The sequence below is a fragment of the Nocardia sp. NPDC050378 genome (genome assembly GCF_040655675.1).
GTDB lineage: Bacteria > Actinomycetota > Actinomycetes > Mycobacteriales > Mycobacteriaceae > Nocardia > Nocardia coubleae.
This window is the reverse complement of the sequence record NZ_JBFAKI010000025.1, coordinates 1-57671: the sequence shown is the minus strand read 5'-3', so window position 1 is coordinate 57671 and position 57671 is coordinate 1. Positions and strand designations below refer to the sequence as shown.

The following is a 57671-nucleotide window of genomic DNA, read 5'->3' as shown; positions in this document are numbered from 1 at the left end:
CTTGTTTCCACAGCAGCTGTGATTCGCCTTCGGCGGTGATCATTCCTTCGGTGTTGCCGATCCAGTCCTGGATCCAGTTGGTGCGCAACGATCCTTGGGCGCCGCTGCGCTGTCGGCAGGTCAGCAGGACCTCGTGCGCGGTGTAGGCCAGCAGCGGTTTGACCAGCATCGACCACACACCGATGAGCGGGTCACCCGCCGGTGCGGCCACGGCCATGTCCTGCACGCGGCGCCCGAGCACGCTGGTGGCGTAGGTGGCTGCCAGCGCCGAGACCAGGTCGCGGCGGACCGTGCCACGCTCAGCCATCAGGGTCCGGCCACCGGGTCGGCGTTGCCGGGCGTAATTGACCGTCACCGCCAACCCCGCCCGCGCACCGGCGCGGACGCACCAGCCAGATCGAGTCGCCCCTGTCCTAGGGTCGTGATCGCTCGGTGGAATCGTGCCCGCACCGGCACCGTCGACACCATCCCGCCCGCGCCCATCACGGCCCATGTCCCGCCGAGCAACCCCTCAGCGGGGACGAAGACTTTGTCGAATTGGATCAGTGCGTGATCCATTGGCGCCCATCCCTTATCGGGCAGAGTGGCGACACGCAAGCCGGGTGCGAGCCCTTGATCTGTGCGCAACCTCAGGAGCAGGGGCAGGACACCTTCGTCACTGCCGCCGATGATCAAGCGGGCGGTGACCACGCCGATCTTGGGCGTTGTCGGGTCGGCGATGTTGGGCATGAATTTCCAGCTGGCCGGGGCAGGTGAGGCGAGCCAGAGCCCACCCCGGATCGCATCCCAGGTCGCGGTCGTTTGCTGGTCGGCGCCGTTGGTGCCTCCGAGTTCGGTCAACAGCAACACTCCGACCGCCTGACCGGTGTCGAGTTCGGCGAGTAAGTCACGTTGGTAGGCAGCGCCGTTGCCCAGGGCGCTGATAGCGCCGATCGACAGGTCGAGGTGACCGGTCAGCACTGGCAGCAGGTGCGGGGCGTAGATCGCGGCCTGTTCGCATAGGATCCCGCGCAGCCGGGTGTCGGCCGCGATCGCGGTCGCTGATCCGCCCAGCCCCGCAATGGTTGCACGGAGCAAATCAGGTGCCAGTCTCGCTTCGGCCGGGTAGGTGAAACCTGTGCGGGGTCGGTCGCCGAGTCCGGCGAGGACGGCCTGAACTCGCTGGTGTATGCCGGGATCGGTGCCGAGAACCGCAGTGCGCAAGGACTCGACGGTCGAGGGTGCAGAACTCGGCAGGCCCGCACTGTTGTCGCGGGCGTGGGTGGATCGTCGATCAACGGTAGTCATGGCACAGCTCTCCAAAGGTCGGTATCTGCTCTGCGGGTGGGGCCGCCACGCAGAGGCGGGTCTTCGATGTCGGGGATGGCGCTGATTCGCGAGCGGTGCGGTCAGCGTCGACCGCTGTGCTCCGCTGCGGGCAGGGCGGTCCACGGCAAGGTGTCGGGTGCGGTGATCGCGGTCGCCTCGTCGAGGGCGGTTTTGGTGTGCTGGGCGGCCTATTCACGCCGTGAACACCGTGGTGGCCTTCGGCAATTGCCGGACCTTGATCGCGCATCGCCGATCTCGGGAGGTCGGTTCGGTCGGTGCGCGGACAGCAGGTCGTCGCCCGCCACCGATGGCTCGGCGATTGTGTGGTGTGCGTGGTCGTCTCGTGGTTGAGCCGACGGCGCCTCACAGTTCAGGCCCTGGCATGAGGGAACGATCCGTCGGTGGCCCGATCGGCCGGTCGGCTGCGTGGTTGTCGGGTGCTGTTGCCGTGGACGGCAGTGCGAGGTGGACTGCGATTTCGATCTTCTGCCCGGCCGATGAGGGATCATCTGCTGCGGTCATCTCGTTCAATTGCAGGTGGGTGCGAGTGATCAGTTCCTGGACGGTGGGCGGCATCGGCAGGCCGGGTTCCGCACCGGCGGGTGGGGTGGTGGTGCGGCGCAGGCTGGCCAGCGACGAGCGGACGCTCGCCGCGACCGCGGGTGTGGCCAGGTCGCGCCAGAGCGCGGTCAGGTCGTCAACGGCGAGCTGTTGGTGGGTGGCGAGGCGTTCCGCGAGGTGGGCATCGGTCACCGTCGTGCTGCGCTCGCGTTGGGCTGGGCTCATGTTGATCGCGGCGGCGGTGTGAATGATGCGGGTGCGGATCGCGAACATGTTTTGCCGAAGCTGTTGCGCCACAGCAGGTTCGGGTTCGGACTCGATCTCAGCTGTTGCAGATACTGGTTGCGCAGCACCGACACTGTGGTCATGTCGACGAGCCGGGTGGTGTCGGCGACGACTCTGCCGTAGCCGCGGCGGGGCACGTTGTTCTTCGGCGGGTCCCGCAGCACTGTGGTCGGTTGCCACGCCCGGTTCGCGTGCCCGTATTCACGGGCTTGGGTGATCCACACCGCCGGTATCGCCCTGCTGGCTGCGACTATCTCGGCGATGCTGCGGTCATGTTCGAGCCGCACCAGTTCGGGGGCATACGGCTGGTTTCGACGGAGCGTACCGGCGCGGCGAGCCAGGTCATGGATGTCTTTGAGTGCTTCGGCCTGCGGGGCCGGTAGTTCCGAGACCAGACGCGGCTGCGATGACGGGCGGCTCATGGCTCGATCCCGGGATAGTTGGTTTGCGGGTCGCTGAATACCGGCTGGGTGGCCCACCCGTCGTTGTCGAGATCGTGGTCGCGGGCCCCGGTCGCGCCGATGGCGGCGTCGATCTGCCCACCGGGAGCGTGGGAGAACAACCCGATCACCCGAAGGTGGTTGTCGCCGAGAACGTCAAGCACTGCGCTCGGCTCTGGGGGTGCGATCCTCAAATCAGGCTCGATCCCGGCCTCGGCCAAGGCAGTTGCCTGTACAGCGCAACTGCTGATGTCAGTGGCCGCGATTGCCCGCCACTGCTGGGCGAGTTGAGCTTGGGTCAACCCCGCCGTCGCGGTGGCGGCGGTTTGGATCCACGTGTCCTGAGGCCACCACTGTCGGGCTTCCTCGGCCCCGACCCCGAGCAGGACGCCAATCTGGGCAGAACGCCGCCACAGCGTGTTGAGTATGTCGTCGACGCTGGCACTGCCGGAGTCCTGTGCCGCTGCAATAGGTCGGTAGGCGGCGTGGATCCCGGTGAACCGAGCCAATCGGTCGATATCGGCTCGCAGGTTGTCGATCAGCGCCTCACGATCGACCGGCGCGGCGCGGCGCAGGAACAGGTTGGTGTTCCACCGGATGCCTTTGGTGCCGCGTCCGCGGGCCTGATCGACCCATTCGGCTGGCACCCCACCGGCGATGGCAGCGGCGCCGAGTTCGCTGTGCACCATCGCCCTGGCCTGGAAATCCTGTGTCCACGCGGGGGTCGGCTCGCTGCCGCTGGCGCGCTGGGTGTTCAGGAGCTTTTGGGAGTCGGCGGCCTGATTCTGCAGTGCCTTGAGGACCCGCTGGTGGAGTGCGGTCGCATGCTTGATGCTCATTGCCGCTCACCTCCTCCGCCGTAGGCCCGGAAGTCCGGACCGAAGCCGAGGCAGTGGACCGGCGTCGAGGACCCCGGGGTGCCGAACCAATTCGGAGGAACCGGTTCACCGCCCAGTCCTGGGCTGTCGATGTGCTGGTCGGGTGTGCAGCGGTGCAGTGGTCCGTTGGCGGCGTCGAGGATGTGCCGGAATTGTGGGTCGATGTGGCGGACGAACAGTGCGCTCATCGCTTGTTTGTCGTCGGCTTTGATCGCGGCTTCGAAGCAGGCGTGCAGCCCGGCGAAGCGGATGGCCACGCCTTGGTGGCGCCACCATTGTCGGCACCAGGTGTGTTGGCCTTCGCGGTTGTTCGCGGCGATCTTGACCGATACCACCGGCAACAACCAGTGTTCGACGAACGCGCTGTAGTGGTCGAACTTCTTCGGCGGTTTGTCATCATCGACGGTGGCGGGGGTGGTGCCGAACCAACCGGGTGGGACAGGGTCGAACGGTAACGACGGTGTGGCCTGGTGATGGGTGCGAGTGCACCGGTGCAGGGGCCCGTTTGCGGCGTCGAGGATCAGGTTGACGTGAGGGTCGAAATGGCTGAGTAGGAAGGTGCTCAGGCTCGATCCGGCTTTGGCGCGGCGCATGGCCTCGAACGCGGTGTGCAGGTGGGCGACCCTGACTGCGACCGGTCGGTGAGCCCACCACTGTGAGCACCAGGTGTAGGTGTTCTCCCGGTTCGCTTGCGCCAGGCGGACGCTGATCGTCGGCAACATCCACGCGGTAGCGAAATCGGTAAAGTGAACGAACTGCGGTGGCATCGGCGCCGCCGCGGGCGGTGACGGGCTGGTCACGGCTGTTCCTCCCCTATCGTCGAAGGATCGGCTTTGACCAGCGACACCCGGCCGGTGTCGAACCGTTGCATCGAGGTGCGCACCAGCGGCGCGTGCTCGCTGTCGAACCAGGGGATTTTCCGGACGACGACGGGGCCGTGGCCGGGAAGACGCACCAGGGCGCGGTCTTTGGGGAGGGCGGCGAGCATGGCGACGTCGAGGATGGGTTCGGCGCGCCAGGACAGGCTGCGTTGGATCCCGCCGGGGGTGTAGGTGCGGGAACGATCGGACACATCGTGTTGCCCGGCCATCGCCGCCCAATGCTCCAAATAGTCGCGCGAGGCGATGGACCCGCCGTAGACCTCGATCGACTGGGCCATCATCGTCTTCAAACCGTTGACCCCCCACAGGTTTTCGCCCTGCTCGAGAACCTGGAGGATCGTCATGAGGATGATTCCGCACCCTGCCGCGTAGGTGTAGTACGACGGCAGTTCACTGATCCGGGCGCAGTTGGCGGCCTCGTCGAGCACACACAACAGCGGTACCGCCAGCCGCCCGTCCGGGCGGGCCCGAGCCGCGGTCAGCGCGGCTTCCAGGACTTGCCCGACCAAGGCGGCGGTCAACGGGGTGGCACCATCGGGACCGGTCATCGACAGCGGGTACAGGGTGTCGTTGGAGGTGACGAACGCGGTCGGGTCGAACTCCGGCAACAGATGGGTGCGTGGTTGCTCGGTGGACTCGATCAGGACCCCGTTGCGGATCGAAGCCACCTTGCCCGACCGATCCTGTTGCGCTGTACCAGGTTTGGTGGTGGTTTCGCTGACCTGGAACAGTTTCCGGACCGGCGGTGTGACCATCTGGGCGTACCCGGAATCCGACAGCACGTTGAGGAACCTTCGTGCCATGTCGTAGAGACCGTCGCGTTGGCGAGCGTAGAGGCCTTGGCATTCGACGATCCGGGCGGCGGGGCGGTCGTGCCCGTAGTGACGCAGGATCAACGCCGGGGTCGGGTCCTGGTCACGGCCGAGCCATTCCGCGACATGATGCAGGTCCCCGCCCGCGCACGCGGCAGCGAAAATGCACAGGGCGAACAATTCTTGGGCGCCGCCGTCGAAGTAGGCGTCGGTTTTCGCGTTCGCGATCTCGTTCGCCGAACCGGCCGAACCTGAGACGAAGAACCCGGCGAGTTTGCGCGCCGCGGGTAGGCCGGTGACTTGGTTGAACAGGTTCACCCAGAACCCGCACACGACCTGCCCGGTCACCGCTTGCAGGTCGCACACCCACACCCGCCCGACCTGCTCGCGCCCGTAGACAGTGTGCCGATACAGGTCGGGTTTGTTCGAGGTGGCCAGGCACGGCCCCCACGCCGAGAGCACCGCCGGGATCGCCCACGCCACCGTCTTGCCAGTCCGCTGACCAGCTGTCACGGTGACACCGAGTTCCGCGGGAACATGCAGGGCTACATCGCCGATGACCGTGCGCCCCAACAAAGGGCCCGGATTAGCTCGCACCTCGGGTGGAGCGTGGGCGAGGAGCCGTTGGTTGTCGGCGAGGTTGTCGACGGCGCGCGCGATGCGGATCTTGCTTGGCGGTTGCATGGTCCGCGCCGCCGCATCGACCTCCCCGCCGCTGGTGAACGATCGGGCCCCGCGGACCGCGCCAGCCCCGGTCATGCAGAGCAGGACAACTGCGATCGGGGTTGCTTGCCAGGGCCATCGCTTGTCTCCGGCGACGACCGATAGCAGGCCCAAGAACGGGTTCCACGACATCGGCTGCCCGGCGCTCCAGCTGCCGAGTTTCAGTGCCACCCACAGCACGAACACGACCGCGAGCAGTGCCAGCAGGACCAACAGCATGCTGGCTTCCTCACCCAGTCCGGACTTGGTGCGACGGCGGGTTTCTCGGGGAGAGAACATAATTGACCTGGCCTTTCAGAAATGGGGGTCGACACCGGGCGCGTAGCGAGGCGCGTCGATGACACCGGTGAGTTCCGGGCTCGCCCAGTCGGCGGCGTGGTCGGCATCGGGCAGAGCGGCCTCGACCGCACTGGAGATCACTGCCCCATTGGGCGGGGCAGTGCTGGAGTTCAGGTGGTGTGTGGTCTCCGCGCCGGCGGCGAGCGCGAGCGCGGGTGGGTGGCCGGGAACGAGACCGAGTTGGACGTGCAGGGTGCCGAGTTCGGCTACAGCGGTATCGCGTTCGCCCAGGACGTGCTCAAGTTGGGCCAGCCGCGGCGCCCCGGGCTGCTGCGACCAGTAGTACCCGGCGAGACCTGCCTGGTAGGCGCCGGTGATCTCGTCGTGGTCTGCCCCGGCGAGCGCGGCGGCGCGGCGTGCGTCCCGTGCGCCGTCCATCAACCGCTCCAGCTGGTCGATTCGAACCTGACCACCTTCGGGTGATGCGTCGAATTCGGTTGCCAGCCGGGCATGTTGAGCGGCCAGGTCTTGGACCCGGCGCACGGCAGCGATCTGGGCGGGTAGCTGATCGATGGTGGCGGTGACGTCGGGGGCCGGGGCGTAGCGCTGCGTGGCCGGCAGCAGGGCGGTGATTTCATCCTCGCCGGTGTCGAGATCACCGAGGGCTTCCTCGGCCGCGAGGACCTCGTCGGAGTCGTTGATGATCGCCTCGACCTCGGCCATGCTCAGCTCAACTGCGGCTCGCCCGCCCAACGCGCGGTCGACCAAGCTGTCCGAGCGTGATTTCTCGGCGCCGGGATCGCGGACCACGCTCAGGTGGCGAGGTCGCCAGCGAGCGCCGTCTTGGGCCGACCGATCGTTGACCGGTTCGAGGTGTCCGGTCAGTTCCGCGGCTTGCCGTTGCGTACGAACAGCGTCCAGGTCGATATCGGGGTCACCGTCGATGAACGCTTGCTGGAGCCTGCCGAACTCGACGCGCGCGGCTTCAGGGTTGGCCCTCCAGGCCTCGACCGCGCTGGCCAGGTGGTGCCACAACCATTGATGCTCCGGTGAGGCGTCTTGTTGCCACTGCCGGGCGAGGGCGTGCGCGCGAGCCTTGTACTCGACGACCTGAGCCGGGGTTTCCCCGTAGTCGGCGATCTCACGTAGCTGGTGATGGGTGGCGAAGTCGGCGCGGAGTTGGGCTTCGACGCTGTCGGCGGCGTCGCGGTAGTAGGCGGGGTTGGTGAAGTTCGTTCCTTGGGTCTCCCAGCTCATCGCGTGCTCCCGGACACGCCAGGCCGCGGTGATGGGAGTTGAGAGACGGATGGTGGTTGTTCGCGGAGACGGTGGGGCATCGTGCTTCCTCGGATCGAGAAAACGTCACACCCTCAACAGGGCGTGGTGAGGTCCCAGCGGTTCAGGTTCGGTCGTCTCGGTCCAGTTCCCCCTGGCCGTAACGCCGACAATTCACGAATCGTGCTGCTGTTTTAAAGGTCTGGTCCGTTGTCGATGCCGATTTGACCGGCGGACCCGGGGACGGGGTCCGGGTCGGTTTCCCAGGTCCACGCGGTGTCCTCACCGAGGGCGGCGTCGACGACGGCGGTGATCGCGGTACTCTCAGCGGCCAGATCGGTCGGTTCGGCTTGGCGGATGGCGGTGTCGACGAACTGGGATCGCAGTGCGCTGGTCGCGTCGGCGAGCATCTTGCGTGGTGTCGGCGGGGCGACCTGGGTGGTGTCGGTGGGAGTGCCGGTGTCGGGATCTCGCGGAACATACGGCGGCACCGCCAACGCCGGATCGGCGCGGGCATAGCCGTTCCAGGCTTGGGCCAGGGTTTGCTCGGTGTAGGCAGCGAAGGTCACCGCATGCACGCGGCGGATCCCTTCCACACTCGCCCCCCACAAGCTCTCACCCTCGGCCGGTGTCAGACGGGCCGCGGCGGCGAGCACCGTCACGCGGGTATGCAGTGCCGCCATGTTGTCGGCGAACTGCGCCACCTCGATCGGGTTGGTGTCGAAAGTCCATCTCCCGGTGGCGATTCGATCCATGCGGGCCGCTTCCAGGCCGGCCATACGTTCCATAGTCCACAGGTCGAGCTCGAGCATGTCGAGGTAGAACTCCTGGGCTTGATCCGCGCGGGCGGGATGCTGGCGCACCACCCGGGGCTCGGGCGGCGCACCTCGCCAGCCCAGTTCGCGGGCATCGACGACCCAACCCGGGTCGACCCCACCCAACAGCGCCGCGTACTCGGCCTGCTCACGCTGCACGGTGAGCAGTTCGAGCCGCTCGTTCCACACCTGCTCGCTGTCACCAGAAGTCCCGTCGTCGAACATGGGCGGACCGGCATCGCTGATCTTCCGGTGTAGGGCAGCCAATTCCTGGATCCGGCGCAGGATGCGGCCTTGCCACTGGCTCACCGACTCCTCAGGGCCCCGAGCGCTGCTGGTCATCACCACACCCCCTGATCCACACCCGGTCCCGATCCGCGATCAGGCGGGTGAGGTTGCACATCGGGGTCGGGCTCCCACCGTGCCCCTGGTAGGGCGCCGGTCGCCTCGACTGCTGTGCCGATACCGTGCCCGGCGTGCGGGCCCAGTTCGTCGGCCACGCCGACTGCGGCCAGGGCTTGTTCGGCACGCTGGGCGAACTCCCAGGGTGTGGGCGGGCCGAGGTCGGCGACGGTCGTGGTCGCGAGGTTGTCGAAGGTCCGCGAGACGTCGGCTTCGATCCCTTTCCACGACATCTCCGCGAACCGTTGCCGCAGTTCGGTATCGGTATAGGAGGCCGCGGTCAGCTCCGCCAACCTCTGCCACGCGTGGTGATCGCGGCCCCAGAGCTGCTCGGCTTCACCCGGGTCGAGGTCGATCAGCGCCGCGGTCCCGGTCGCCCGACGCCACAGCGCGGCCATGTTGTCGTGGAGTTGGCGTTCCCCCGGCTCGTTGTCCTGCACCGCGCCGGTGTGGACGCGATGCAGGTATTCCGCGCGGACCAGGGCGGTGTGTTCGAGTCGCCACACGTCCTCGGCGAGCTGGTCGAGCAGGTACAGGCGTGTGGCATCGGTCCCCGGCGGGGCCATCGGGAGCAGTGCCGTCTCCGGGGTATCACCCCAGCGCGCTCCCCTGGCGCCGGTTTCGGTGGCGTAGTCGATCATCCGTTGCGGGATTTCGCGGGCGTGGGCGTGTAACTCGATCTCACTGCGCTCGTCCTGCAACGCCCGCAGATTGGTGCGCCATGCCTCGAGCTGAACGTTGGGACCGCTGGCGGGTGAGTATTGCGGAAAGCTGTGAAACAGGGTGCGGTAGTGGTCGTAGCTCGAGTTCTGGATTCGTTCGAGCAGGCGCAGCTGCCACGAGGGCAGATCCTCGGCACCCGCTAACGGATGGCTCACTTGTTTCTCCTATCCTGGTGAATCACTGCGTATTCGAGGTTTCGAGTGATGCGGAAGTGGCGTGCGGGTCTGTTCACGGTCCGGGGCCCATGTCGGGCCCGGCGTTCCGATCCGGGTGGGGTGCGGACGGGGTGTCGGTGGGTCCGAATTCGGTGTGGGAGTCGGTGCCGGTGGCCTCGATCGCGGCGTCGATGCCGACGCCGCCGACTTCCCGCTTCATGGGGTCGGGCCCGAGCGCGGCTGCGGCCAGCTCGACCATCCGATCCGGCAGGACCGGGAGCTGGCGGTTGATGTCGTCGGGAGTGATGCCGGCGGCTTGGAGCACCATCACCGGCATCGACACCGTGGCGAAATCGGTCTCGACGACCGCCCGCCACCGCGCCGACAACTGCTCGCGGTCCAGCCTCGTCACGGTGTGGGCGACGTGCTCGGTCCATGGGCTGCCGGTCGGCTCCCACGCGTGTTGTTGTTCGACCGAACTCAGGCCCAGGGCGTGCCCGACGGCGCCGACGCGTTGCCAGCTCAACCCCATCACCCGCCGAAACGCGGCGAACCCGCCACGCGACAGTGTTCCCTGCCGCGCGACAGCGGCCCCGACTCCGGCCATCGTCTGCAGTTGCGCGATCGCGCGCCGGTGCCCGCGCAGCAGGGTGTCGCGGTCGATGGCTTCGGTGCTCAACAACGGCTGGCCGGCCTGCCAGCGGTGTCCGCGTTCCCCGCAGGCGCGGGTGTAGTCGATCACCGACTGCGGCACCCCGACCGAGGTCGCGATGGCTTCCAGGTTTTCCCGGGTGCGCCGTCCGATATCCAGATGTGCCAGCACCATCGGCGATAGATCCTTGTTGTCGCCGGTGCGGGATTGCTCGATCAGGTGCTGGTTGTCGCTGGCCAGGTTCTGCACGGCCTTGAGCAGCTTGGCCTGGACCGGGTTCGGGGCGAACATCTCACCGGCCCCGTCCCATAACGGGACCACCGCGCCAGATTTCGACCTCGGTGCCTGTGGCGCGGCCGGAGGGTGGTTCTGCTCCCCCACTGGTCACCCCAGGGTCGCCGGTGGTGTGGTCGATGTCGTGGACCGCTGTCGCCGACACGGCTGTCTCGATCCATTCACCGTCCTCGACGATCTCCGCGTCGATGATCTGCTGCTCGGCGTCGGGGCCCGTGGTGGGCGCGAGATAGCTTGCGAGATGGGCGAACTCGTGATCGAGATGTGCGTTGATAGTGAGATCGGCGGCGAGCCCTGCCATGTCATCGAGGTTCTGCCGCCCGTTGTCGGACGCACGCGCCCTTGCGTCGGAGATGAATCCGTCGGGGTCGAGGCCGGTGTCGTTGATGAACCGCTCTTCGTAGGCTCGGCTCGCGGCCTCGGCGTCCGGAGACAGGTCGCGCGTAGCGTCAGCGGCGGAGAACTGGGCCGTCGCGGCCTTGGCGGCGCCGGTTCGTTCATCGGAATAGTGCAACGAGTCGGTGAACCCGGCCGCGCGGCGGCGGATCTCGATCATCAGCTCCTTGAGCTCGACCTCGAGCTTGTGCAACTCCACCTCGCGGGCTTCACGATTGGTGTAGCCGGCGATGCGTGCCGCATGTACCTCCTTGCCTTGCTCCCGGGACAGCTCACCGTCAAGTTCACGGCGCGCCAGATCTGTTTCAGCCCTCAAGATTTGGCCTTCCTTGTGCCGGAGGTCGACCTCGGTGATCTTGGCCGCGTTGTCGATGCGGGCGCGGACCTCCTCGATCTTGACCACGCTCAGCGCTCGCTCTGCCCCGAGGTTGCCGAGCCGGGCCTCGTGCTCGAGCCACGACCGCTGGTTCTTGGCCGCTTCGATCGCGAGTCGCTGCTCGGACTCCGCGCGAGAGCGCGATTCCCCACCCCTGCTCCGGAACAGGGCGTTGGTGGTATGGGCGGTCTGCAACGCCTGCAGGAACCCCTGGCGGACCGCTTGCCCGCCTTCTTCGACCGGATCCCCGTTCATCACAACACCCGCATTTCGGCGACCAGCCATGCGCCCTGCGCGCGCGAGCGAGTCGATCGCGCGGACACCGAGAACACGATCGGTGTCCGGCCGACCGGGATGAGGGTCACCGAGAACACCCGGCTCGACGAGGTCGCGGTATCGGGGACAGGAGTATCGCCGGCCAGAGAGATATCGGTGCGCAGCAGCACCCGGTACCGGACCCAGTCGTGCCACACCTCAGGTGTGATCGGTGCCCACAGCGATTCCCCGATCCGGGCGTCGGTCGAATACGCAGCCCACATCAGCGCTCGCGCGGCCTCGAACGTCGAACGTGCGTCCACCCCGGAAACCGGATCCAGCCGATACAGCGTAGTCACCGCGGCCTGGAGAACCGCGGGTGCCGAACAGGGCGCGATCTCGGTGAATGGTGGTGGAAACGGGTCCGCGCGGCAGTCTGGTTCGACCACCGGTGCATGAGCGGACGAGCACCCACTCACCGCCGTGGTGATCGCTGTCAACACGATGAGGGCAAGGCTGATGAACAAGGCGGGTTTCATGACGCGGCGTCCCAGACCTCGCGCAGGTCGACGGTGCGCCAACGGATTTGGTCGGGCCAGGTGCATTGCTCGGCAGCGGGGTTACGCACCGGGACGGTCGCGATGTCGAGGACTAAGCTGGCGGTGGTGGCGATGCTGTGGAGCCGGTCGAAGTCCAGGCCGCGACTGCGCGCCAGGTTCAGCCGCAAGACACCGGCGTCGCCACCCCATTCAGCCAGCGCGTGCGCGGCCACCTCGATCGCCTTCTCCGCCGAGATGGTGGCGGCCTCGACACCATCGACGATGTCGGCATCGAAGGATTCGTGCCAGATCATGCGACCGGCGGCGCCGCACACGGTGAACGCCTCGAGGGTCGCCGCCGACCACACCGTCAGTGCCGGGCCGGTCGCGGCCTTGCGCACGAGGTTGGCACCTGATGTGGCCCACAGGATTTCGGACTGGCGCAGACCGTCGTAATCGATACCGGCGACATCCAGCAACGCCTGGACGTATCGGGCCGACAACTCATCCGTGGTGAAGCCGTATTCGGTTGCGAGGCTGTCGAATTCGTCGGTGATGGCGAATGTGCGTAGTTCGGCTGCCCGGGCGCGGACCATCTCTTCCGGAGTGATCGGTGTGGTCGGGCCGCAGGTATTGGGGTGGGTGGTCATCGGGGGTCTCCTCGAAGCAAGCGGGTCAGAAATCTGGTTCGACGTGGCGGTGTGCGTCCCCGCTGGGTGGGGGTAGGTCGAAGAGGTCGCCGTCGTCGATGCCGTAGCCGTTGTCGATACCGGTGGCGGCGATCGCGGCACCGATCCCGGCGCCAGGGTCGGGCTCGCCAGAGGCGGTGTGCCAGGCGGTTTCGGCGGCCCTTTCGAGCAGGTGCGGGGCGGGGGGCAGTTGATGGGGTGCACTGTCGGCGAGGTCGATGCCGACCATGCGCATCGCCGCGACCCGGATCCGTCCTTCCCGCACCCGGCCCACGTGAGTGAGCTCGCGCCATTGACGGCCCTGATCGGGCATCGACTGCTGCGCGATCTGGGCCAGGCGTGCCTGCCAATCGGTGGTATCGGTAGGCCACCAACCGTGGGTTTCGGCCTCGGAGACGTTGAGGACGGTGGCGACCATCGCGACCCGCAACCACTGCGCCTGCAGATGCTCGGCCAGCTTCGCTGCGGCCGGCACGGTCACCTGACCGCGATCGCGGCGGACCGGGCCCACCGCGGCCAGCGTCGAGAGCGTGTCGGCTTGGTGGTGGAGCTGGGCGATCAGATTCGATCGCGCGACCGGACGGCGAGGTGGGAGCGTGTAGGTTCCGGCGGCTTTGCGTCCTTCCTGGCCTGCTTGGCGGGCATGATCGATCCAGTTGGACGGCACGCCGATCGCTACGGCCTGCTCGTGGAGGACCCGCCCGGCGATCGACAGATTTCGGAAGGTGTGGATGCGGCTGTGCGGTTCCCGAGCCAGCAGCATCAGGTCCATGGTGACGTTCTGGATCGCCGCCGCCATCCGCCGATGCACCAGCATCGACCCGATGCCGACCAGGTCGTTGCCCGGCGGCATCGTCCGTGCCGGGCTGGTGGTTTCGGGTCGTGTGGTGTCAACCATGGCCGGTCACCGAGTTGATGCGGTAGCTCGACATCCGCCACCCCTGCGGGGTTTCTGTCACAGTGACGGTCACATGCAACCGCCGGTACACCGTGGTGGACCCGTCGCGGTGGAGCACTCTCTGGATCACCGTCGCCCCGACTGTCGCACCGAGTCCGTCGGTGTCGGTGTCGGCTTGCTCGGTGTCGACCACAGCGGTGACGATGTCGTCGCTGTCGCGCCACCCGGCCCACTCCGGCAGCGGTGCCACACCGTTCGCGGGGTCGGCGCCGGCCGCAGCGGCCAGGGCGCCGGTCAACCACGGTGCGGCGCGCGTCAGCCCGGCACCGGGGCCGGGATCGGTCCTAGGCTGCCAGGAGAACATGGCTGCCAATCCCATCTGGGTGACCGTCGGAGCATCGGCGCCTTCTGGCTGCGGGCCCTCCACGTGGGTTGCCTCGGGGGTGTGGGTATCGGGGGCGGGCCCGGGGTCCCCGGCGCCACCGACCAGTACGGTGACGAGCACGATCACGACGGCCGCGACACCGACGGTCACAGCACCCAGAGACAAACGGTTGGCCATGGTGTCCTCAGCTCATCGTCGTCGACATCTGGGTGGCCGTCGCGAGAATGTTGGCCACATACGGACGGGTCTGAACTTCGTAATCCGGTGAGCCCGTCGGAAATCCGCCCGAACGCAGCACGGCGTACTCACCGGCGTTGTAGCCCGCGAGGTAGAGCTCAGCGGGCCCGTTGGGGGCCACGACCCTGCCCTCACGAATCCAGGCATCGACCTTGTCGGCGATTCCGCACATGTAGCGGGCTTGGCCGATGATCGCGTCGCCGTCGTCCCACACCGATGCCACACCGTTGCCGTCGGCGTCGATCACATAAGGTCGCCCGTCGGTGGCGAGCGCGGTTGCGGTGCCGGGCAGGAATTGGGCCAACCCTTGCGCACCGGATGAGGAGGTCAACCCCCGCTGGAACCCGGATTCTTGTTTGCCCTGGGCCGCCAGCAGCGGCGCACCGATCTGCGGGCACAGGGTCCCACCGAGCTGATACCACACCGCGAGATCGGCCGGAACCGTCCTGGACTCCAGCTCGGTCTCACCGATCGTCGGACCGCATTCAGTGAGGGGCGCGGCGTCGGCGGGATTCGTGGCCACCGGACCGATCGGGGCGCCGTCGGGATATCCGCCGCCCAGCGTGGTGACGTGGACATGGTCCTGGTGATTCGCGGTGGCTCCGCCCCGGTCCTCCATCACGTTGGACTCGCCGGTGGCCGAGCGGTAGGTCTGGCGCCAGATCAGGTAGTCGATACGCAGGGCGGCCGCGTTGGTGAGGACGAAGTCAGCGACCCGGTCCCCTAAGGCTTTGCCCTGCCCAGATGTCGGGTCTGGGATCATGATGTCGATCGCCCGACCACTCGGGTGGTCCGGCAGATCGTCCTCGCGGTGCCCGTCGATATCGCGTACCTGCGGAAACTGCGCAACGATGGTGCGCGCCAACCGGATCGTGTCGACCTGCAAACCACGCTCGGACCCGATCGCCGCGGGCATCGGCGCCAACTCGGTCTGCCCCGCGGTACCGGCCTCGAGCACCGTGGGAACACCCGGCGTCGTCGACGGGGCGCCGGTCGATGAGACCGAGCTGGTCGACCCGCTCTGCAGCCAGGGCATCGGGTCGATGGCAACGCCGCCGAATCGTCCTCCGCCGGTCCATATTTCGAGGTGCAGATGCGCCCCGTCGGGTCCCGCCGGGACGGTGTGACCGTTGTAGCCGACCCCGGCGATCAGCTGCCCGACACGCACGCTCTGGCCTTGTTCGACGTAGACGTCCTCGGCGAACATGTGCCCGTAGACCGAGGACACGATCTCGCCGCCGATGTTGTGATCGATGACCACCCAGATCCCGAACCCGCTGGCCGCTCCCACCCGCGCCACGACACCGTCCGCGACCGCGTAGATCGGTGTCTTCGGCGCGGCGGCGAAGTCCTGGCCTTGATGCTGTGTGCCCCAACGCATTCCGAAACCCGAGGTCAGGGTGTAGGTTCCCTCAGCCATCGGCATCGCCCGCCCAACACCAGCCGATGGCGCCTGGCTCACCGCGGTGGACGGTGCACAGTCCTGCTCCTGTGCACTGCCGGCGAAAAGCAACAGCACCACCAGCATCAGGACCACACCTGCGACCGCGGCCGCTGCCCTCGCGGCGCCACTCATCGCGCCACCACCCGGTGAGAGCGCGTGGCGCAGGCAACACGGGAGCACCGATAGGTGGCGAGGTCGCTGCGAATCGTCGGATCGGTACTCATCGCGGGTTCACCGACCCGCCGGAGGTTTGGCCGAGGTTGTCGAAGCGGCGGTTGGTGTTGTGGATCTCGGAGGCACGTTCGGTGGGGGTGAACACCATCCGGAACGGGATGCCGGGCTGGTCGGCTTCGCCGGTCTTGAGCAGGTAACACCCAGTGCCCGGCGGTATTTCGCGCCGAGAAGTGTCGAGGTCGTCATCGCTGGGAGGGCGCGGCGCCGCCCAAGAAGTGACCAGCAATTTCTCGGTGTCGGTCATCCCCGCCACCGCGGCAATCCGGTTGGCTTCTTCGGGACCGACAGGGCCGATGATCTTCGCCCGTGCTCGTTCGAAGAACCCGAGCGCTTTCGCTTGCGCTGCAGGAGAATCGAAGGCGGCGAGGTCTTTGATGGTGTGCGAGCACATGATCAACCCGGTCGCCAGACCGCGATTGAGCCGGGTCAGCGCGTCGACGCGGTCGACCATGAATTCCCCGACGCCGAGCACCCGCCAGATCTCGTCCATCACGACCTCGAACGTCCGCGTCGGCGCCAAGCCCGCGTCGGCGAGGGCATGCGCGGCGGCGACCGCACCAAAACCATCGGACCAGCAGGTCATCAGGACCGCGGCCAGCAGTTTCGTGTCGCCTTCGGGGATTCGGGAGATGTCGATGCAGATAGCGGGACTCGACAGATCCAGGCGGGTCGAGGTGGGGCCGTTGAAGATTGCCCCGAACGGGCCTTCTACCAGAGCGCGCATCGATCGGCGTAGCGGTTTCGTCGCGGCCCGGTAGGAGAGGTCGTCGTCTTCTTCGGCGAACGCGCGCAGCCGCTCACCTCCTGCCGAGATCACCGCCAGGAGGTCTTCCAGCAGCGGTGGATTCTGGTGGGTGAAGCCACCGGTCGGGCTGTAGAGCTCGCGCAGACCGGCGGCGAGCAGCACTTCCTCGTAGTCTTCGACCCGGGCGCCGCGCACGAGCTCGATCAGCCCGGCGACGATGTTGATCTGCCCGGCCTCGACCCGCGCCATCACCTGGCGGCGCTGATCGGCATCGGGGAGCGCGGCGATGACAGCCCCGAGGGCGCCGACATCGAGCGGGTTGACGGTGCCGTGGCCGTAGCCGACGTCGACGACCTGCCCGTCGAGGCGCTCGACCAAATCTCGGTATTCGCCTTTGGTGTCGCCCATGCACAGCACGGTCTCCCCCGCCGCCACCGCTCCCGTCATGATGCGCCGGATCAACGAGGACTTGCCGAACCCGTTGAGCGCCAACACGAACGCGATCGGCGCGGTGATGAACCCCCGCAGAAACCACGACATCGGGTCGAAATGCACCGGGGCGCCGGTGATGTAGTGACTGCCGACCGGAACCCCCGCGGTCGGGGCGCTCGCCCCGACGCAGAACGGCCACAACCCGGCCACCTGCACGGTCGTGGCCCGCCACTCCGGGGTACGCGGCACCACCGATGCGCGACCACCCCCGGGCCCGGCGTAGCCACGGTCGGTCGATACCGGCGCGACCAGGTCGAACCCGTCCCCAGCGGTACCGTCGCGCCGCCGTGCCGCGGTCGCGCGGCGATGGTCGTCACTGGACAGCAGCATCCGTGCCCGCCAACCCCGCAGACCGGCATGGGTTGCCGTGCTCTCCACTTCCGCACGGCGGGTTTTACTCAGAACCCTGATTCCCTCGACGACTTCCGTCCTCGCGGGCTTCCCCCGGCCACGCGACCCGTTCGCGTGCCCGTTCATCCCGAGACCCGTTCGGAGATAGAGGCGTGTTCCGGCAGGATCAGCCCGATCCCGAGCGAGGCGGCGAAACCGGCGGCTTGATAGCCGTAGCAGCGGCGCACAGTCAACCGGGACGCCGCCGCCATCCCTTTGACCGAGGCCTCGATGCCGGGCAGATCCGCGTCGAGGTGATCGGTCACCGTCACCAGCACCCCGAACCGGGTCAACCCCGCCCCGCGGGCTTGCTCTTCCCGGGCGGCGGAGGTGTTGCCGACCCGGATGCGGGCCGCCGCGGAAGAGATGCCGCGTTCGGTCTGTTCGGCGGCGACCGCGTCACGGAAGTCCGAATCCACCAACGATGTCGCTTCCGCGGCCGAATGCAGGCGGTAAACGATCGCGACCCGTTTACGCGGGAGATCCGGGCGCGGACGGAGCAGTTCCTCGAGGACGGTTTCCATCACCGCTCCACGTGGCGCACCGTCCATTTCCCAGGTGATCGAGCGGGCCCCGTCATGGACGTAGTGATCCCACCGGTCCTGATGGGCCAGCGGGCCGACCGAGTCCCACGACTGCGACTCCACGATCCGCGCCCCCGCCGCCTCCACATCACGCTGCGAAGCAAGGTCGAACCGGCTACGCACCAACCCCAGCACCTCCCACCCCTGCAAAGGTGTGGCGGGCAGACCTGCGCGGGCGAGCTGGGACAACACCGACTGCAGTCGTTGCCCGATCTCACGAGCCTGCTCGGCCTGATCGCGGCGGATACGCCCTTTGCCGATCGCCCGGTAAGTGATCGCCACACGCGCTTCGATCCGCACCCCCACCCCGCCGCTGTCTGCGGCGGCTTCGGCCATCACGGCTTTGGCGAATTCGGGGGCGTTCGGGCGGATCAGGCGGGTGACTTCGCGGGTTTGCTTCAGTCGGGTTTCGACGGTGTTGTCGAGCACCGCGGTGACCGCGACGACTTCTCCGCCGCGGCTTTGCGAGGCCAGGAATTGGCCGTATCCCTCTACCCAGGAATCGATTTGGGCCTGGTCGACGAGCTCCTTGCCACGCGGGATCACCCGCACGATCACCGTGTAGTGATCGCTACGCCGGATATGCAGCATCGCGAACCGCTTCCCACCCGGCGTCTCGTACTCGGTCAAACGCGAATCAGCCAGCAAACCAGGCAATTTCGCCAAACCCGGCAACCGGGAGAACCGCCCCGACCGGTAGGTCAGCTCACCGCGAGACCGCGCGCGGGCGAACTGAACCCGCAACAGCAACAGTTCCCACCCGGTGCGCCCGTTGCGGGTCACCGCCAGCGGGACGAACACCACCGCCGCCCCGGCCAGGACGACCCCGGCAACTTCGAGGGAGCGGGTGATCATGAACGACACCATCACCGTGATCACCAGGGCCAGTCCGAGTAAGGAGACACCCCACGTCAATCCGAAGAAGCCTGCCGAGCGCGGCTGCTCCCACCGCCCATACATCCGTGCGCTCATCGGCGAACCTCCCCAGGACCGAGCGAATCCGGATCCATCTGGGGCGATTCCGGGACAGAGCGTTCAGTGGCCGAAGCCGTGCCTTGCACCGCGCCGACGGCGAGCTGAGCACCCATCGACACCGCCGACGAACCCGTCCCCGTTCCCTCGGGTGCTGCGGCGTTGCCCCCACCACCGGCGCGAGAAACCGAAGCACCTCCCTTGCCCGAACCACCGCCGACCGGCGGTGCGGGTGAAGCCGCGTTGCCGCCCGAGCCGGATGGTGTCCCTCCAGGCGGGGTGCCGGAATTGGGCGACATCGGGCGCGCCCCTTCGGCCCCACCCGGCGGGGACGAAGGACCTCCTGAGCTCGGCGGGCTCGACGACGAGCCGGAGTTCTCCGCCTCCGACATTCGTCGGGCCTGTGATCCCCCGCTGCCGACCGCCGACATCGCGATGCCCGCGCCGGCTCCGGCCAATGCCGCTGACGCTCCACCGCCGCCGCCGAGGGTGGCCACTGCCGGTGCGATCAAGCGGATCAGCGCTGGAAGCACGATCACGCTCATCAACATCAAGATCATCCCCAGCAGGACCATCTGAGGGTCTGGCTCGTCGCCCCCTCCGGTCACTGTGAACGCGATGGCGTAGACCAACGCGCCCACTGGCTTCCACAGCACGAACGCCAGCGACCACGCCACCAGCCGTTTGTAGGCTTGCGAACCGGGCCCGGTGCCCGATGCTGCTGCCGCCATCGGAATCACCGCGACAACAACGACCAGAAGGGCCTGGCGAATCACCAGCATGACGAGCTGAACCAGCAGGCTGACCAGGCCGAGAACGCCGAGAACGAGCAGGATCCCAGAGCCGAGATTGCCTGTGATCCGTGGGTCGGCGATGCGACCGACAGCGGTATCCAGGTCGCCGCGTGCGGCGTCGAAGACGACCCAGGAGGCGAACTCGTCTCCGGCCGTGGTCGCGACGGTGATCAGTACGCCGAAGGTCATCGCCCCGAACGTGGCACGTGCCAACATCAGGAAGCTCTCCTGCGCTTCCCCCGCCGCGGCACCTCGCTTGGCCAATGCCAGCCGCGCGGCGGCGAACATGATTCCGGCGGTGAGTAGCACCACCTGCAGCCCGCTGGTGTATTCACGAATCTGCCCGAGTACTGGCGCGGGTTGTCCTTGGGAGGTAGTCAGTTCCGGTGACGGGAAGGTCGTCCACCACGCCATCACCAACCGCAACCCGCTTACCAGACTGTCGATGAGATCGGCAGCGATGCTGCCGATCACCGAGTCGCTCGCCACCTCAGCCACCTCGCCGGCTAGATCGGCGAGCCGGCACGCTTCCTGTACTCCGGGTACCGCGAGACAGGCCAGATCGGGAACAATTTGGGCATGCACACCGTCTCCCGGTGCGAGCGGTGCGGCGAGGACACTCACGGTTGCCTCCAGCGGCCGAACCCCGCCGTCGAGGCGACGGGTGTGGCTGGACGCCAGAGCGTCTCGATGATCTCGGGCGTGCGGATGCGCCAATCACCGTCGACCCAGACCATCGGCCAGGTCGCGATCGCGTACCCGGTCGTCGAGCGGACCGCGAGCTGAACCACAGCGAGGTCGTCGCGGTATCCAGGTTCGACCCGCACACCTTCCGGGACGGTGACGTAGCGTGCCATTCCTGGTGCGCTGGCTCTCGAGCGGGCGAACTGCTCGACCAGCGTGTCTCCGCCGCCGTAGAAGCGCTCCCGCACGACCTTTTGCCAGATCGGTTCCGGCGCTGCGTAGGCCCGGCCGATCGCGTCCATCGCCGCCAGTGCGGCACCTTGCGGTGTGCGCGCGAACCCCTGCGCAACTCCGGCGTCGATACGGGCTGGGCCGTCGCTTCCTGAGACCGGCACTGCTGCGCCGTCGAAGATTCGTTGCCACTGCAACCGGGCTGGTGGTGCGCTCAAATAGTCCGGTCGCGTCGGGTCGATCCGCTCGGCAACGATTTGCGGCAACGCCGCACCGGCTTCCTCGGCCGGGACTTCGAGCCGGTTGCCGAACATGTCGACCGTCGGCGGACGCGCTGCTGTCGGTGTCGTCGGTGACACGGCGATCGTGGTGGGTTGTCCGCTCTGAACAGGGGGTTGGGTCGTGTCGGTACGGTCGTCGCCTGTGACGGTCAGGACGAACACGACGATCACCACTGCGGCGATGATGCCGAGCAGTATCAGCAGGGTTCGCATCGAGCGCATCAGAAAATTGATCCTCACGGTTTCGGCAGGGCGACCATGTCGTTGGGCACGGAATCGACTGCGGTGACGGCGCTTTCGGTTGCCGTATCGAGCAGTCGCAGTCGCCACCCGCCGGTGGCCCAGATGACGGTGGCGGTGTTGCGGGTGGTCGAGTTGTCCGGGTAGATGGAATAGGTCTGGATCTGGGCTTCTGTGTCGGTGTAGGCGGTGACGACGTAGCCGAGGATCTTGGGCACCGCGTCGGTGACCGGGGTGGTGATCGAGATCTGGGCGCGTGCTGTGGCCCAGGCATCCCGGCCTGGGCCGGGGGCGATCATGCGTTGCCCGACCGCGGCCCACTGCCCGTCGGGTGCGACCGACATGCGCACGGTCGTGTGGATCGCGGCCAGGGCGGCACCGGCCGGGGACCGATCGAAGTCGGTGGCGGTCGCACCGTCTACCACGCGTGGGCCTTGTACCGCAGTGGGCAGGTCGATGCCCTGGTAGGTCCGCCAGCTCAGCCCCGTGGGGGCCAGCTGTTCTGCGGTGTTGGCGACTGGGAGATGATTGTCCTCACCGGGGTCGGTGCCACCACAGCCTGTCGCGGTGCCCGCCACAGCGAGCACGATCCAGGCGGTGAGCGTCCGGCTGCCGAGTATCGAGAGTTTTTGTGACATTGCGGTGTCCTGTGGTTTCAGGTGGGCAGGATGGCGATGGCCAGGGCGCTGGCCGAGCCGAGGAGTGCGGCGGCGGCGAGGGATCCGATGAATCCTTCGATCGCCTCTTCGCGGTAGATCCGCAAGGCGAGTTGGCCGCCGACGAAGGTCGCGCGAGCCACACACAGCAGCAGCACGAACCAGGCCAGCCAGTTCAACAGCTGCGTCAGGGGCGCCAAGACCTGCGCCGGGAGCGGTGCGGCGATCACCAGTGGCCTCCGAACCGGTCAGCGTCGCGAGCCACCCGAATCGCGGAAGACACCGCTGCGGCGGGCATCCAGGGAAAGGTTCGGGCCAGGTCATGACCCCCGTCGCGCAGGCTGCTCAGTTCGGCCCACACCGTGTCGGCCAGTTCCGTGACCCGCCCGTAGCGCGCGACAGGGTCTGCGTGCCCGGCCACGACCCAGGTCGGTGTCGCGCGCAACAGGTCTTCGACAACGGCCACGTCGGCCCCGCATCGCCGATACGCGCGCAGGGTGTGGCGGGCTGCCTCGAGTTCGGCGTCGGTGTGGAGGCGGTGCTCGCCCAAGGCTGTGAAAAGTTCGTGGATGAGTCGTCGACAAGCTCGCAGGGCCGCCCCGGTCGGGTGTTCGGTGAGGGCGTTGTCGTGGTCGGGTAGTTCGGTGACCGGTGTGATCGCGACGATCGCGTCGACGCGGGCGGGGTCTCGTCGGTGGTGATAGAGCCATTCCTGCGCGACGATCGCGGCCAGCGAATGCACGACCAGCACCACGCGACCGGCAGCATGGGAGATGACGGTGTCCAGGTCCTCGACGAGTTGAGCCATCCCGGCGGGACCGGGGAGCAGAGGCAGGTCGTTGCCGTGGCCGCGCTGCTCGTAGACCAGCTGGGCGACCTCGGCGCGGAAGTGCCGGTCGATCAGCGTGGTCATCGGCGCGAAATGCGTTGCATCGGCCAGCGGTCCGGGCAGGTAGACGACGGTCAGCGCGGCGTCGGTGTTCCCGCACCGGGTTCCGGTCAGCACTGTGCCGTCGGCGGCGGTGATGGTCACAGGGTCTGAATCAGCTGTGGTGCTGCGGGTTTCGTGGCGGTACTGGGGTGCCTGCATGTCAGTACCCTCCGGTGACGGCGGCGTTCATGATGGTGCCGGCGGAGGTGGCGATGATGCCGCCGACCATGGCCGCGAACACGATCTTGGGCGATTCGACCGCGCCGCCGTGCCAGCGCTCCCACCCGAACTTGCCCCCGGCGTAGATCAGGGCTGCGACCCCGGCCAAGATGACCAACCAGGACAGGTAGCCCACCAGGTTGGTCAGCTTGTCCCCGCCCGGCGGGATGGTCGGGTTGATTTTGATCTCTTGGGCCAGCACCGTCACGCTGTCGCCCACGACGGATAGAACCGACATCGTCATTTCTCCGAATCGTGTTGGTCGAGATGGTTTTTGGTCGTGCGGGCGAGGGCGTCGATGAGCTCGCTGCCGACGTGATGGACATCGAGAGGCACCGCTTCGGTCAGGCGGGCGCGCCGTTGTGGTGTGGGGCCGAATGGGCTGAACTCGGCGAGTTCGCTGAGTTCGCGTTCGATGAGCTCGTCATGCCAGCCGATCTCCCACACGCGTACGGCCAGGTCTTCGACCACGGCGCGGTAGCGGCGCACCGGTGCCGGGACTCGGCCCGGGCGGGCGGCACTGAGGACGACACCGACGACCTCGACGCCTTCGGGTGCTGCTCCGGCATGCCATTCACGCAACCGGTCCGCGCAAGCGATCAGCCCTGGCAGGCACAACCGTGCCGCCACAACGACACGTTGGGTGGTCTGTGGCGAGCCCGGCCAGGACTGTTCGCAGTCCGCAGCGGGCGCCCACCACCGCGCCAGCGTCGAGGTCCCCGCACCCCCGTGAGCGCCCACGATCGCGACCACCGGTGGATGCGCTCGGGTAGTCGGTAAGGGTTCTACCCGGATACTGGCGACGCGCAGGGGCGGGGTCACCGTCGCCGGGTCCAACCGGCGCCCGCCGACCACGGCGAGCGGATGCTCGTGGAGGATCAGCGCGGGCATCAGCTGCCTCGCTTCTGGATGTTGGTGATCACCGATCCGCCAGCAGCGGCGGCGGATACGTTGACCAGCTGCAGGAAGTCGAAGCGGCGGCCGTCGGGATGCAGTTCCACCAGGTGGACCTCGGCGGTGTTCTCCGCGATCGGAGTGATGCCGACGCAGTGGCTGGTGCCGATCGGCAGCGCCGTGATCGCAGCGGCCAGCGGTTCGTGCACGATCCCGGCCTGAGGGGTCACCAACCGCAGCGCTTCCTCAGCGCTGCGTGTGACGTAGTAGGCGTATTCGAACGCCGCGATCACACCGGCGACGGTCGTGGTGTCCCCGGCGCCCGCTGTCACCGTTTGCGCAGTGAGCCCGGCACATGCCCGCTCGGTGGCGGCGACAGTAGAGGTAGGAGTGATCGAGGTCGTCGTTGTCGCGGTGGTGGTGGTGTGGTCGCTGCCCGACATGTCCACCGCGACAGCAGCGACCGATCCGGTAAGGATGCCGGCGGCGGCGCTGAGCGCAATGACGCGTGACCGCCGCGTTGGCGGGTGGCGTGGTATTGATCGGCCGTGGAGGTGTTCGCTGACCTGATGAGGCTCGTCGGAGTGGGGGTCTGGGTTGTCGGGCTTGTATAGCCAAGCGGCACCATGGTTATGGCTCAGGTCGTCAGTGGGCATGTTGTTCACCTCCTCGATCGGCTGGGTTGTGGTCGGGCCCTTCGGAGCACGCCGCTGGAAGAGCCGCTGACCAGGGGGAAGGCGAGCTGCTCGATTCGTGCTCCGAAGGGGTCTAGGGGTGCGCCATCGGCTCACTGGTCGGGGCCGAGGTCGAACCGGTCTGTGTGGCTGCGGGTTTCGCTGCGGTGGGCGAGGGAGCGGGTTGTGGACTGGTCGGAGTCGTCGCGTTGTTCGAGGCTGTCGGTTGTTTCGTCGACGGGCTCGCAGTGGCGGTGAGGTCGTGGGCGATCGCGGTGAACCAGGCGGTCGTCGCAGCCAGCGGGGTATCGCCGCCTGCGGTGACCGAGATCGTGCTGTAGCTGCTGCGTCGCCCGGTGGCGTTGCTGTATTGGGCGGTCGCCGAGGTCGTGTACAGGTCTTGGGGATCGGTGATGGTGGAGGTGATCGCCTCGAATGCGTCGTTGACCCAGGTACTGATCGATTGGGGTGGCACCAGATCCACCACCGCGTCAGCGACTTTCGTACCGAGCACCGCGACCGCGGCGGCGGGGTTGGACAGACCCACGGCGGCGAGTTCGGCGATGGTCGTGGCGGTGAAGACCTTCTGTGCCACCGACACCACGGCGTTCAAGCCGATCGTGCCGATCTTGAACAGCGCCGACAGCGCGTCGGACTCGGTCGGTGTTGTAGCCGACGGTGAGGACGCGGCTGCAATGCGCTGGCCGAGGGTTTGGTTGGGGGTGTAGGAGAGTTGATCCAGGCTGGTGCCGGTGATGTCGTCGTTGACCACGCCGACAGCGGTGTTGAAGGCGGTGGAGGCCAAGGCTTGGGCGACGGTGGCGATCGCGGCGACCGGGTCCTTGCCCCCGGCTTGTCCGGTGATGTTGGTGACCGCCGTGAGCAACGGGCTCCCGGACTGGACATCGCAGGTGGCATCACCGGCCACGCACAGATCAGCAACCCGACCGACCAGGGACCCGAAGTCGGCCGGTGTCGCGTCGGCGGCTATCCCAGCCCCGGACAATCCGATGTTGGTCAGCTTGATCTTCGACACCGCGGTTCCGTTCGTGCCGGAAGGCGCGGACGGGACTTCCGCGTTGTCGGTGCCGGGCAGAGCACCGGTCGCTGCGCGCCGCGACGGGTTGGCCAGCAACGCGATCCCGGCGACCTTCTCCGCAGGGACTCGAGACTCCCCCGCCCCGGCCCTTTCAGCGAAAGCGGCTGCCGCAGCGGCACCTTGGGCATAGCCGGCGACCGCGATCTGTGTCGATGGACACCGGTCGATGACCTCCCCGGCGCGCTGTTCGATCTGATCGGCTGCCGCGGTCACCGCCGCCGGGTAGTTCGTCGTGTTCACCTCGGCGCCTACGACGATGTAAGACCGCTCGATCGCCTTGCCCGCAGCGGCACCCAACCTGCCGAAAGCCTGGCCCAGCATTCCGGTATCGCCGGTGTCGGCGGTGGTGGCGGCCCCTTCCTCACCGCTCTGCACGCCCACCGCATACAACGCAGGACAGGCCGAGGTTGCAGGTTCGCCCGACGTCGGCGACGGGCCAGGTGCGCTGGCGGTGGGCTGGGCCAGGGCTGGTGCCGCGCCGATGAAGATCACGGTCAGCCATGCGGCCGCGATGGTGCAGGCTCTGCGCTGAATTGTGTTGTGGTTCAACGGATTCGGCTTTCTTTCACTGTCGAGTCAGTGGGCTCGGCCTGCCCGCGCCGGAGGGGGTGGCGCGGGCAGGCGCGTCAGTTGGTCCGGTTCGGGCCGTGATGGCGTGGTGGTCGGGCGAAGCCCGTGCGGAAGGCGGTCAACACGTCGGGGACTCCGAGGTCGGCCGCGCCGAGGTGGGTGACGTCGAATTCCGACCAGGTCACAGCGACATCGCGGGAGGTGTACTCGGCGAACAGTGCGCGTCCGGATTCGATCGGGACCAGCGCGTCGAGTAACCCGTGGTAGAGGTGGATCGGCACCAATGGTGTGGAGGTGCCGAGGGTTTCGTGGGCGAGCACGTATCGCCAGACCGGGTCGTTCCAGGGGTCGGGACGCTCACACCATGCCGAGAGCGGAGCCAGGTACTCGACCATCAAGGTCGCCAGGTCGAGCTGGGAAGCCGCGCGGACCGCGCGCACGCCGTCGTCGCTCAGCAGATGATCGACCGGCAGGTGCGCGTATGCCCGGGCCAGCCCGATCATGCCCGCGAACGCCAGCCCCGACCACGGTCCACCATCGAGGCTGTTGATCAGCGCGCCGGGGTCGCGGATCACCGCACCGGCCGCGACAGCCCGCAAATCCAGCTCGGGCGCGTAGGCAGGTTGGAACTCCGCGGCAGCGGCGGCGACCCGGCCGCCATCGGCGTAGCCCCAGACCGCGACCGGAGCCTCGACAGTGCCCTGTGCAGGTTGGCCCGCGACCGCTCGAGCTATGTCCAGCACCGCATGTGCGGCCGCCTTCTTGGCCAGGAAATGGTGGGGTCCGGCGCCGTGGATGCCCAGACCGATCCCGTCGGGAACCGCGACTGTCCATCCCTGCACGAGCGCGGCGGCGATGCTGCTCGTGTCGGGTTCGTTCCCGTCGACCAGCAGTTGTGAGGGAGCGCACCGGCCACCCAGACCGTGAAACGTCGGGCAGTACACCACCAGCGGGGCTTTCATCACCGCGCCACTACTCGGCGTTGCCGGTTCCAGCACGATGCCTGAGGCGGAAACCGGGACGCCGAAGCTGGTTTTGGTCCTGTAGATCACCTGCCAGGCGCGCCGGAGTCCGGCGATGTGGGGCACCATCACCTCGCGGGTACGCAGGATGCGGCCGGGGGCGCCGGAGCCGATCGCGGTGTTCGCGCGGAACTCATCCGCCCCGGTGCTGGTCATGGGCGGGCTCCCGCGACGTCGTGGGCCAGCGCGATCATCCACGCGATGCCCGAGTCCAACTGCCCGGTCAGGGCATAGGAGTTGTGGCGTCCGACGGTGTCGACGAACCGCAACAAGATCACCGGGTTGACCAGCTCGGCGTTCTCGGCCGCGAGCTGTCCCCACGCCCCACCGAGCTGGGCGAACAATTTCGGCACCTGCACCAGTGGGTTCGCCGCGACCAGCGCGGTGATCTCGTCCCAACGCGCAGCCGCCGCCACTGGATCCGTCACGGGCGTGCGGGGATCCCCTGCATCGACCAACCGCTGCCCCAACCCCACCTGCGGCGCGTAGTCGACACCGCCGGCACCGACCTGAAAGTCGTTGACGATCACGGCGTTCCAGGCCTCACCGAGTGCGTCGGAGAGTGCGGCGCCCAGCGTGGACAGCGCCGCGAAAGGGTTGGTGAGGTCGGCTTGGGCAAAGACCTGAGCACCCAGTCGCAGAACCGATGCCTGGCCCGGGGCGGAGCAGGCGAGGTCGCCGTCGCTGCAGATGTCGGCGACCCGGCCGGTGAGATCGCCGTATCCGGCGCGGGTGGTCGCTAGTCCCGCACCACCTGCTGGGGCCGCGAGGACTTGCACCCTCGCCACCGCCGCACCCGAGGTGCCCGGTGCCGGGTCGGGCACGGTTTGACCCGGTCGCCCGGGGAAGACGGGTTCGAGTTCGCCACGATCAGGGTTGGCATACAACGCGATTCCTGCGATGCGATCGGCCGGGACAGGGCCGTTGCCGGCACCGACATCGCGGGCGAAACTCGCCATCGCTTGGGCGCCTTGGCTGTAACCGACACCGGCCAGCATCGTGTCCGGGCACGCCTGCACGACCTGGAGTGCCGCAGCGTCGAGGTTGGCCCGGGCCCCCGAGACCGAGGCGACGTACGGGTCGGAGCCCCCGCCGGGGACGATGCCGCCGAAGCCCGCGTCGTAGCCGATGTAGGCGCGCTGCACGAGCGATGGCACCGCACCCACGACCGGTCCGATCAGCGACCCGACAACGCCGGTGTCTGCGAGGGGGTCCGCGTTCGGCGACGATTGGCCTGTTCCTTGGACACCGAGGATGAACAGCGCCGGGCATCCGTCGATCGGCACTGCGACTGCGGGAGCCGCCGGTGAGGCCGCGGTGATCGCCGCGGCTCCCACCATGGCGGCGGCCACAGATGCTGCGGTACGGGCTGCGCTGGTCATTGACCGACTCCGACGCCGGCGCCGAACCCCGCGCCGATCGTTGCACCGACCGCCCCGCCGACAGCACCGGCCGGTACGCCGAGGATCGCCGCACCCGCGGCGGCTCCGGCGGCGGCGCCCAAGGCGGTGCCTGCGACTCCGCTCGTCGCTTGTCCGATGATGGGGACCGGGATCATGATTCCGAGTGCGGCACCGGCGATTCCCCCGACCGTTCCGCCGATCAAGCCTCCGGCTACCGCACCGACTGCCGCTGCTGGTGCCCCGAGCGCGGTCGCTCCGGCCGCGCCGCCCAGTGCGGCGCCACCCAGGGTCGCGCCGCTGACGCGATCTGAGCGTCCTGCGGGGATACCGACCGAGTCCAGTGCTGTCGCGACCTGCGCCTCTGCCCCTGCTGCGGTGTTATTGATGGTGTCGCGGACTTCCACCGGGAGCCACTCCGGGCTCGGGGTCTGCCACTCGCCGATCCGAATCGTGTTCTCCGGCGGGATGATTGGTGCGACCGGCTCGACCGGAACGGGGAGGTGCAGTTCTTCGATGCGCACGGGTTCGATCGGCTCGTCCACTTCGGGGGCGGGCCGGGCCGGGCCTGTTCTTACCTGTTGGGGCTGTTCGTAGTACACCGGTGATGTGGGTTCAGGAGTCGGCTCGAGCGCGGGTTCGGGAGCTGCTGGGGGCGTGGGTGTTTCGGTACCGGGTTGGGACGGACTGGTCACGCCGCCTTGATCGGCAACGGTGACCAGGGCGCTGTTGGCGTGGGCAGGGCCGGCGGCGCCGACTGCCACAGCGACCGGAATGGCGGCAGCGAGCAGCACGGTGCCGGTGCGACGTGCGCCGGAGATTCCGGAGCGGCGGCGAGCTGCGCTGCGGCGGGCGGTCGGAGTGTTTTCGGGCATGACTGATCGACCTCTCTAGTCGAAAGGTGAAGCTGATACGTGGGGCCGCAGCGGGATGGGCTTCGCGTGCGCGGCAAGAATTCAGATCGGTGGGCTGCTGCCCGGCACCGCCGATCGGTGTATCCGGTTCGGCGGTACCGCTCGGCGGCTAGGTCAGAGCAAGGTCAGAGCCAGATACAGCACCTGATTGGCCAGGGCGGCGCCGTTGGCCAACAGCGACAGCCCGGCGTTGAGATAGCTCGCGATCACGATCGGATCCACGGGATTTCCTTTCTGGGAGGGAATTACTTTCGCTTTCCATCCAAGCCATGAAACCGACTGGGCCGCTAGAGCATTAACTGATCCAGTTTGGATATATCAAAAAGGATCAGTTAAGGAACTCATGTCAGCGGGGGCAAACCACGGGACCAAACTGACCCATCCGGCGACGCGGCTACTTGAACTCCCCAGACCACGGGAAGCCGCGTCGAAACTTCCACTGTTGCTGAAGATCTGGCGAACAGCTCCGTCCGCAATTCCGCAGCCGTGGGCAAACTTGCCGCATGAAACCCCTTCTGGTAAACAGGGTCCCATCACCAGCAGGTGACTCACTTCAAACCTCTCAGCCTGTGACTTTCACCACTAGCTCCCGGGGGGGAGATATGAAAAACAAACGTCCCTCTAGGCGGTTGTCAGATCGGCCACGGCGACGGCGTCGACGCGATCCGACCCGACCTGATGTGTCCATTCCCGACCTCGGCACGACGTGCCGGTGGATCCGGGAGGATCTGGGTTTCACTCGCGAAGAGGCGGCCGACGCGGTCGGGTTCAGCGCGGTCCACCTCGGGCGCATCGAACGCGGCGAGCGTGAGCCCTCGCTGAACACCCTTGAAGGGATCGTTCGAGGCTACCGACTCGACCAGGCGATGTCGGCACACCTGCACGACCTCGCCATCGCCGACATCCCGCTGGCCCCAACCCACCACCTGCGCACCTACGTCCAGGCCGAGCCCGCATTGGCTGTCAACCTCGAACGCTTCCAGACCCGAGGCGTCTTGGCCGCATACATCGACCCGATGTCGAATGTGTTGTCGCGCAACGACTTGTTCGCCGAGGTCCTGATCGGCATCGATGACATCGGATCGGTACCAGTCTGGATGTTCAGCGAGCACGCCAGCACCGTCCTAGTCGATCCTGATGGCGAACGTTCCTGGATGATCGCGAAGGTAAAAGCCGCGCTCGGCCGACATCGAACGTCGGTACAGGCCAAAGAGCTCGTTGCCGCACTGGCCCCGAACAGTGAAGCTCAACGACTGTGGGCAGCGAGCGTGAAGGTCTCCCTCGGCCGCGACACGCGGCGCCTGTTGCACGCCCACAGCACTGACCAGAACAGGGTCTCCTACCAGCTGTCGCTGACCGACAGCATCGTCTCCAAACACATCCAGCTGGTCACGGCCACACCAGAGACCTACTCCGGGCCCGTACTCGACTGAGCACCAGCAACATCCGACCGGTCTGGCGGGGACATATCTCGCTCTCGCGGGTCGGACAATTGTGAGCCCAAACAAAGCACCAAACCCCGAAACACTGCTAATCGCGCCCCATTTCACGGCTCATGCAAGAAATGGGTGGCAAACTCCGCGAAGTTCATGTCTTCTGGAGGTTGGAAGAGCCACTGATCGGGCAGAACAGGTGCCCGATGAAGATTCACGCAGCAACCGCCCCCGTCTATGGGCGCGACCATTCTCCAGCGGCGACTTCGCGCGCCCCCATCACCGATCGCTGGTGGTCTCGTAACGCCCGAAGCCGCCCTGGCCCGACCTCGGTCAGGTCATATTCGCACGTTGTCCTACATCGCCTTCGTCGCCAACCTTGTACGAAGACAGGACCACTTCTCGGCTCCTGCCCACCTCTGGTGCGCGGCGCCCAATATCGCGAACCCGGAATCGGCATCGACCACGACCGGGGGCACACCAATGCGCGATGACCCTTCGACTCCGCCACCGCCGCTTCGCCGGTGGGTCAACACCAGAACGGCCGCCGACCACATCGGCATCCACCCCGAAGTACTACGGCGTTGGGCCCGCCAACCGGGCAAGCACCCGTGGCTACCCAAACCCATTCGAGTCGGAAGGGAATTCCGGTGGGACATCGACGAACTCGACATAGCCTTGGCGAACCCGGACCGCGAACCACCCGAGCACCACGGTGAGACGAGGTAGACCACATCACGGCGCGGGGGGCATGTCAGGGCTGCGGCCCAAAGACGCCGAACTTCGCCGATCGGGGCCAGGATGCGGACGAGGTCTGGTGCCCTGCTCTGTGTCACGGTAGCGGCCCACGGTGCCTCGGAACATGGCAACCGTCCAGGACACGACCGTGCCCGCTGGACCCGACCTACGCCTCCGCCCTCTACGCATTCGCCGTCGCCTACAACTCCCCCGGCAACTGACTGCCACATTGCGGGTGGCGCGATTCGCAGACTTGCTGTCTACTGGAATGTGGAAGAGCCGTTGATCGGGCAGAACAGGTGCCCGATGAAAATTCACGACTACCCCCACATCCCCCTCCCCCGGGTTGTTCGCATGTCCCCGGTAGCCTGCTCCTCCGACCTTGCCAGCAAGGGCAATCCCCTGAGGAAGAGCAGCACGATCGCCGCGACTGGCCCATATGCAGCACGTTATGGCGGGGGCGAGCGATGAGCGACCCCAACCATGAGATCGCACGGAAGTTGCTGGAACAGCTGGGGGTTCAGGCACAAGATCTCCTGCCGAAGTCGGACCCAGCACCGGCGCCCACATTCGACGAGTACATCGCGAGAATCATCCCCACAGTCTCGGCCGGAACACTGCGAACCTACGGGACTTACTGGCAGCGCCTACGGAACGAGTGGGGAACACGGCGCCTCGACGACCCGACGAGTCTGGAGATGCAGGCACTCGTCGAACGCATCCGCGCGGGCGCGGTAAAGCGCCGCAATTCCCGCGGTGGGAGGTCCGCAGCCGAGCACATGGTGAGTGCGCTGCGCTACCTGTATCGGTTCGCGGCCAACGACGGCTACGTCCGGACCTCCAACGCTGCTACGGAATTGATCAAGCCGCGTCGACTACCCAGCCCCCGTGGAGCGATCGCCGCCGAGCGGCTCCACGAGGTGATCGAAGTGGTCACCACTACCGGCGACGACGTCGAGCTAGACACTCTGCTGCTGCGCCTGCATCTGGAAACCGCGTGCAGGACCGGCAGCGCACTGGCTATTCGGCCGGCGGATCTCGATACCAGGCAGCGCCTGGTCAAACTGCGTGGAAAAGGCGGAACCGTCCATTGGCAGCCGATCTCGACGGCTCTGCTCGCCATGCTCACTGCCCACTGTGCGCGCGGCGATGATCCTGACGGACAGCTGCTGCGCTACCGGTACGGGCGCCCTATCACGCGCCGACGCTACGACCACCTGTGGATGCGCGCGGGCCGACAACTGCCATGGGTCGCGACCCAACAGGTCAGCACGCACTGGCTCCGCCACACCGTGCTGACCTGGGTCGAGCGAAACTTCGGCTATGCCGTCGCCCGCGCCTACGCCGCCCACGCTGTCCAGTACACACCCGGCGGTGCGACGCTGACCTACGTTCGGGCAAGCGTCCACGAGGTCGCAGATGCCGTATCCGCGCTCACCAGCGAACTACACCCACTTGCGGTGGGGCAATCCACAACCAGCCGTGTCCTATCACCACTGCCGCTACCAGTCTGGACACCTCGCGGCGGCCCGTCGATCCATCCCTCGATTGACCAGTAGCTAGCCAGCTACCTGGCCCTGGGCAGGGCACCACCGCGCATGTCGAGATGCTGGCCGACGCACTCGGAATACCCTCAGCGACGATGCCCGAATTGCGGAAATGGTATTCAGGGCTCGAACCGCCCACGGAATGGGAGGTCCACGACGCCAGCCCAGCTGCAATGTCACCAGCGGCGACACACTCGCCGGTCGGATCGGGCTGCGCCACTCAACCTCCTCGAAGGCGTCACCGGGCTCGACTGCTGGACCCTGCCAGCATGGCGTGGACACGACCCAGGGCGCGCTGGGGAGCCAGGCGCAACGGGCGGCCGATCTGACTCGCCGCGAGGACGGCCACGGGCTCGCACCCCGACAGCGCACCGACTCACTCGCTACCTGGACACATCAGCGCGCCCCATCCTGAGCAGATAACCCGTGATATGGACTCACCTGCCCATGGCAGCAGCAGCCCGCCCGCCGGTTTCGCCCTGAACCGGAAGGGCAATTACGCTCGCCAGCGACCGTGAACCACAGACACAGAGCGAACAGGACACACATACATGGCGCGCAAAGTTGTTGTCACACTGATCGACGACTCCGACGGCACCTCAATTGCTGAGGAAACGGTCACCTTCGAAATCGACGGCACCGCGTACGAAATCGACTTGTCCGCCGACAACGCGGCCACACTGCGCGCAACGTTCGACCAGTGGCTTCCCTACGCACGCCGCACCGGCCGAATCAAGGCATCCGTGCGCCGATCTGAGGCGAAGGCTTCAGCAGGGGCACCGCTACGCCGCAACGACCTCAATGCAATACGGACTTGGGCCAACAACAACGGACTCTCTGTGTCCGCACGAGGCAGGATCGCCGCCGACGTCATCGCAGCCTACGACAAGGCATCCGCCTGAGCCTCACAACTACCAACCATCGACATACTCCACCAACCACAGGGTCGAAGTCTGTGAACTACTGAGATCACCGCCCCGGGCGCGCCGGGGTCATATTTCCGGCGCGCCTGCGCTCGGTCGCCCACGAGCGCGCCGAGTCGGTCACGACCACGGCCGCCGCCGTGCCGCGCTCACGCAATGGCCGAACAAAAGGAAGGCGCTCTGGTCGGGCGAGCCCAACCGGAACGGAAACATCAGCGCTGCGGGCCTGCAGGTGCGCAAGGCCACGTGGAAAAAGGCACGCGAACTCGCGCGGATCGCCACCACCAAGATCACCGAGGCCGAAGTCCGCAGGCCAGCGGCCTGCTGGACGCCGGACGCGCCCTTCCCCAGGCGATCGCCGAACTGGGCTGAACATCACCCCCGAGGGGTGGTCGGCCCGCGTCAAGAAATGGCGGCGCGGACACGGCCTCGAACCTTCGTGGTCACGCCCGGCCCTCACCGACGCCCAGGCGCTCGAGGCGATCGATCGCGTCAACGCTGGCGAACGGGTCCGCGACGTGGCCAGCGCCCTCGGCGTCAGCTACAACACGCTGCTCACCCACGCGCGCCGAGTGCGCCCCGAACCCAGCCCCAAGGAGTCAACACGCGGATTCTCTTGGTGGACACGCGGAGACCGGCAACGGCCGAGCTGAGCGATGACGAACTCCGTCGCGATCGACTCCAACAACAGCTACTGCGGTTGGGCCAGGACCTTCACCGATCCACGCCTCTGCGGCGATCGTCGACCGCCTCACCTTCAGTGGCCACATCATCGAGACCGGCACCGATTCCTACCGTCTGGCCAGCACCCGAGCCAAGCAAACTAACCATCCGACGGCGACACCACCCGACGCGAGCCTTGCTGGGTGGTGTTCATTTTCGTGCACATCTTCAGCCCGCGATCCTGGCAGTGGTGCCGAGATTCGCGACCAAACGACGTCCGAATTCACGACCAAAGCCAACCAGCTGTGCACTGGGTGCGGGTTGACCGCGCCGTATCTCGAAGTACCGTGGCGTCCCAGCAGATACGCCGTCGCGACGCCTACGAGACCCGCGCCGACGATCAGCACCGGAGTGAGTTCGGACCGGTCAGGGTCGGCGCACCAGATCCGCGAGCGGCTCGCCTGCGGCGAAACGGACCACCAGTTCATCGGCATCGAAGTCGACCCCGATGGGGTTGGTGTCGAAGGCGCCGGACTCGAAGAACTCGTTCAGTTCCGCATCAGTGCTGAAGTTGTCGATCTGCAACTCTATGTGGTTCCCATCGGGGTCCTCGTAGTACATCGAGGTAGTTGGACCGTGGTTGATCGTCCAAAACGGCTGGACGCCGACAGCTTTCAACCGCTCGTAAGTGCCAAGCAGATCACCGAGCGAGTCGTAGGTGAAGGCGACGTGATGCAGACCCGAATGCGCGTCGGTGGGCCGCTGGGACGCACCGGTCGCCAGGAATGCGACGCGATGATGCTCCTCGTCGTAGGTGATGAACGCCAACATGTCGTTGCTGAACACCAGGCGACCCTCGAGGACCTGCATGTACCAGTCGACCATTTCCGGAAGCTGACCGGTGCGAAGGACGACATGAGCAAGTTTTGCCGGTGATGCCATAAGCGAACTCTCCTTGAGCCGAGCACATCTCGTGAATGGGATTAAGAGAAAGCTAGGCGCAGATGCCACCGAGCGCAGCCCAGAAGGTACGGTGCGATCAGTTCCCACCGGCGCGCTGTCTCCAGTATCCGTTGACGCGAGGCTCGCGATGCCGACCCCGGGTTCGACGAAGACCGAACCGCCCAGGCTGCCTCAGGCTAGGACTGTGGGGACGACGCGACATCGGGGTAGCGCAGCGACAGCCGCACAGGCTCACCCCCACGCGTGTGGGGACCACCTCGCCGACTTCGGGAAGACCACGCTGGACACGGGCTCACCCCCGCGCGTATGGGGACGACTTCCAGGCGTTTTTCAGCCCCACGTTGACGACGGGCTCACCCTCACGCGTGTGGGGACGACGTGTCGGGGTTGGTCATTGGGTGTTCCGTCCTGGGCTCACCCCCACGCTTCCCTGTCAAGTACGTCTGTTCAAGCAATGTGGTTCTCACCGCTACGATCGAGTGCGCCGCCAGCTGTCCTGCACATGATGATGGCCGAGCATCGACAGGGTTTACCGCACACGGCACAGAAGCCCCGGTAGTCGACGACCTCGGACCTGTAGTTCAAGACCACTCCAAGCTTGCGAAGCCGTTGCGGGTTAACATCCCGCCGGACTCCTGACCGGTTCCAGAAACCCACGACACCGCGTATGTGATGCGGCAGTGCTTCTGTCGAAGGAACTTCAGCCCGGCTTTCACACTCCGGTCACCGATTCCTTGTCCGCGCACAGCCGGATCGACCACGACCGCCTGCAACCAGCCGACGGGCTCAGCCGCCGGGAAGGTCTCGGAAGACTCCAGCGCTGAGAGCGTCCTGGTCAGCTGGGCTTGGACTGTCTCCTGGGCTACAGCGACGATGCAGAGACCGACCAGCCCTGTCGACCCGTGGGCGATGAATATGGCTGAGCTGTCGTCGACGGCGATAGAACGCAGCTCCTTCTCGGATATGTAGCCACTGCCGCAGGCTGCCCTGAGAAGGTCGTTGCCCGGCACAACCCACCATGGACGATCGACTGTTGCTCGCTCGATCTGCATCCTTCTCTCCACGTCTACCACTCAAAGGCGCACTATTGCAGACGGGTGGTCGGCCGGGTCATTGTCCCGTACCTGATGTCCAGCGGACTACCTCGGTATCGAGCGGGGGGCCACTGTGCCGCAATGGATCTGGCACGGCGGCGCCACGCAGCGGATCAGGTCTGAAAGAGGTTCGACGAGTTCTCGCCGCAACGCCGTGCCCTGACTCGTCCTAGGCGAGCCGCTTTGAACAGGTGGTCTCAGGAATTCCTTACGCGGCCGGTCGGCGGGCGCTGGTCCGCGCACCGATGGTCAGTGCTCGGTCTTTCAGGTGGCCTCCACGCCCGCCCCACGGAGTTGGGCTAGGGCCCGATCTATACTGGCGGGAGAGACACCGGCGGACAGGTCTACAAGCACCCGGGTGTCGAACCCCGCGGTGCGGGCGTCCATGGCGGTCGCGCGAACACAGTGATCGGTGGCGATGCCGCACACATCGACGGTGTCGATGCCTTTGGCGCGCAACCAGTCTGCGAGGAACGTGCCGTCGGCGGCGGCGCCCTCGAAACCAGAGTATGCGGCAGTGTAGGCACCCTTGAAGAAGACCTCGTCAATCGGTGCGGTGTCCAGGTTCGGGTGGAACTCACTGCCCGAGGTGTCGGCCCGGCAGTGCGGCGGCCATGTGTCGATGAAGTCGGGGTTGTCGGAGAAATGTGGCCCGGGGTCGATGTGGTAGTCACGAGTCGCGGTGATCGCGGCATAGTCGCTGTCGCGCAGGTACTCGCTGATCTTTTCGGCCACCGCTGCCCCGCCGGAGACGGCGACCGCACCGCCTTCGCAAAAGTCGTTCTGAACGTCGACGATGATCAGAGCCTTGCTCATGGATGCTCCCTGACATTCGGTCGCACGATAGTTTCGGGCTGTCGGTGATCGACTCGCAAACAGTGGTCGTACGGAAGCGACTACCAAAGACCAGAGTGCGGTAGTCACGTTGCCGCACCAGCGCGCAGACCCGGTAACCCGGTGTCATCCATCTCGTGGCCCCGACAGCGTTCCGCAACGCGCCGACTCCAGAGTGGCTACACGGAAGCCGTTGACTACTCCGCAGATTCACCTGGTACGACGGTGGCGTCCGGGCCAGGGTTGACAAGGGTCTCGTGTCCGTCGGTGAAGCGCACCACATACGGCGGCTGCCCGTCAGAACCGCGTACTTCGATGATCTCGCCGGATTGATCACGTGCATTTGCAGAGGATGATCTACCGAGGAAGATCTGGTCACCTATCGTCGCGTACATCAGCCGCTCCTGTCTGTCGATGAAACATCATTCGTACTGTTGGGGTAGGCACATCGTGTTAGTGGCGCTCTGGCTACGGGTGAGGGGAACGCGGACGGTGACGGCCGGTGTAGCCACGACTTCGGCGCTCGGCGCTAAGGCCCTTACGGCGGCGAGAACATCCTCGAACCGGGGCGCGGTCGCGGGCGTCGCGAGACCGCGCGGCGCTGGCGGCGGTCCAGCAGGACCGCTGCCAGCGGCTTTCAGGTGCACCGGCATTACGGTCACCAACCGGACGGGCGGAGACTACCGAGGTGACGGACTCAACGGCCGGCTACCCCGGCGGGGATCTGCGCGACCGATTGGGAAAGATAGGCGTCGATCGCTTCGAAAACCGCCAATGCGGAGAAGCCTTTCCACCCGCCTTTCCAAGCTTCCTCCGGCAACGCCCAACTGGAGAGCTTCACCCCGACCGTCTTGGTGTCCTTGTTGATGTAGAGCATCTGGCCATGGATACCGATGCCGACGACCACATTACGATCCGCCGAGGGCGACCAGAACATGTTGTGGAACTTGCCATCTACCATCTCCAGATCCTTATAGCGGGGACCGTCCTTGAAAGCCTGCGCGTCCCCGCCCGCGAAGAGGTCCTTGGCCCAACTCTCTGACACCACGCGATCGCCGCGAACCGATCTACCCAGGCCGCAGATCATGGCCCCGAACCGGGCCAGATCACGCAGAGTGGCGCAGATGCCGCCGTCAAAGGACGCGGTGCCCTCTTCATCGACGGTGATGTAGGCATCGTCCTGTGCGCCCAGCTTCGACCACAGCAGCTCCGAAGCTATCTCCGCGAAGGGTGTGTCCGTGCCGTGAGACTTTTCGTAGGCGGCCTCGCAGACCCAGCCGATCACACTGGTTTCGCAACTGCGGTACTCGAAGCTGCCTGGTTTCCGCTTCGGGTCCGTGGCCAGCGTCATGTTTCTGAGGAACTGTTTGACCGTTGTCGGTGACGTAGGGGTGGGCAGTGGCGCCCACCCGGACGCGCCGTCCATCTCACGCACTTCGGAGGTGGGATCGAGGTAGCCCTCGGAGAATTTGATGAGACTACGCATATCGAGCACTGTCTGGACTTTGGCGCCCTTGTAACCGGAGTTCGCCGCACCCAGGTCCGGCACATACTCGTCGACCGCCTTGTCGGGCTCGATCGTGTGTTCGCCGGAGGTCGTTTTCTCTTCCATCAGGATCCCGGCCACAGTCGCGGTCAGTGTCTTGGTCACCGACATCAGCAGATGTTTCGTCTCCGCTGTCATCCCGGGATACTCCTCGATGACCACCTTGTTGTCACGCAGCACGATCCAGCCGTCGGTATCGGTGGCTGGGATGATCTCGCTCACCGAGCAGCGCTCGCCGTTCTTGAGCGTCACTTCCAGAGCGCGGATCTCGTCACGGTCCACCCCGTCCGCATCCGGCAGCGTCGCGGTGTCGTCGTCATCGTGGATCCGAGGAATGGGCACAGTTCTGAGAAATTTGTCCACATTCTGGAACGACCAGGTCGCCACAGATTTATCCCAGTTCTTCTTGGTCACGTCCATACAGGGGGTGGGGGGAAGTTCGGGAACATTCCTCGGCATTGGATCTCCCTTCGAGTAGGAGGATTCTCAGCCCAAGCCTGTGAGCAGAATCCTCGAGAAGACGGTGTCGCAGTGCAGGCCGACCGCAGATCGTGACCGGCGCGGTAACAGTTCTCGAAGCGTCGCGCTCACCAATTTTCGGCCGCGCCGAAGGTGCACGAGCATGATCACCTCCGTGAGTGACTCGACCCACGAGGTGAACGGATCGTCAGCGCAAACGGTTCACACCGGCCCCTCTGTGACCACCACGAATCTCCTCAGATCCGTGACTGAACAGGCCCGATGCGGGAAGTCGTCAGGGAAACCTGGTGGATCTGTTCAAGACTCTTCCTCGGGCGACCTGATCGGGTCGTTGATACCCACCATCTTCTCGCCGTCGGGGAATGCCGCCTCGACTTCGAGGTTCCGCTTCGTCTCAGCGCTTGTCTTCGAATCTTCTTCCAGCGGTTCACGATCTTCGGGGGACGTGCTCATAGCCTCGGTCTCCTATCGGATGTGATATTCGCTTCGGTCCACTCTTCACGGGGCGCAATGTTGATCGCCGCGCAACCTTCCTCGCAGGTGGCGACTGTTCACGCTCTCTGCTACTACCTGTACGCGACTATCCCGATTCCAGGCATGATCGCGGTCGTGCGGTTGATCCCAACAACCCCACAACTGCCACATATGCCCAACCGCGCCGACCACGCCTGGAAGGCATCATCTATGCCAACGACACGACACTTCAGACTTACCCGTCTAGGGAGATGGAATTCGATGTTGAGGCTGTAGCCAAATTGCTGCGGCTCCAAACACCCTCTCACTACGGTCACTCCCTCCGCCACAAATTTGCCGAAAACCGACACACTGACTGTTTGCGCAAGGATCACCATTCCTCGGTCCGGCTCTGCGCGCGTGACACCTGCGGGTATCCGGATCCAGCCGGTCTTGCCTCGACGTTGACTACGGTCCACGCATCACCGATCGCTGCGGCGACGTCGCAGGCAGCGACAAAGCTCCGCAGCTTCCGCAACCTCGATGAAGACCGGGGAAGGTGCCCGTGCCCGACCGGTTCGCCGCCTGGATCGGTCCGCTCGGAACCGAAGTGAGGCAGATCGACCCACGACATCGCCGCGGCCAGCAAAACACTTTGGCAGTGGAGACAAGAACACAATCCATTCCCGCCCCCGCGTACGGGTACGTACTCGTGATGTCCGGCAGCTGATTCAACATCCCGACCAAACATTCACTTACACACCGCTATCCGATCCACGAAGTGATTGGCGGACAACGGGTTCGCGCAGGCCGTGAGGTCCGGCGGTTCCTGAACAGCCAGCCCGCGAGTTGTCACGTCCCGAATGTGATTGCCGGGCAGGGGAAGTAGCCTGGCAATACGCTGGCGAAACTGGCCTCGACTATCTTGAGCCCGGAATGCCCTGCGCCGACAAGGTTTTCATCCGGATGCGGTGCCAGCCCACCACCTAGCCGCTGCCACGCCGGACGATCCGTACCAGCCGCTGTCCTTCGTCCTCGTCGAGTTCTCGAACCCGTACTCGTCCCACCGTCCGACACGCCGAGCTGATGTCACAACGCGGTAGAAGTTGCTGGTCACAGCCCTAGCATCTGTGCCCATGCCAATCGAGAACCCGTACAAAGACGCATCCGCCGATCAAAATTTCTGGTTCAAGGGCTCGCTACATGCCCACAGCACAGTGGCAGAAATGTATCCGGGCTCCACGCACCATGAAGAGGATACGCCGCGCCCGCCCGAGGAAGTCTTGGCCGACTATAAAGAGGCTGGGTACGAATTCGTTGTCTTTTCCGAGCAGAACGACTACACCACCCAGCAGGATATCAATGATCTCAATCTCGACGCCCACGGGGTCACTGTCATTCCCGGCGTGGAGCTCGATGGCGTCCGCGTCAAAACCGACCAGCACCTCGGTCATATCAACCCGTCCGGTGACCCCCGCTACCAGGCACCGGACCCGAGTACCGGTCTTTTCACCCTCGATCAGATCATCGATCGCGCCCGAAAGGACCCCGAACGCAACGACGCCACCCCGGGCAAGCCACACCAGCTGATCACACAGCTGCACCCCCAGTTTCCCCGGGAGGTCGACGGCCGCGAGAAGAACATTCTGGACAGCAAGAACATCGACGCGCTCGAGATCGTGAACAGTTGGTGGATGCAGCGTCCGCATGCTTTCGAGGATTCCGCCGGGAAGTACAGTCCGTTCGCGTTCCACCTCTGGGACCGCCTGCTCAAGCCGGTCGACCGGGATGACGAAGGCAAGTTGGTGCCGGGTACACGGGTGTGGGGTGTGGCGGGCTGCTGCAGTGTCGCCGAGCGTGACGTGGGCGTGTCCTGGATCAAGGTCTGGTTGGACCAGGACAAGCAGGTCGAGCCGAAGCCGGATGTGAATGATCTGATGCGCGCCATCAGCAATGGTGCGTTCTACTTCTCCGCCGTCTCCGACCCCAGGGATGCGAACAAGCCAGCCGGTCCGGAGAACCCGAAGAACGAGCTGCGTCGCCCGGCTGCCAAGGGCGTGACGATCTATGACGTCACCGTCGAGGCAGACGGGAAAAGGGTGCGAATCGACACCGACGCCGAAATCGTCTACGCGATCGTGGGCGGCAGCCCCCGCCTGACTATCGAACCTGATCAGAAGACGCCTACCAACTCCACGCCAGGGCAGTCTCGAAGCTTCACCACCACATTCCCACTTCCAGACCCCGACCCGAAGCACAACTTCCTCGATCCCACCTACATCCGCTTCGAATGCGTCGGTCGAGGCCCCGGATGGAAAAGTATCGGCGAAGAAGACAACTGGGACCAAAGCTACGACTGGGACAACACTCAGAAACTGAACCGTTCCTGGACTCAGCCTCTCTGGATCACCCCCTGACACGACACTGCAGGGCACAGGCGTGGCCGCGCTGCGGAGCCCATCTGATCGAGTCCGGCCGATCGTCGAGCGCTGTCGACGATCGGCCGGGCTTCGAAAACTTGCGGGCTCGTTCAGTCTTGGGCGCCGACGATCGGCAGCCACGGCACGGCGTTGGGGCGGAAGCTCTGCCGCTCGGGCGTCAAATCCGAGTGGTTGTCGAGGCTCATCATGGTGAGGCCGACCAGTTCCGCGTCACCGTCGTCCTGGGCAGCGATCGAGCTTCCACAGTTGCCGCAGAAGCCGCGCTGGGAATCAGGAAATGTGTTGTACCAGGTTGGTTGTCCGCCGGGTCCGGTCCATTCGAATCCTTCGCGGGGGAAATCGACCCACTACATCACCGGGCTGCCGGACAAGCACTGACAGTGGTCACAGCTACATAATTCCCTGTCAAGTGCTTCTGTTCATGCGGATGCCCCCCTGGCCGCATTGAGGGCCCGGGGCGACAGCGTGGGATAACACCGAGGTCCAGTAGGCGTTTGTGGTTGCCCGGACGACCGCACGCCGTATTGTGGCGTGCCAGGGCGGGAGGTTCGGCAGGTGGTCGACGCGAGTGCTCGTGCGCTGCGGCGGGCCGCGGTGGACCGCCTGGCCAGTACGCCGGGGTCCCTGCCTGCTCGTTCACCTCGTGCCGGGGGTCAGCGGATCAGAAGCACCGGTAGTCCCGCGCCAGTTCTGGTATCCGGCACCAGGCCGGGGGCTCTGTCTCGTCAGGGGCGGTGTCGCTCTTGGGAGGAGCAGGTGGTGCCTGGCGGCGGCGGTTCGGGCGGTTGACGTCCTCGCCCGGTGAGGGTTGCTCGGCGAAGTCGGGTTGTTGTGCTGCCAGGTCGAGGTTTGCCGCAGGAGTCGACAGTGGCCGCGTATCGATGGTGCGGACCTGGGCAGTGCCCGATGCTGGTGCGGCCGACAAGGGAACGGCGGTGAGCAGTAATGCCGCGGGGGTGAGCAGACCGGCCATAACAATAGCGGGGGTGCGGTTCATCAGTCGGGAATCCCTTCTTCGAGGAATGAAGCAGACACCATACGGATCGAACTCCGCAATAACGAAGAAGCGGATACCACCCGCTCTCACCACTACACCCACCGGCATCAAATCGTTACCGGCACACCCACGCCCGCCGCCACAAAACAGAATTCACCGTAGTGTAACCTGAGTCGGGTGCCAAAACGCCGATCCCCATAGCGACCCGCTGAACGGAAATAGCAGTTCGCGGATCGTCTTGCCTACTCCTGCGATGGCGTGAACCGCACTCGCGGACATGTTGCCCTGCGTCGCGGCCCGTCTGACTTGTGGTCGAGGTCGATAACTATTGATGACGTGGAGGTGTAGCGCAGCCACCTGGCGGTACACCCGGTTTGCTCACAACGCAGTTCAGAAACGTACGTGCCCGCTTCAAGCTTCGAAGAAGGGACTACAGATGAACCGCACCACCGCTATTGTTCTGGCCGGTCTCCTGACCCCGGCACTATTGGTGCCCACCACATCCCTGCTGGGCCGACCCGCAACCGCGACTGCCCAGGCCCGCACCGTTGATACCGCGCCGGTGCTCACCCGCATAGCAGAACCCGGCCCCGACCAGGCGCCCTCGGGAGACACCAACTCGGAAATCAGCTTTCCGGGTTGGCAAAATCCGTATCAATACTGCTACAAAATACCCAACAACCCGCAGTGTAAAAAACAAAAGGAGCAGTGGGAGAAGGGCCAACAGAAGTAGGGGTCCCGGTACAAACGGCATGGTGGCGTCACGCGCGCCGCGGCGCAGCGAGGCGCGTTCGACCTTGCCCTGGTCGGCGACAGACAAGGCGTCGGGTTCGCCGGGGCGGGGCACGCGGACGCGTTTGACTTTGATGTGCAATTGCGGGCTGCGCTGATACAGCAGGGTGACCGCGGCCAGGGCCTGATTGATCGTGGCAGGGCTGGACTTCTTGGCGCGCAGCAGATGCCGACGCCACGCGGTGACCGCAGCCTCCGCGCCCACGGCATCGGCAAAGGCGTCGGAGTGCTCAGCGGCGCGGGTGTGCAGCCATGCGACGTAGGCGCTGGTCTGGCGGCGGTAGGCGGTGACGGTGTTGGCGGCCAGCTTGCATCGGTCGAGGTAGCGGTGCGCCTGATCGAGGGCGTGGCGCGCGGCCGCCACGATGTCGGCGGGTGGGCTGTGCACCGGGGTGACGGTCGCGTTCACCGGGTGGTGAGCGGTCGCCAGTCGGTGCCGTCGCGGTGCTGCACGCGGATCCCGGCGGCGGTCAGGTCGGACAGGGCGGTGCCCGACAGCTCGGCGATCTCCTCGCCGGGTTCGTCGAGGTCGTCGGGTTCGTAGATACGCCAGTCGCCGGGAGTGTGGTCGCTGTGCTCGATCGTGATCGCGCCGAGCACGGTCAGGTAGTGCCACAGCGTCTGGCTGCCGACCCAGTGCGGGTTCGTGGGCATCGACGGGCGGCTCGACGCGGGCCCGGTGTGAGTGTTGGCGGCCATTTCGGCGTGCTCCCCTTATCCGCTGAGTTCGGTCCCGGGTTCCGAGGTTATCCGCTGAGATAGCAGTGGTCAGAAAAGGTGTCGCGCACGCGTAGCGGCCGGTACCCGGTGGGGCCGAGCTGGGCGAGTTCAGCATCGATGTCGACCTCGATCGCGCCGAAGAAATTGATGTTCTCACTGTGCGCCGGAGAAATGTGGGCAAGTACCTCGTCATCGCTCCGTCGTCCGGTGCGGCGCATCTGTTCGACCGCGAGCCCGTAATACTCAGTTGTCCAGGCGATTACGGCGTTGGTCGCCAGGGTCAGGCACCAGGCTTGTTCGGTCTGGGCCTCGAGGTGACGGCCACGGATCATGCCTTCATGCGCATACAGCAGATCGCGGCGCAGCGCGTGCAGGGATTCGCCCTTGTTGAGCTGGCGGGCGATACGGCGCCGGTAATCCGGATCCGAGAGGTATTTCGCGGCGTAGATGGTGCGCCGCAGCGCGCCGTATTCCTTGAGCGCCGCAGCCAGGGCGTTCTGACGGCCGGACGCGGACAGCTTGCCGCAGGGACGCGGTCGCGTGCCCGAACTTCAATGATCCGGCGAGCCGCAGGAGATCGTCGTAGTGCTCTGCGAGCAACTCCAGGTTCACCTTGCGGGTCAGCAGCGGTCCGGCGCGCGGGAATCGGGCTTCGGCCTCGGCGCGCGGGACCGGCCGGTACAGGGTGATCTTGCCCAGGTCCCGGATCCGCGGGGACAGCTGCAACCCCAGCAAGTCGAACAATCCGAAATTCACGAGCGTGACGCCATGGGTATCTGTCGCGTGCTCGGTGATCGGCAGATCCGTTGCGTTGCCCAGGATCTCGTACAGAACGTAGTGGGCTACGGCCTGATGGTCTGGGGCGCGTGGCCGTCAGACTAGAGCGGTCCGTGCTTGTGTATGGGCGGTCATTGACCAGACGGAATGCTGCCACTGTTTTCCGGACGGGTTGATCGGCTTGTTTGGGGATGTGGATATCGGTTACACAGCCTGTGTCCAGCTGACATGAGGCTCAACCCGCTCGGGAGAGGTCGTGTTATGGGCTACACGCAGATGCGGATGTTCCGGCGCGACCCGTTGCGGTTTGTCGAGGATCTAGCTGGGCGTGCTTCGGGTGGGGTGTTCGCGTTGCCGTGGGGTGGCTGGTGTGTGAGCGATCCGGAGCTGGCGTTGCGGGTTTTACACGACCCCGGTTTCACCGGGGGCGCGGGCGGGCTTTTCGAACGGCTACTGCCTGCCCGGTCGAGTCAGCTCGGTTTCGGTGCCGGGATGCGCACGGTGCTGCGGGAAGGACTTTCCAGCTGTCGGGCTACCGCCGCCGAGGCGGTAGCACAACTGCCCTCGGCCAGCGCCTGGCCTGGTACCGGTGTCGAACTGGTCCACACGTGTCTGGCCGATCAGCTGCTGCACCCGCAAAGCCGCCCGGCCGCCCGGGCAGCCGTCGAGCAGTTCGTCCGGGCCGGTGTCGCCATCCGCCCGCAGCGGGCATGGCAGCGAGCACGAGCCCAGTGGCTGGGCGCCACACTGATCGCCGCGGTCGGTCAAGAGGTGCGCGACCGGTGCCGCAGCGGCCCCGGTGACGGGCCCCCGCGAGATGTGCTCGACGCCGCGATCGTTGAGTACACCGGGCAGGACACCGACCGGGCAGCCGCAGAACTGCTGCTGATGACGCTGCGCTCGACCGTCGCGACCCTCGGCCATTCGGTGGCCTGGACGATGTTGCTGGCAAGCCTCCACCAGCACCACTCACCCTGGCCCTGGTCCTGGCCCAGTAGTTGGGTTGTGCGCGAAGCACTTCGACACCGGCCCGTGGTGTGGATGGTCGGACGGCCCGTCCCGGCCCCCGGTGAGTTCGCCGGCAACTCGTTCACACCCGGTGAGGTGCTCTCGGTGTGTCCTTACCTGCTCCACCACGGACCCGAATGGGGTGACCCGCACACATTCCGCCCCGAACGCTGGAGCGAACCAAGCTCGTGTGGGACCTATCTGCCTTTCAGCTCCGGTCCGCTCGGATGCTCGGGAGCAGCGCTGGCACAACAGATCATCACCGAAGTGGTCACCGCGCTGAGCACCGACATCGGCGCGCGCGTCAGTCACGCCGACACCCGTCCGATCGTGACCAGCGCCGCCACCACCCGCCGCTTCACCATGCACCGCGCCCCCCACAATCCTTGACCGGAGTCAACCGAGCACGCCAAGGAGGTGACAACCATGATTGCTGCCCTGCGAAAGATCTTCGCAAAGAAGCCCCCCGCGAACGCGTGGGAAGAGTACCTTTGGTAACTCCTTGCAATCAGTCCGCACGCCCCAGAACCCGGGGCGTGCGGACCCCTGCAAGTCGAACCTTCCCGATCCTCAAGTTCGGGTTTTTACGTACCAAACGGTTGAGATTCAACAGCCCGCTCGAGTCCTTTCTCCTTAAAGTCGACGCGTCGATCGACACATGCCCGGCATCCGGCATGACAGTGTGCTCCCGTCCCGCCACCTGAGGCGCAGACAGGACTTCCCGGCGCACCGCGCTCCGGGAGCCCCGGACTCGTGGCCCCATCAGCTGCGGAGACCACACACTGGTGCGGTCACGCGACAGGGAGCTGCTGTTCGGAAAACGATGGTCAGGAGTAGATGGCGCAAGTCGGAAACGCTGGGTTACGCGCTCATCGCCGGTGGGGTGACCGACTGCGGTTAGGGTCCGTTTTGTCCTGCTTCACCCCTGAGAACAAGGGAGTTCGACAGTGGCAAACAGTCTTCGCGCAATACTCGTCACCGCCATGGCGGCCGGGGTCGTCCTCGGCCCGGCCGCCACGGTCCTCGCGGCTCCAGGTGCCGAACTCGCCACCCATTCCGACCCTCGAACACAAGGTGAGGACGCCCAGTCCGATTCCAGCAGACACATGGTTCCGAGCGGGGACGACCACCTCGATGCCCCCGATGCCCTCGACGCCCGCCCGCCCGACTCCCAGAAGCGCCAGAAGCGCCAACCGCCGCCGAACTGCACCCCGATTTTAATGACGATCGGGGTGTGCTGAACAGCAGCCGATTACCCCCCGGCGGTGCGCGGTAGGTGGGGGAGGGTACGCCCTCCGCCCTCGCCCACCCGCGCACCGTGAACGCACATATCTTTCTCTTCTTCTGACCCTTCTCAACTCCGAGTTTGGATTTCTGCCTTGCCCCCGTCCTTGGTAATCAAGACCACCCCTGGTCCAAGGAACGCAGAGCGGGAGCTCGCGGCAGGCGCTGGTGAGCCAGCCCTGGATGGTGCCGGGGCTGGCGACGGTGCGCAGGCTGCCGTATTGGCGTTGGAACAGAAACGGCATGGGCTCGGACCAGCTGCGGTCGTTGGTGTCGTAGCGGGTCAGCAGCGGCACCGGCTCCGCCGGGTGACACAGCAGCGCCCGGCGGTTCCGCACACAGGTGCAGCCGCACTAAAATATGTGGCTCTGATAAAAGGGGGACCCCTCGAGTTGATACTCGAGGTCACGGTTCAGATTCGTTTGAAGCAAAACGTAGTGCTTGTCGCCGACCTTGAGGTATTCCTCCTTCAACGGAAAGGTCTGTATCCGTGTTTCGACCATGGCCTTTTTGGGATCCTTTACTCTCCTCTGAGAAACGAATGGCGTGTACTCCTGCTCAGCGACGCCGAGGTAGGTTTTGAATCGTCCCCATTTATCGGCCGTCGTCAAGTTCAGTACTGTGACAATTCTTGTCATCTCGGGAATCGGCGCCCCCTTCCGGACCGAGGCTTGCATCGAGTCCGATAGTTTGAGCATGTCACTGACCGAGTAAGGTTTGACGCCCAGCAACGACCGCAGGCTGTCGTGTGGCGTCTTGAAATAACTGACATCCTTTTCGTATCCATCGCCTGTCAGGACTTGCCTCAAACGCGCATACTGATCATGTTGAAAACTCACGACGTTGTATTTCTTATCGGGTTCCAACTCGTATGGTTCGGCGAAGAGGTTACCCCAAGAATCGAATCTGGATGCCTCCGCGATGCTCCGGGGAAATTGAGACGGAGTGATCTTCTCATACATTCTACGGGTCAATAGCAGTAGTAGCTTGTCAACTATTGCTAGTCGGCGCTTCGTCTCCTTCCGCAAATCCTCCATTTTCGGAAATTCGACGGGTTGCGCGCCGGCGGTGAGAGCGTCGGCAGTGTCCCATCCGCCGGAGCCTGGCAGGAATTTTCCGACGGAGCAGACGGTCGTGGTCGCTACCCCGTGCTTTCCCAGGACTTTCGGTGATTGCCTGGTCACTGGTTGGCTCACAACTACCTCCTCGAGCGATCCGGGTCGGTTCAGCGGGATTCGTAGTACCGGTAATTCGGTGCTTTGTGCAGAGCCGAGAGATTTTCCGGTGTCACATATTTTTTCTCGAGATCCGCCCAGACCTTCTTCTTCAGTCGTTCGGAATCCAGGGTTCCCGAGAATCGCTCGACCGTGTGGGTGATCGACCCCGGCGCCGAACCGGCGCCGGGCGCCGCGCCCGCGTCGATGACGGTGAGGTCGACGAGTCCTTCCACGGTGGCGCCGGCGCCGGGCTTGAGGGTCAGGCTCAGCAGGGTGGTGCAGTACCGCTGCCGCAGAGTGGGCAATGTCGCGGCGGCCAGGGAGCCGACCAGCAGAGTCAATGGCCACGAAACCTCACCGGTGCCGGTGGTGGCGGCCGGTGCGGGCAGCCACAGGTCGGCGAACTTCGCCGCGGTCGACGCGGGAGGTTCCCTCAACTTCTGATCGGAGGACCCCAGCGCGAGAAGGCCCAGGCGGCCGAAGAGGTCGGCCCAAACCTCCGGCGCGTGCGGGTTCTTCTGCAAAGAGGCGCCATCGGCGGCGAAGATCGCACACGTTCGCAACGCGCGCAGCATAGGACTGTCGGTACTGGTCGCACGGTCATAGGCGAGAGTGAGGTATGAGGCTCCCTTACCCGTCGTCTGATACGTGCGGTCCACCGCGACCACACTCGGTTGCGACGTCTTCTGTTTCACGGTCACCGCGACTCCTTCGTAGACAGGGATAACGGACAGTTGATCCGTTCAGGAAGATTTCGCTTCGAACTGTTCGAATTTCGTGGCGGCTTCGGCGATCTTGTCCAGCCGCTCGTCCATCCACTTGTCTATCCTCTTCTTGTCATTGGGGCTGTCCAGGAAGGAGACAGGGAACCTGGTATCGATCCTCGTCGCCTTCGCCTCGACTTTCACATGGTGAGCGGAAGCGCAGTTGGCCTTGACGAGTTTCTTGGTGTTTTCCTGATCGAACATGAAAAGGCTGATCTGCCCCACGAGGAGATCCATATTGGAGGCGATCGGCTCCATGAAGATGCAGGGCGACAAGATGTTCATCCCCAGATAGTCGCCACCAGCCTCTACGTCGACCGAAAGGCTTTTCTGCTGCTGGGTCAGAAAGTTTTTGAACTCGTTCGCGGCAACGAGCTTGTTACCGGCGGTGGCACCGATCAAGGCCTTGACCATCGCGGTCGGGATCTCCACACCCGCCCCCTCGTGTCTGAACGTGTAGACGACGTTGGACCGATACGACAAATATTGCAGCTGCAGAAAAGCCGCCTCCCACACCTCACTTTTGTAGAACGTCTTCCGCCCCTCCGCGTACCCTTTCTCCTTGACCGCTTTCAGTACGTCGTTGCGTATCCTGCTCGACATGATCACCTCATACTTCTGCAGGTAACTCAGGAGCGGTTTGACGTTTTTCTTTTCATCTGCCGGGATGGGTGTCGTGATCCCGAGATCGATTTTCGATTTCTTGATCATCTTGTCGATGTCGGCCGCTTCTTTCGGCTTCGGCGCATACAGCTCAGGGGCCGAGTCGACCTCCTCGAGCGTCGGATAGAACTGCGCCGCCCGGGCCAGAGCCTGCTCCAGTTCGGCACCGGTCAACGCGTTCTCTTCACGAATGGTCATTTTGTTCCTCCGGTCGTTGTCTACTGGCGAGTGGGTGGGCCGGCGTGCACCCGTGAGGCGCGCCGAATCCTTTTCGCTTTCTACGAACCCTCCGCAACGGCGGTCACAGCGAGAACTGAGGAAACAATTCGTTCGTTCGAGACAAGAAACAAAACGCCGGACGGAAAGCCCTGATACGTTCTTTCACCCGGCACCGAACCCCCCGCCGGGCGGTGGCTTTCACCACCACTACCCGGCTACCACCATCCCTGAAGTATCAAACTTTGCTACCGGCGCGTCGTATCGCGACCATCGCGTGTCGCGAACACGACCGGCACATCCCGCCACGGGTTCCCGGCCTGGGGCCGCGACCGGATCCCATCGATGAGCTGCCGTTTATCCCACTTCAGCGACGGCCCGCCTTCTTGCGACGAGGCAGCAACGGCTCCAACCGCGCCCACTGAGCATCGGTCAGATCCGCCCGCCTGATCACCGCTACGCCGGTCACGAGGTCTCCGGTTTTCTTGGTCGTTAAACCGATCTACCGGAGACCTCACTCGTCAGCAGCAACGAGGCCGCGAACTGCGGCCCGCCGGAACCCTGGTAGCTATCGCGGATGGCGTCAGCCGCCGCCGAAATCACCGATTTCGCGAGCCGCGCATACTCCGGAAGCTTCTCGATCGGGGAGATTTCGAAGTCGAGGCCGGCCTGGAGATGTCTGTGGGATGTAGACGTCAGGATCGCTCCTTCTGCTCGCAATCTTTCGAAGCAGACTGTTACGAACGCCTTGGCGGTCGACTCGAACTCGTTCAACGAACTCCTCGGTGGGCGTGAGTACCTTCTGGCCGTGGTTTCGAACAGCTGACCGAAACTGTTACGGAGACGCACCCAGCCACCGTGCTGGTGAATCCGACCGCCCTGGTGATCCGAACTGCTCGCGCGTGTCAGTCCTGTGCGCCGACGATCGGAAGCCACGGGACAGCGTTGGGGCGGAAGCTCTGTCGCTCGGGCACTAAGCCGGTGTGATCATCGAGGCTCATCAGGGTGACGCCGACCAATTCGGCGGTACCGTCGTCCTGGGCGGCCACCGAACTTCCGCAGGCACCGCAGAACCCGCGCTGGGAGTCTGGGAAAGTGTTGTACCAGACCGGTTCTCCGCCCGGCCCGGTCCATTCGAAACCTTCGCGGGGGAAGTCGAGCCACGACATGACGGGGCTACCGGACAGCCGTTGGCAGTGATCACAGCTGCACAAGTGGACGAACGACAGCTGGCCTGACGCCTGATACCGGATGTTGCCGCACAAGCAGCCGCCAGAGCGCATGGTGCACATCCTTTCACGTAGTCGGTGCCGAACCGGGAAATGTCGAATGCCTCGGTAACGGCCGTCAGCGAGATCATTTGGCGCTCTCGGCCGGGGTGCTTCTCGCGTCAGACGTCGTCGATCCTAGTTGTGGTCGCCGCGGTTCCGCGGCGACTTCGCGCACTGATCGTGCGTGTCCCCCGTGGACCCGGGTGAAGGCCGCAGTGGCAGTACCGCCGCGATGTGTTGCGGGTTCGTCGATCCGCCGCGGTTCTGTTGCAGGAGCACAGCGGTGGCGAGCACGATCTGTTCGGCGCGGTGGCGGGATTCCGTTTCGGCCGCGCGGGATTCATTGAGCGCCCTTCTCAGCCGAGTGACCTCACTGCGCAGGCGTTTCTCGGAATCGGGCGGCTGGTTGGTTTCAGCGCGCACTCGTGCGTAGAACTCCTCTTTCAGGTCGGCGTGGCGTTTCTGCAGGGCCATGCGGTGGACGTCGGCCTCGATCGCCAGAGAGACCACGGCGAGACTGCCGTCTGAGAGTTCGGGTTGGCCGGCGAGGAGTCGGTCGATCGCGGCGCGAATGCGGGTTCGCTCGTCGTCGCGCGGCCCGGTCATGCCACGACCTCGGTGCCGGGAAGCGCCTCGGCATCATGAGCGTCGGCGAGATCACGCATTCGTGTTGCGTTGAGGCGCAAACGTTTACCTGCTGGCTCGGGCAGATGGGCTGCTTGGCGGTCGAGTGTGTCGGCGTAGTCGCGTGCCGCGCGGGCATGGCTGTCGGTGCGGACTGCGTTGCCGCAACCGACCTGGCAGGCGAATTGATTGGGGGCCGTGGCGGCGTCATCCGGGGCGGAAGCGAAGTTTACTCGGGGAATGTACTTTTCAACCGGCTGGGATCCCCGTCGATGCCCTCGGCCTCCCACGGCGGACACTATCGCGTCGGATTGTCCTGCGGCCGGATCCCCGGCGTAGCGGTAGATGCAGCGGACCGCGGAGGCGCGGCAGACGGCGCGCAGGTCGAGTATCGGCGGCATATTTTATGCGCCCCCAGCGACCGCCAATGACTGGGCGGCGCAGGTGGCGGCGATCGCCCAGGGAATGTGGTCGGCAGTACGCACCCACCCCCACGCGATCCCCGTTGATCTTGACTCGCCGCAGTTCCGACGTCGCCACCCTCACCCCCGCCGAGGCCCTGTTGCAGGCGCTGTCCCACAGCGGCCGGTCGGGCCGCGACCTGCTCATCGCCTTTCGCACAGTGTCGGGGTACATCTCCGGCTTCGCCCAAGCCGAGCTCACGAGCCCACTATCGGCCACCACCCCCGAGGCTGTCACCGACCGCATCGCAGCCCTGCCTCCCGATCGATTCCCCAAGCTGATCGAAGTCGCAACCGTCGCAGCCGACAGCGACCCACGAGGGGTTTCGCGCCGGTTTGCAACTGATCCTGGCCGGTCTTCGAGCATGAGAGCAGGGACCGGCCAGCCGCTCCACAGCCTCTGCATTGCCGGTTCCGCTCCCCGGGCGAACGACGGCTCCGGCACCGACCGAGGTACCAGCGCTGCGAGCAACGCCTCTAAGCGGTTGGCACAAGAGCTCCGCGACATCCATTGGGCTGTTACTGGCGAAACCTCCCGATTTCGGGTTTCCTTGAGGGGGAAGAGTCGTTGATCGGGCAACAGTCAACAAGGTGCCCGATGTACAAACTGAGTATTTCGCGACGCGCGACCACCAGCTGTGCCTCCTCGGCCTCGGCAGCGGCAAGCAAGCTCGACACAGAGCAGCGCTCAACCGTCACTACGCTGATCGCCCGGAGCGCATGGCCAGGTACGGGTCCGTGCATCGATCAGGGGATCAACAGCCCCGGCCTCGGACGGTGCGGCAACGAGATCTATCGCGAGCACTGTTGGCGATGCCGCGTGCTGGGCGAGACTCGTAGCCAACTCATCGGGTCGGTGCGGCATGCCCAGGCGTAGTCCGAAGCGCACACCGAATCCGAGCCGCTACGCCGGCGGGAACCACAGATCGCACTGGGCGAGCTCACCGGGCTGGTACTCGGTCCGCGACGCCGGGTCCACCGGCTTGAACAATGGCCGCAGTTGCCCGACCCGCTCGAAGAACACGGTCTTGCCGCGCTGCCAGCCGACGCGTTCCATGATCACCGTCGTGGGCATGTCCGGGAACTCCGCCAACACCGCCCGGATCAGCGGTTCGAACTCGTCGACCGCCGAGCCTCGCGGTTTGCGATGGTACTGCGGTGGCTCGTGGGAGCCCAGCGCCTTCTTCACCGTGTTCTTCGAGATCTTCATCCGACGAGCGATCGCGCGAATGGCCATACCTTCAGCGCGATGCAACCGGCGGATCTCCGCCCAGTCCTCCACGTTCAGCACCTCATGATCGTTCACGGGTGGGTCAGCATTCACCCGGAATCAGAGGGTCAGTCTTCAGGCGGAAGCGACAATGCTTTCACAAACGGTGAGCCACAGGTTGGTTCCTCGTCGAGCGAGGCAGGCGTGAAGGTGCCGGTCGGCGGCAACACGTCGATACTTTCGCCCGGGCCGGCATGGCCGTGGCGATTGCGCTGCGGCCGATCACAGCGGTAAACGAAAATACAACGCACTGCCATCGACCGGGACGAACCCGCGCCCTTCGAAGAAGCCCCTCCGGCCCCACCGGTGCGCCGGGTCCGAATCCAAGTCCACCGTCACCGCGACCGCACCCGCCGGCCGGGCGAGCGCGACGAATTCCCGACCAGCACCGCACCGACACCCAGACCTGGATCCCGCACACCTTCAACTGCCTCCCGTGCTGTCCTTACCGCAGACCAGGCCATTTCGACAATCAGGCGTCACCTCGCAGCTGAACAGGACTTCGCACACTACTGAAAATGACTTCGAACATCGACGACCACGGCCGCCGAGCCTGTCGCGACGTCGAACAAACGTGTCGCGAATCCTGGCAGCGAGCGGCTTCGTACCAACCCCTACTATCCGGCGCGGTTGGCGAAGGGCCGCTGGCCGTAGATCGCGACGAAGTCGGCGATCATGACCTTCTCCGTAGCACGTCGTCGGTGGTCCGCCAGCCGACCAACAGCTCGCTGCTGTCGGCCAGCTGCCAGATCATCCGCCCGCCCCAGTGGCCCACCGGCTGACCGGCACCATGTCGGCGGTACTCGTCGAGCCGTTTACGCAGCCCGCGTTTCCCTGACTGTCCACCCGCCGCCTTGCCGATGTAGAGCACAGGCTCGCCCGGCACCCACGCCGCCTGGAGCTCGTCCACCGGCAACGTGGGGTCTCTGCCCTTGAACCATCCAGCAGGACTGACCGACAGAAAGACCGGAGCGGTCTCCGTGGGCCCGACGACTACATACACACCAGGTTCGGCAGGCACGTCCGCCTCCGGCAATTCGGAGAAGCGCACGAACCCACCGAACCCGTCCAGTGCGAAGTTCATGCTGGCAATGATCGTCTACGACAGCTTCCGCATCCCGTCACGCGCGGGCACTGTTCAGAGGTTTGCCACCGGCATCGGCACGGCAGGCGGACCATTGCCCGATAGCTAGGGCTAGCGGGCAACGCCAGGCCGTGTGCGCAAGGCACACGGTTCGCGTCAGCGGTTGAGGATCGCTACGACGATGCTGGACGCCGCGACTATGAGGGGGGTGAGTGTGACCAGCCAGATCCGGGCGGTCTCGATGGAGGTTCGGGTAACGGGTCAGCCAGAAGTCGACCAACTCGGCCTGCTCGGGCCCCTGATGCCGCTTGGTCATCGCCAGGATGTCGGGAAAGGTCAGGCCGAAACTCGACCAATCCCAGTACGCGGAGATGGTCGGGTTGTGCCGGTGCAGGAAGACAAGGTCGGCGACCGACCGCCGCCCGTGCGCGGCCGTGAGGTCGAGCACCTCGAGCAGGTGCGCGCGAAGTCGGTGATGCACAGCGAGATAGGCCTGCGGGTCGCGCCAGCGCAGGTCGGCGTCGAGAACGTCGCGGGCGATCTCGTGCGGCGCGAGCCCCAGCGGGCCGGATTCGATAATCGCGAGCCCACGCAGCTAATCGAAGAGGTCGGCGCAGTCCGGTTCGTCGAGCGCTGCCCGAAAGAGGGCTTCGGTGGTGAACCGGACATGCGCGCATACCTCCAGCGCGGCACGATAGCGTGCGCTCGGCACAGAATCGAGGAAGCGGGCGAGCAACGCGCGCACCGCGTCGGGCGTCGACCAGGCTCATCGGGAAGGCCCCGGCGGTTTGGGTCAACACGTCGACTAATAGCGACAATGCCAGAGGATGGCCATGGGTGAGCGTCATCATGCGGTCGTGTCGAGCCGCGGGCACCTGGGCGATCCTGAGGTAGGCCCGGGCATCCTCGGGTGCGAGGTTGCGTACGGAAACCACGCGCAACAGCTCCCGCCAGCCGGGGTCGTCGGACCAGCGGCCCGCAGGCGGCCGACGAGAAGCGATCACCATCAAGACATTCGTGGACAACGCCGGGAGGAATGTCTCACACAGCCAATCCTCCAGTGGTGCGAGATGTTCGAAGGTGTCGACGAATACCACGGACCGCTGCTGCACAGAAGGCGGCTGTGAAGGCAGCGGGCGAAGGTTCGATGGCACCTCCGTCCACCCGGGTGGTGGTTACGCTCGCGGCTTCTGCCACCTCGTCGAGTTCGGCGAGCAGCGTGGTCTTGCCGACGCCGCCGGGTCCGTAGAGGTACAGAACCGCGAACGGCAACTCGGCCGAGCACCACGGCGTGTTCACCTCGGCAACCATTACGAACCTCCTGCGATCTCGGTGATGGTGCGAGGCTCCGGCAGATGATTGCTCGGTTACCAGTCCATTTCGCTGCTCATGCGCAGCGAGCAGTGCTTGTCTCGGCGCTTGTGGAACGGCGAAGCCGCCAACTGTGGCGAGCCTCCACCCGACGCAAGCAGCCCCATCCCTGCCGTTCCGGGCCTGGAGAACAACGCATTAGTTTCGTGGGTTGGTGCCGTGTTATCGATCCGAGTTGGCTGTGACTTCTCCTGCTATCCATTGGCCCATCATCTGCGCAGTCATTTCGAGTATGTCGCGACGTTGCCGATCGGAGATATCGTTTGCTGACGCACGGACGACGGCGGCGAAGCCGGTGTCGACCATGAG

At 65.6% G+C, this 57671-nt stretch carries 54 protein-coding genes and 4 pseudogenes (1 of these 58 running past the window's edge); 8 read left to right on the top strand and 50 right to left on the bottom strand.

The annotated features are described in order from the left end of the window. The 30 genes from AB0I35_RS30965 to AB0I35_RS30820 form a co-directional block, all read right to left on the bottom strand. Nucleotides 1-355, bottom strand: the beginning of a protein-coding gene (locus AB0I35_RS30965) for a hypothetical protein (RefSeq protein WP_357399860.1). Its footprint begins 566 nt before the window's first position; only the first 355 of its 921 coding nucleotides appear in the window; it begins with the start codon at nucleotides 353-355; its stop codon lies off the left edge, out of view. Then, entirely contained in the window at nucleotides 352-1287 is a 936-nt protein-coding gene (locus tag AB0I35_RS30960; RefSeq protein WP_357399859.1) for a hypothetical protein, read from the bottom strand. Before AB0I35_RS30960 ends, AB0I35_RS30965 begins: the two co-directional genes overlap by 4 nt. Nucleotides 1288-1671: 384 nt before the next feature. Then, nucleotides 1672-2142, bottom strand: a complete 471-nt coding sequence (locus AB0I35_RS30955; RefSeq protein WP_357399858.1) for a hypothetical protein — start codon at nucleotides 2140-2142, stop codon at nucleotides 1672-1674. A 430-nt stretch (nucleotides 2143-2572) separates the two neighbouring features. Further along, nucleotides 2573-3433, bottom strand: a complete 861-nt coding sequence (locus AB0I35_RS30950; protein WP_357399857.1) for a hypothetical protein — start codon at nucleotides 3431-3433, stop codon at nucleotides 2573-2575. Further along, nucleotides 3430-4272 (bottom strand): DUF4913 domain-containing protein, encoded by an 843-nt coding sequence (locus AB0I35_RS30945; protein ID WP_357399856.1) that lies wholly within the window; start codon nucleotides 4270-4272, stop codon nucleotides 3430-3432. The genes AB0I35_RS30950 and AB0I35_RS30945 overlap by 4 nt, the downstream gene beginning before the upstream one ends. Continuing rightward, nucleotides 4269-6107: a TraM recognition domain-containing protein gene (locus AB0I35_RS30940; RefSeq protein WP_357399855.1), complete on the bottom strand. Its 1839-nt coding sequence runs from the start codon at nucleotides 6105-6107 to the stop codon at nucleotides 4269-4271. The genes AB0I35_RS30945 and AB0I35_RS30940 overlap by 4 nt, the downstream gene beginning before the upstream one ends. 75 nt (nucleotides 6108-6182) lie before the next feature. Next, the gene (locus tag AB0I35_RS30935) at nucleotides 6183-7424 is read right to left on the bottom strand and encodes a hypothetical protein (protein WP_357399854.1); all 1242 of its coding nucleotides are present in this window, start codon (nucleotides 7422-7424) and stop codon (nucleotides 6183-6185) included. A 212-nt stretch (nucleotides 7425-7636) separates the two neighbouring features. Continuing rightward, a complete protein-coding gene (locus AB0I35_RS30930; RefSeq protein WP_357399853.1) occupies nucleotides 7637-8566 on the bottom strand; it encodes a hypothetical protein in 930 nt (309 codons plus the stop codon). A gap of 32 nt (nucleotides 8567-8598) precedes the next feature. Beyond that, on the bottom strand, nucleotides 8599-9537 hold the full coding sequence (locus AB0I35_RS30925; protein ID WP_357399852.1) for a hypothetical protein: 939 nt from the start codon (nucleotides 9535-9537) through the stop codon (nucleotides 8599-8601). Nucleotides 9538-9610: 73 nt separating this feature from the next. Further along, complete coding sequence (locus AB0I35_RS30920; protein WP_357399851.1) at nucleotides 9611-10510, bottom strand: hypothetical protein; 900 nt, start codon at nucleotides 10508-10510, stop codon at nucleotides 9611-9613. After that, entirely contained in the window at nucleotides 10482-11510 is a 1029-nt protein-coding gene (locus AB0I35_RS30915) for a hypothetical protein (RefSeq protein WP_357399850.1), read from the bottom strand. The genes AB0I35_RS30920 and AB0I35_RS30915 overlap by 29 nt, the downstream gene beginning before the upstream one ends. Next, on the bottom strand, nucleotides 11510-11833 hold the full coding sequence (locus AB0I35_RS30910) for a hypothetical protein (RefSeq protein ID WP_357399849.1): 324 nt from the start codon (nucleotides 11831-11833) through the stop codon (nucleotides 11510-11512). The genes AB0I35_RS30915 and AB0I35_RS30910 overlap by 1 nt, the downstream gene beginning before the upstream one ends. Nucleotides 11834-12045: 212 nt before the next feature. Continuing rightward, the gene (locus AB0I35_RS30905) at nucleotides 12046-12699 is read right to left on the bottom strand and encodes a hypothetical protein (protein WP_357399848.1); all 654 of its coding nucleotides are present in this window, start codon (nucleotides 12697-12699) and stop codon (nucleotides 12046-12048) included. A gap of 25 nt (nucleotides 12700-12724) precedes the next feature. Continuing rightward, a complete protein-coding gene (locus AB0I35_RS30900) occupies nucleotides 12725-13636 on the bottom strand; it encodes a hypothetical protein (protein ID WP_357399847.1) in 912 nt (303 codons plus the stop codon). Next, the gene (locus AB0I35_RS30895) at nucleotides 13629-14198 is read right to left on the bottom strand and encodes a hypothetical protein (RefSeq protein ID WP_357399846.1); all 570 of its coding nucleotides are present in this window, start codon (nucleotides 14196-14198) and stop codon (nucleotides 13629-13631) included. Before AB0I35_RS30895 ends, AB0I35_RS30900 begins: the two co-directional genes overlap by 8 nt. Before the next feature lie 7 nt (nucleotides 14199-14205). Next, nucleotides 14206-15678 carry a M23 family metallopeptidase gene (locus AB0I35_RS30890; protein ID WP_357399845.1) on the bottom strand — a complete coding sequence of 491 codons (1473 nt, stop codon included), beginning with the start codon at nucleotides 15676-15678 and terminating at the stop codon, nucleotides 14206-14208. Nucleotides 15679-15922: 244 nt separating this feature from the next. Then, a complete protein-coding gene (locus tag AB0I35_RS30885) occupies nucleotides 15923-17551 on the bottom strand; it encodes a hypothetical protein (protein WP_357399844.1) in 1629 nt (542 codons plus the stop codon). 95 nt (nucleotides 17552-17646) lie between these two features. Next, nucleotides 17647-19119, bottom strand: coding sequence for an SCO6880 family protein (locus AB0I35_RS30880; RefSeq protein WP_357399843.1), 1473 nt, complete (start codon nucleotides 19117-19119; stop codon nucleotides 17647-17649). After that, complete coding sequence (locus AB0I35_RS30875; RefSeq protein WP_357399842.1) at nucleotides 19116-20402, bottom strand: hypothetical protein; 1287 nt, start codon at nucleotides 20400-20402, stop codon at nucleotides 19116-19118. Before AB0I35_RS30875 ends, AB0I35_RS30880 begins: the two co-directional genes overlap by 4 nt. Nucleotides 20403-20533: 131 nt before the next feature. Further along, nucleotides 20534-21331: a hypothetical protein gene (locus tag AB0I35_RS30870; protein ID WP_357399841.1), complete on the bottom strand. Its 798-nt coding sequence runs from the start codon at nucleotides 21329-21331 to the stop codon at nucleotides 20534-20536. Between the two features lie 14 nt (nucleotides 21332-21345). Then, complete coding sequence (locus AB0I35_RS30865) at nucleotides 21346-21987, bottom strand: hypothetical protein (protein WP_357399840.1); 642 nt, start codon at nucleotides 21985-21987, stop codon at nucleotides 21346-21348. Between the two features lie 17 nt (nucleotides 21988-22004). Further along, nucleotides 22005-22235: a hypothetical protein gene (locus tag AB0I35_RS30860; RefSeq protein ID WP_133734208.1), complete on the bottom strand. Its 231-nt coding sequence runs from the start codon at nucleotides 22233-22235 to the stop codon at nucleotides 22005-22007. Further along, nucleotides 22232-23038, bottom strand: coding sequence for an alpha/beta hydrolase (locus AB0I35_RS30855; protein ID WP_357399839.1), 807 nt, complete (start codon nucleotides 23036-23038; stop codon nucleotides 22232-22234). The genes AB0I35_RS30860 and AB0I35_RS30855 overlap by 4 nt, the downstream gene beginning before the upstream one ends. Nucleotides 23039-23096: 58 nt before the next feature. Then, nucleotides 23097-23399 carry a hypothetical protein gene (locus AB0I35_RS30850; RefSeq protein ID WP_357399838.1) on the bottom strand — a complete coding sequence of 101 codons (303 nt, stop codon included), beginning with the start codon at nucleotides 23397-23399 and terminating at the stop codon, nucleotides 23097-23099. Then, a complete protein-coding gene (locus AB0I35_RS30845; protein WP_357399837.1) occupies nucleotides 23396-24046 on the bottom strand; it encodes a hypothetical protein in 651 nt (216 codons plus the stop codon). Before AB0I35_RS30845 ends, AB0I35_RS30850 begins: the two co-directional genes overlap by 4 nt. Further along, entirely contained in the window at nucleotides 24046-24492 is a 447-nt protein-coding gene (locus AB0I35_RS30840) for a hypothetical protein (RefSeq protein WP_357399836.1), read from the bottom strand. The genes AB0I35_RS30845 and AB0I35_RS30840 overlap by 1 nt, the downstream gene beginning before the upstream one ends. 325 nt (nucleotides 24493-24817) lie before the next feature. Continuing rightward, nucleotides 24818-26203, bottom strand: a complete 1386-nt coding sequence (locus AB0I35_RS30835) for a cutinase family protein (RefSeq protein WP_357399835.1) — start codon at nucleotides 26201-26203, stop codon at nucleotides 24818-24820. 245 nt (nucleotides 26204-26448) lie between these two features. Then, a complete protein-coding gene (locus tag AB0I35_RS30830) occupies nucleotides 26449-27570 on the bottom strand; it encodes a lipase family protein (RefSeq protein WP_357399834.1) in 1122 nt (373 codons plus the stop codon). Then, nucleotides 27567-28796, bottom strand: a complete 1230-nt coding sequence (locus AB0I35_RS30825; protein ID WP_357399833.1) for a cutinase family protein — start codon at nucleotides 28794-28796, stop codon at nucleotides 27567-27569. Before AB0I35_RS30825 ends, AB0I35_RS30830 begins: the two co-directional genes overlap by 4 nt. Beyond that, nucleotides 28793-29689 carry a hypothetical protein gene (locus AB0I35_RS30820; protein WP_357399832.1) on the bottom strand — a complete coding sequence of 299 codons (897 nt, stop codon included), beginning with the start codon at nucleotides 29687-29689 and terminating at the stop codon, nucleotides 28793-28795. Before AB0I35_RS30820 ends, AB0I35_RS30825 begins: the two co-directional genes overlap by 4 nt. Nucleotides 29690-30231: 542 nt before the next feature. Between AB0I35_RS30820 and AB0I35_RS30815 the strand changes: the two genes are divergently transcribed. From AB0I35_RS30815 to AB0I35_RS30800, 4 genes and pseudogenes are all read left to right on the top strand, one after another. Further along, a complete protein-coding gene (locus AB0I35_RS30815; protein ID WP_357399831.1) occupies nucleotides 30232-31161 on the top strand; it encodes a helix-turn-helix transcriptional regulator in 930 nt (309 codons plus the stop codon). A gap of 1205 nt (nucleotides 31162-32366) precedes the next feature. Next, nucleotides 32367-33458, top strand: a complete 1092-nt coding sequence (locus AB0I35_RS30810) for a tyrosine-type recombinase/integrase (RefSeq protein ID WP_357399830.1) — start codon at nucleotides 32367-32369, stop codon at nucleotides 33456-33458. Between the two features lie 539 nt (nucleotides 33459-33997). Next, complete coding sequence (locus AB0I35_RS30805) at nucleotides 33998-34348, top strand: Lsr2 family protein (protein WP_357399829.1); 351 nt, start codon at nucleotides 33998-34000, stop codon at nucleotides 34346-34348. A gap of 683 nt (nucleotides 34349-35031) precedes the next feature. After that, a pseudogene (locus AB0I35_RS30800) lies at nucleotides 35032-35185 on the top strand (ATP-binding protein); the annotation flags it as partial. A 273-nt stretch (nucleotides 35186-35458) separates the two neighbouring features. Here the strand turns inward: AB0I35_RS30800 and AB0I35_RS30795 are convergent. The 6 genes from AB0I35_RS30795 to AB0I35_RS30770 form a co-directional block, all read right to left on the bottom strand. Then, nucleotides 35459-35974 (bottom strand): VOC family protein, encoded by a 516-nt coding sequence (locus tag AB0I35_RS30795; protein WP_357399828.1) that lies wholly within the window; start codon nucleotides 35972-35974, stop codon nucleotides 35459-35461. Nucleotides 35975-36576: 602 nt separating this feature from the next. Next, entirely contained in the window at nucleotides 36577-37068 is a 492-nt protein-coding gene (locus tag AB0I35_RS30790) for a GNAT family N-acetyltransferase (protein ID WP_357399827.1), read from the bottom strand. 285 nt (nucleotides 37069-37353) lie between these two features. Beyond that, on the bottom strand, nucleotides 37354-37905 hold the full coding sequence (locus AB0I35_RS30785; protein ID WP_357399826.1) for a nicotinamidase: 552 nt from the start codon (nucleotides 37903-37905) through the stop codon (nucleotides 37354-37356). Between the two features lie 215 nt (nucleotides 37906-38120). After that, nucleotides 38121-38318 (bottom strand): DUF1918 domain-containing protein, encoded by a 198-nt coding sequence (locus AB0I35_RS30780; protein ID WP_357399825.1) that lies wholly within the window; start codon nucleotides 38316-38318, stop codon nucleotides 38121-38123. A 302-nt stretch (nucleotides 38319-38620) separates the two neighbouring features. Next, nucleotides 38621-39883: a serine hydrolase gene (locus AB0I35_RS30775; RefSeq protein WP_357399824.1), complete on the bottom strand. Its 1263-nt coding sequence runs from the start codon at nucleotides 39881-39883 to the stop codon at nucleotides 38621-38623. 363 nt (nucleotides 39884-40246) lie between these two features. After that, nucleotides 40247-40402 (bottom strand): hypothetical protein, encoded by a 156-nt coding sequence (locus tag AB0I35_RS30770; RefSeq protein ID WP_357399823.1) that lies wholly within the window; start codon nucleotides 40400-40402, stop codon nucleotides 40247-40249. A 1136-nt stretch (nucleotides 40403-41538) separates the two neighbouring features. Here AB0I35_RS30770 and AB0I35_RS30765 point away from each other — a divergent pair. Continuing rightward, nucleotides 41539-42819, top strand: a complete 1281-nt coding sequence (locus tag AB0I35_RS30765; protein ID WP_357399822.1) for a hypothetical protein — start codon at nucleotides 41539-41541, stop codon at nucleotides 42817-42819. Between the two features lie 113 nt (nucleotides 42820-42932). On the opposite strand, the pseudogene AB0I35_RS30760 reads toward AB0I35_RS30765, so the two are convergent. From AB0I35_RS30760 to AB0I35_RS30740, 5 genes and pseudogenes are all read right to left on the bottom strand, one after another. Next, nucleotides 42933-43166 (bottom strand): annotated as a pseudogene (locus tag AB0I35_RS30760) (GFA family protein); the annotation flags it as partial. Between the two features lie 338 nt (nucleotides 43167-43504). Beyond that, nucleotides 43505-43840, bottom strand: coding sequence for a hypothetical protein (locus AB0I35_RS30755; RefSeq protein ID WP_357399821.1), 336 nt, complete (start codon nucleotides 43838-43840; stop codon nucleotides 43505-43507). A gap of 484 nt (nucleotides 43841-44324) precedes the next feature. After that, nucleotides 44325-45041, bottom strand: a complete 717-nt coding sequence (locus AB0I35_RS30750) for a hypothetical protein (protein WP_357399820.1) — start codon at nucleotides 45039-45041, stop codon at nucleotides 44325-44327. Continuing rightward, the gene (locus AB0I35_RS30745; RefSeq protein WP_357399819.1) at nucleotides 45038-45331 is read right to left on the bottom strand and encodes a hypothetical protein; all 294 of its coding nucleotides are present in this window, start codon (nucleotides 45329-45331) and stop codon (nucleotides 45038-45040) included. Before AB0I35_RS30745 ends, AB0I35_RS30750 begins: the two co-directional genes overlap by 4 nt. Nucleotides 45332-45378: 47 nt before the next feature. Next, a pseudogene (locus AB0I35_RS30740) lies at nucleotides 45379-46195 on the bottom strand (Tn3 family transposase); the annotation flags it as partial. A gap of 195 nt (nucleotides 46196-46390) precedes the next feature. Between AB0I35_RS30740 and AB0I35_RS30735 the strand changes: the two are divergent. Together AB0I35_RS30735 and AB0I35_RS30730 are read left to right on the top strand one after the other, a co-directional pair. Further along, the gene (locus AB0I35_RS30735; RefSeq protein WP_357399818.1) at nucleotides 46391-47527 is read left to right on the top strand and encodes a cytochrome P450; all 1137 of its coding nucleotides are present in this window, start codon (nucleotides 46391-46393) and stop codon (nucleotides 47525-47527) included. A gap of 557 nt (nucleotides 47528-48084) precedes the next feature. Continuing rightward, nucleotides 48085-48378, top strand: coding sequence for a hypothetical protein (locus tag AB0I35_RS30730; protein WP_357399817.1), 294 nt, complete (start codon nucleotides 48085-48087; stop codon nucleotides 48376-48378). Nucleotides 48379-48774: 396 nt separating this feature from the next. Here AB0I35_RS30730 and AB0I35_RS30725 read toward each other — a convergent pair whose 3' ends face one another. The 8 genes and pseudogenes from AB0I35_RS30725 to AB0I35_RS30690 form a co-directional block, all read right to left on the bottom strand. Continuing rightward, nucleotides 48775-49617, bottom strand: a complete 843-nt coding sequence (locus AB0I35_RS30725; protein WP_357399816.1) for a hypothetical protein — start codon at nucleotides 49615-49617, stop codon at nucleotides 48775-48777. Nucleotides 49618-49646: 29 nt separating this feature from the next. Beyond that, nucleotides 49647-50339 (bottom strand): hypothetical protein, encoded by a 693-nt coding sequence (locus tag AB0I35_RS30720; protein WP_357399815.1) that lies wholly within the window; start codon nucleotides 50337-50339, stop codon nucleotides 49647-49649. A 42-nt stretch (nucleotides 50340-50381) separates the two neighbouring features. Continuing rightward, nucleotides 50382-51263 (bottom strand): hypothetical protein, encoded by an 882-nt coding sequence (locus AB0I35_RS30715; RefSeq protein WP_357399814.1) that lies wholly within the window; start codon nucleotides 51261-51263, stop codon nucleotides 50382-50384. A gap of 510 nt (nucleotides 51264-51773) precedes the next feature. Further along, on the bottom strand, nucleotides 51774-52055 hold the full coding sequence (locus AB0I35_RS30710; protein ID WP_357399813.1) for a hypothetical protein: 282 nt from the start codon (nucleotides 52053-52055) through the stop codon (nucleotides 51774-51776). Nucleotides 52056-52186: 131 nt separating this feature from the next. Further along, on the bottom strand, nucleotides 52187-52564 hold the full coding sequence (locus AB0I35_RS30705) for a GFA family protein (protein WP_357399812.1): 378 nt from the start codon (nucleotides 52562-52564) through the stop codon (nucleotides 52187-52189). A gap of 123 nt (nucleotides 52565-52687) precedes the next feature. Beyond that, the gene (locus AB0I35_RS30700; RefSeq protein ID WP_357399811.1) at nucleotides 52688-53158 is read right to left on the bottom strand and encodes a hypothetical protein; all 471 of its coding nucleotides are present in this window, start codon (nucleotides 53156-53158) and stop codon (nucleotides 52688-52690) included. A 1389-nt stretch (nucleotides 53159-54547) separates the two neighbouring features. Next, nucleotides 54548-54928: pseudogene (locus tag AB0I35_RS30695) on the bottom strand (helix-turn-helix domain-containing protein); the annotation flags it as partial. Between the two features lie 652 nt (nucleotides 54929-55580). Beyond that, nucleotides 55581-55991, bottom strand: a complete 411-nt coding sequence (locus AB0I35_RS30690; protein WP_357399810.1) for a hypothetical protein — start codon at nucleotides 55989-55991, stop codon at nucleotides 55581-55583. A gap of 214 nt (nucleotides 55992-56205) precedes the next feature. Here AB0I35_RS30690 and AB0I35_RS30685 point away from each other — a divergent pair, with 214 nt between their 5' ends. Beyond that, a complete protein-coding gene (locus tag AB0I35_RS30685; protein ID WP_357399809.1) occupies nucleotides 56206-56832 on the top strand; it encodes a hypothetical protein in 627 nt (208 codons plus the stop codon). 200 nt (nucleotides 56833-57032) lie between these two features. Here AB0I35_RS30685 and AB0I35_RS30680 read toward each other — a convergent pair whose 3' ends face one another. Then, a complete protein-coding gene (locus AB0I35_RS30680; protein ID WP_357399808.1) occupies nucleotides 57033-57302 on the bottom strand; it encodes a hypothetical protein in 270 nt (89 codons plus the stop codon). Between the last annotated feature and the right edge of the window lie 369 nt (nucleotides 57303-57671).

What these genes read in the sequence shown, in the direction of transcription:
- AB0I35_RS30785 (WP_357399826.1), bottom strand. Translation starts at nt 37,905, where the DNA reads ATGAGCAAGGCTCTGATCATCGTCGACGTTCAGAACGACTTTTGCGAA.
- AB0I35_RS30950 (WP_357399857.1), bottom strand. Translation starts at nt 3,433, where the DNA reads ATGAGCATCAAGCATGCGACCGCACTCCACCAGCGGGTCCTCAAGGCA.
- AB0I35_RS30815 (WP_357399831.1), top strand. Translation starts at nt 30,232, where the DNA reads ATGAAACCCCTTCTGGTAAACAGGGTCCCATCACCAGCAGGTGACTCA.
- AB0I35_RS30735 (WP_357399818.1), top strand. Translation starts at nt 46,391, where the DNA reads ATGGGCTACACGCAGATGCGGATGTTCCGGCGCGACCCGTTGCGGTTT.
- AB0I35_RS30850 (WP_357399838.1), bottom strand. Translation starts at nt 23,399, where the DNA reads ATGACGATGTCGGTTCTATCCGTCGTGGGCGACAGCGTGACGGTGCTG.
- AB0I35_RS30795 (WP_357399828.1), bottom strand. Translation starts at nt 35,974, where the DNA reads ATGGCATCACCGGCAAAACTTGCTCATGTCGTCCTTCGCACCGGTCAG.
- AB0I35_RS30915 (WP_357399850.1), bottom strand. Translation starts at nt 11,510, where the DNA reads ATGAACGGGGATCCGGTCGAAGAAGGCGGGCAAGCGGTCCGCCAGGGG.
- AB0I35_RS30680 (WP_357399808.1), bottom strand. Translation starts at nt 57,302, where the DNA reads ATGGTTGCCGAGGTGAACACGCCGTGGTGCTCGGCCGAGTTGCCGTTC.
- AB0I35_RS30865 (WP_357399840.1), bottom strand. Translation starts at nt 21,987, where the DNA reads ATGTCACAAAAACTCTCGATACTCGGCAGCCGGACGCTCACCGCCTGG.
- AB0I35_RS30870 (WP_357399841.1), bottom strand. Translation starts at nt 21,331, where the DNA reads ATGCGCTCGATGCGAACCCTGCTGATACTGCTCGGCATCATCGCCGCA.
- AB0I35_RS30745 (WP_357399819.1), bottom strand. Translation starts at nt 45,331, where the DNA reads ATGGCCGCCAACACTCACACCGGGCCCGCGTCGAGCCGCCCGTCGATG.
- AB0I35_RS30935 (WP_357399854.1), bottom strand. Translation starts at nt 7,424, where the DNA reads ATGAGCTGGGAGACCCAAGGAACGAACTTCACCAACCCCGCCTACTAC.
- AB0I35_RS30805 (WP_357399829.1), top strand. Translation starts at nt 33,998, where the DNA reads ATGGCGCGCAAAGTTGTTGTCACACTGATCGACGACTCCGACGGCACC.
- AB0I35_RS30830 (WP_357399834.1), bottom strand. Translation starts at nt 27,570, where the DNA reads ATGACCAGCACCGGGGCGGATGAGTTCCGCGCGAACACCGCGATCGGC.
- AB0I35_RS30690 (WP_357399810.1), bottom strand. Translation starts at nt 55,991, where the DNA reads ATGAACTTCGCACTGGACGGGTTCGGTGGGTTCGTGCGCTTCTCCGAA.
- AB0I35_RS30905 (WP_357399848.1), bottom strand. Translation starts at nt 12,699, where the DNA reads ATGACCACCCACCCCAATACCTGCGGCCCGACCACACCGATCACTCCG.
- AB0I35_RS30700 (WP_357399811.1), bottom strand. Translation starts at nt 53,158, where the DNA reads ATGACCGGGCCGCGCGACGACGAGCGAACCCGCATTCGCGCCGCGATC.
- AB0I35_RS30820 (WP_357399832.1), bottom strand. Translation starts at nt 29,689, where the DNA reads ATGCCCGAAAACACTCCGACCGCCCGCCGCAGCGCAGCTCGCCGCCGC.
- AB0I35_RS30705 (WP_357399812.1), bottom strand. Translation starts at nt 52,564, where the DNA reads ATGCGCTCTGGCGGCTGCTTGTGCGGCAACATCCGGTATCAGGCGTCA.
- AB0I35_RS30840 (WP_357399836.1), bottom strand. Translation starts at nt 24,492, where the DNA reads ATGTCGGGCAGCGACCACACCACCACCACCGCGACAACGACGACCTCG.
- AB0I35_RS30770 (WP_357399823.1), bottom strand. Translation starts at nt 40,402, where the DNA reads ATGAGCACGTCCCCCGAAGATCGTGAACCGCTGGAAGAAGATTCGAAG.
- AB0I35_RS30900 (WP_357399847.1), bottom strand. Translation starts at nt 13,636, where the DNA reads ATGGTTGACACCACACGACCCGAAACCACCAGCCCGGCACGGACGATG.
- AB0I35_RS30940 (WP_357399855.1), bottom strand. Translation starts at nt 6,107, where the DNA reads ATGCTGTTGGTCCTGCTGGCACTGCTCGCGGTCGTGTTCGTGCTGTGG.
- AB0I35_RS30845 (WP_357399837.1), bottom strand. Translation starts at nt 24,046, where the DNA reads ATGCCCGCGCTGATCCTCCACGAGCATCCGCTCGCCGTGGTCGGCGGG.
- AB0I35_RS30960 (WP_357399859.1), bottom strand. Translation starts at nt 1,287, where the DNA reads ATGACTACCGTTGATCGACGATCCACCCACGCCCGCGACAACAGTGCG.
- AB0I35_RS30895 (WP_357399846.1), bottom strand. Translation starts at nt 14,198, where the DNA reads ATGGCCAACCGTTTGTCTCTGGGTGCTGTGACCGTCGGTGTCGCGGCC.
- AB0I35_RS30780 (WP_357399825.1), bottom strand. Translation starts at nt 38,318, where the DNA reads ATGTACGCGACGATAGGTGACCAGATCTTCCTCGGTAGATCATCCTCT.
- AB0I35_RS30810 (WP_357399830.1), top strand. Translation starts at nt 32,367, where the DNA reads ATGAGCGACCCCAACCATGAGATCGCACGGAAGTTGCTGGAACAGCTG.
- AB0I35_RS30955 (WP_357399858.1), bottom strand. Translation starts at nt 2,142, where the DNA reads ATGTTCGCGATCCGCACCCGCATCATTCACACCGCCGCCGCGATCAAC.
- AB0I35_RS30765 (WP_357399822.1), top strand. Translation starts at nt 41,539, where the DNA reads ATGCCAATCGAGAACCCGTACAAAGACGCATCCGCCGATCAAAATTTC.
- AB0I35_RS30755 (WP_357399821.1), bottom strand. Translation starts at nt 43,840, where the DNA reads ATGAACCGCACCCCCGCTATTGTTATGGCCGGTCTGCTCACCCCCGCG.
- AB0I35_RS30715 (WP_357399814.1), bottom strand. Translation starts at nt 51,263, where the DNA reads ATGACCATTCGTGAAGAGAACGCGTTGACCGGTGCCGAACTGGAGCAG.
- AB0I35_RS30890 (WP_357399845.1), bottom strand. Translation starts at nt 15,678, where the DNA reads ATGGCTGAGGGAACCTACACCCTGACCTCGGGTTTCGGAATGCGTTGG.
- AB0I35_RS30880 (WP_357399843.1), bottom strand. Translation starts at nt 19,119, where the DNA reads ATGAGCGCACGGATGTATGGGCGGTGGGAGCAGCCGCGCTCGGCAGGC.
- AB0I35_RS30825 (WP_357399833.1), bottom strand. Translation starts at nt 28,796, where the DNA reads ATGACCAGCGCAGCCCGTACCGCAGCATCTGTGGCCGCCGCCATGGTG.